The organism is Streptomyces sp. NPDC059679 (assembly GCF_042734105.1).
Taxonomy (GTDB): domain Bacteria; phylum Actinomycetota; class Actinomycetes; order Streptomycetales; family Streptomycetaceae; genus Streptomyces.
Genome location: NZ_JBHWES010000075.1, coordinates 1 through 56,211, shown reverse-complemented (window position 1 = coordinate 56,211; position 56,211 = coordinate 1). Strand labels below are relative to the sequence as shown.

The following is a 56,211-nucleotide window of genomic DNA, read 5'->3' as shown; positions in this document are numbered from 1 at the left end:
TTGGTGTCATAGGGAGAGGAGATACGTAGGTGGCCGGGTGGGCGGCCGTCACCGCCTTCATCGGTCTTCTCCCGCCGCTTGACGACCTCGCGGCCGCCTTGGGTGGTGGTGCGGGTGTGGTTCTGCAGCAGCACGCACCGCAGGACCTGCACCGCGGGCAGTTCGCGCAGCCAGACCGGGGAGTTGGAGTGGTGGACCGCGCCCAGCAGGGCGAAGCCGTCCCGGGCGAAGTCCACGGCCAGTTTCTGCTGCTTGGTCCGGGGGGTGGGCAGGTGCCAGCTGTCCACCCGTGGTCCGTACCGCTTGCTCCATGAGGTCACGTCCACCGCCTGTGCGACCCAGTCCGGATCCGTGCAGGTCAGCGCTTCGAGTGCGGCGCGAACCGCTTCGCCGGTCAGTTCCAGCCGGTTCAGGTCGCGCACCGCTGCGATCACGTGGGTGGAGTCCGTGCGCTGCTTGCCTCCTTTGGCCAGTAGGCCTTGTTCGACCAGCCTGGCCACCAACAAGTCCAGTACCTTCTCTTCCAGGCCATGGGCGGCGACCCGGGTGCGGAACTGGGACAGGACACTGAAGTCGAAGCCGGGATCCTCCAGGCCCAGTCCGAGCGCGTAGGACCACGAGAGTTTGTCCCGCACGGCCTCGGCAGCCTGCCGGTCGGTCAGGTTCTCGGCCATCTGCTCCACCGTGACCAGTGCCAAGCGGCCCGGTGACCAGCCACGTGGCCCCGTTACCGCGAACGCTTCCGCGAACTCGGCATCCGGGAACAACTCACCGAGCCGATCACGTACCACGACCCGGTAGCGGCACCTGACGGCCGGAGTACTTTGCCCGCACCGCCCGCGCTACCTCCGGCGCCGGCTCCGGCCACGACTGCGGCTGCATCGACACAGGGCCCCTCCCGCTCCGTGACCGGGAACGAGAAGGACCGGCCACCAGACCAGCCTGCCGCAACCATCAACACCCCGACCAGCACAAACAGCAAATAGGCAACAGGATCGGGCAAGGTCAGCAGTGAAAGCAACCCCTTCGCGGGCGAAGCCAACAGCGGTGCCACCTGGACCAACGACGTCAGCCACGGTGGCCTGGTCCGCAACAACCCCGACCAGACCATGACCATCGACCCCTGTAACCTGCGGCTCCTCTGCCAGAGCAAGTCCCCCATCACACCCGCGATCGCGATGTGGTGCGGTCCGCCGACGCGTAGATGAGCGGTTCAGGGCGTGGGCGACTCCACCCGCTGACTGAAACTCACCGCTTCGAGGAACCCCAGCCGCGTCGGCTGGGGTTCCTCTCTTTCAGTGGACCTTCGTCGTGAGTACGGACCGAAGCACTACGACGGCAAGGGGGACCCACCCCTTACCGACCGTGTTGTCAGCCGAGCAAAGCGACGACGTAGGCCCCCTCGCGGACGAAGACGGGAATGCGCTCCAGCGGGGCGTCCACTTCGAGCGTCGTACCGCCCTCCACCCCGTGTCCGGTGACCGGGTCGAGCCAGCGCGCGCCGGACGGCAGATACACTCGGCGGGTCCGCGCGCCCGCCTCGTACACGGGCGCCACCAGTACATCGGGGCCGAGCAGGAACTGGTCGTCCACGTCCCAGGCGCGCTCGTCGTCCGGGAAGTCGAAGAACAGCGGGCGCATCGGTGGGGCGCCGGTGCGGTGGGCGGCCTCGGACAGCGCCCTCAGGTACGGGCGCAGACGCTCGCGCAGTATCAGGTGGTCCCGGAGGATGTCGTACGCCTGCTCCCCGTAGGACCAGACCTCGTTCGGCCCGCCCGTCATGTCCGCCGAGAACGTAGGGTAGTTGGGCTCCCGGTCCCCGTGCAGCCGCATGATGGGGCTGAAGGTGCCGTACTGGAACCACCGGATCAGTAGCTCGCGGTAGGCGGGGTCGTCCGGGTCGCCGCCGCCGAAGCCGCCGATGTCGGTGTTCCACCAGGGGATGCCGCTCATCGCGACGTTCAGCCCGGCCCTGATCTGGCGCGAGAGGGAGTCGAAGGTGGTGGGGATGTCGCCGGACCACAGCGCGGCCCCGTACCGCTGGCTGCCTGCCCACGCGGAGCGGACCAGGGACAGCGGCCGGTCCTCGCCCGCCGCGCGCAGGCCGTCGGCCACCGCGCGGGTGTGCAGCACGGGGTAGAGGTTGGCGGCCTCGGCGGCGGTCCCGGCCGCGTAGACGGCGCGGTCGGCGGCCTCTCGGGGCAGGTCGGGTTCGCAGGCGTCCAGCCAGAAGCAGCCCACGCCAACCGCACGGTAGTTGTCGTTCAGCCGCTGCCACAGCGCGGCGCGTGCACCGGGGTGGGTGGCGTCGTAGTACGCCATCGGACGTATCAGCGCGTCCCCGCTGTCCCGGGACGGCCACGGGAAGGTGAGCAGACCGCCGTCCGCGTCCCGAACGAGGTGTCCGGAGGTGCGCAGCTCGTCGTAGGTGTCGCTGCCGGGTTCGACGGTCGGCCAGACCGAGACGGCGAGCTTCACCCCGAGGTCTGTCAGCTCCTTGACCATGGCGGCGGGGTCGGGCCACTCGCTCTCCTCGAAGCGCCAGTCGCCCATCTTCGGCCAGTGGAAGAAGTCGCAGACGATCACGGACAGGGGCAGTCCGCGTTCCTTGTACTTGCGTGCAACCGCGAGGAGTTCGTCTTGGGTGCGGTAGCGCAGTTTGGACTGCCAGAAACCGGATGCCCACTCGGGGAGGAGGGGCGGGCGTCCGGTGGCCCGGGTGTAGGAGTCCATGATCTGGGCCGGGGTGTCGCCGGCGGTGATCCAGTAGTCGACGCGCCCGCCGGCGTCGGCGGTCCACCGGGTGGTGTCGGCGCCTAGCTCGACACGCCCTGTGGCGGGGTTGTTCCACAGTAGTCCGTAGCCGCGCGAGGAGTGGAGAAAGGGGATGGCGGCCACGGTGTTGCCCTGGACGAGGTCGATCACACACCCCTTCTGGTCCAGGCGTCCGTGGAGATGCTGTCCCAGGCCGTGCAGCCGTTCACCGTCGTACGCCTCGAAGTGCTGCTCCGTCCGGCCGCCCGCCGCATGGACACGGGGGCCGGCATGGTGGCTGTACGGGGCGTTGTCGGCGAGGAGTTCACGGCCCGAGGCGGCGTGCAGGAACCTCAGCCGGCCGTCCGCGGCGGCCTCGACGGCGAGGCGGCCGTTGACCAGGCGGCCAGAGCCGTCGTCCCGTACGGAAGGTTCGGCGTGCGGGGAGGGGCAGGGGCTCTCCAGCGCTCCGGGAGCGGCGGGATCGACGACCCCGGCCGAGGCCCGGACCCGCACCGCGTGCGGCCCCCAGGGCTCGATGCGAAGGACTTCTTCGGCGGTGTGGCGCTCCAGGCCGCCCGCGCGGATGCTGTAAGTCACGGCGATTCCTCTGTTCTTATCAAGGCCCGCACACGTGCATCCGTTCGGACGCAAATGCCACGGTGGCCGGTATCGTGTGCGGCGGTGCCTGGGGCGCCATGGGCGGTCTGACGCCTGCCGCCCCAGGTGTCGTGCGGCAGCGGCCACTTTCGCAACAGGCTCTGGCTCGTGGCCGTGCCGTCCGCGCTGCCGTGGCTGAGGACCGCCCCGCTTTCGTACGCGAGCATTTTCACTGCTGCGCCGCTAGGCGGCACAGCTGGGCACGCGGGAGGGCTACTGCCCTCAGCCATGGTGGGCGCCGCACCCGGCGGTGCCCCCGCCATCGATGTTCTCCCGGGGCCCTGGGCCGGGCTCAGGGCCCCGGGAGCGGGTTATCCGGCGGTCAGAGCGGTCCACTTCTGGTTGGCGCCGCCGTTGCAGTCCCACAGCTGGAGCTGCGTGCCGTCGGTCGTGGAGGAGCCCGGAACGTCCAGGCAGCGGCCGGAGGCTTGGTTGCGGTAGCCGCCGTTGTAGGGCTGCCAGACCTGGTTGGCGCCGCCGTGGCAGGACCAGAGCTGCACCTTGGTGCCGTTGGCGGTGCTCCCGCCGGCGGCGTCGAGGCACTTGCCCATGGAGCGCAGGGTGCCGTCGGTGTAGGCGGACCAGAGCTGGTTGGCTTGGCCGCCACAGCTCCAGATCTGGACGGCGGTCCCGTCGGCGGTGCCGGCGCCGTTGACATCCAGGCACTTGTCGGCGATGCCCGACTGTACGCGTGCGGGGGCGGGGGCGGGGTTCTTCAGCCACCCGGCGCTGTCCGCGGCCTGGATGCCGCGGTGGAAGGCGTCGGCCATCTTCTGGTAGCCCGCGTCGTTGGGGTGCAGGGGGTCGGCCAGGTCGGCCGTGGTCAGGCTGCTCATGTCGACGTAGGCGACGTGTTTGCCCGCGGCCTGTGCGTCGTTGACGATTTGCCGGGTGGCCTGGTTGTACGTGCCCCGCCACTGCTCCTCCGAGCTGCTGGTGGACACGACCAGGGAGGCGACGAGGACGGTTGCGTCGGGGACGTCGGCGGTGATCTGGTTGACCAGCGACCTCAGCCGGGCGATGGCGGTGTTGACCTCCGAGGCCCCTTGGAGGTCGTTGGTGCCGATGTGCAGCGTCACGACGTTGGGCCGGTAGCGGGTCAGCGAGGCATCGGCGAGAGCGGCGATCTGGTCGACGCGGTACCCGGAGTGGCCTTCGTTGTCGGGATCGGACATCGAACCGCCGCGCAACGTACCCACGAAGTCCAGCGGATGGCCGTCCGCCGCAAGCTGGTTCCACAACGGCCCGCGGTAGCCGTTGCCCGTACTGCTTCCCACGCCCCAGGTTATCGAGTCCCCCAACGGCATGACCCGCAAGGGCGTGTTGGAGGCGGCGGAGGCAGGGGTCACGCCTGCCGCCATCACCCCGAGTGCGGCAGCGACTAGCGAGATCAGGGGACGAAGCCAAGACCTTCTCATGCAGGCGTCCTCTTCTGCGAGTGAGTGATGGAACAACGGGGCTGATCGCCGTTCGTGCCAGCGACTCGGCCGCTGTGCCCTTCCGTCGGGGTCGGCGGCCGCCTGACGTACTGGTAGAACGGCGTGGCTGGGGAGCCTCTTGCGCTGTGAGCGTTGACAAAACCGAGCCTGCCCGGTGAATCCCTCTGTCCCGGCCCTCATGTACCGAGAGGGTCGGCCTGAACCGGCCTCACAAGCGCATCCGTATAGATACCACGATCCGGACCGAGACATCCCATGAATACCCAAGAAATCAGGGATCGGCGACATGGGGCGAATCCGGTGCTGCTCGTGCCAAGGGTGCTGCACCTGCGGTCGGTTCGCCGCTCTCTCCCTCGCTGGTATCGGCTCGCGAACATCCTATGTCTGGTTGCGCGGGCCGCCGCCATCGCCCAGCGCCAGCTGTGCGTAGTCCGGGATCTCGGTGTATGGGACGGGAGGGTCGCCGTGCGTGGTCATCGTCAGGCCGAGCACTCCGCCGCCGCGGGTCAGGGGATGGGCCGTGTCGGCCGGGCGTAACCGAGTTCGCGTGCCGCGATGAACACGCGCTGTCTGGTCGCCTCGGAGAGTCGTCCGGTGCTGTTGAGCGCGTTTGACACCGTGGCCGCGGACACCCGGCCCGTGCGGCCACGGCGCCGAGCGGGGGACACCGCCGGACACGCCAGCTCTTCATGTGTACCTCAACAGCCCTGTGACTGCGCCTTGCGGCATGCCCTCCCCGTGCTTGGCCGGGGGAAGCCTTCATGGCCGACTCCCTGTCCGACCCACATCAGTTGTGCGATAAATCGAACAGCGTTCGTGGGGTCGGGCAGAGATTAAGTGGGGGCGGCGGGACGCGTCAATACCTTCGGCATCCGTAGTCCATGGGAGCTGAAAGGCTGGTCAGGGGCGGCGAATGTGCGCGCATGGCGTTCGAGGTTTCGGACTCCGTCGCTGCAAGGGCTTTGAGTGTTCCGCACCCGTCATGGCACCGGAGGAGACCTGGGGCGAGGTGCTCCGCAAGGTACGGCAACCTCTGCCGGCTTGACGGACGGTCGTGCGGCTCAGGTGAGGAGCGATGACGCCATACCTCAGAAACGTGGGATGAATCGGTGAAACATCGAGGGTACTCCTGTCGGGCATGAGGGCCGATGCTCCCGAGAGTGCAGGCCATTCACGAGCCATTCCCGACTGGCTGACATTAGACATGGGATGATTACCTCGCGGTAACCATTGACGAGGGCATGCCCGGTGTCTAGTGTCCCGGTGGCAGTCTGAACAAGATTCAACATTCGAGCCTGTCGTGAGGAGTACCGTCGGCCTCGAGACCACCATGATCCTGCCCCTGGTACCCCCCAATCAGCAGTTCCAGCGGCCTGCGGTGTGAGGCGGGCGCGCCCGGTGGCTCTCGCTGCATCTGGCTGTGGAGCAGAGGCAAAAGCCCATGGCGGTCGTCGTCACGGCTGGGCAGCGGGGTGACTCCCCGCAGTTCGAGGCCGTCCTGGGACGTGTCCGGGTTCCGCGCCTCGGCCCTGGCAGGCCCCGCACGCGGCCGAGGCGAGTCCGCGCGGACAGGGCGTACGCCTCCCGCGCGAACCGCGCCTACCTGCGGCGGCGTGGCACCGGTGCACCATCCCGGACAAGGCCGACCAGGCGCGCAACCGCAAGAAGCGGGGCTCTCGCGGTGGTCGGCCGCCGAAGTTCGACACCGTTGACTACCGCGCGAGGCATGCGGTCGAGTGCGGCATCAATCGCCTCAAGAGACACCGGGCGGTGGCCACGCGCTATGACAAGTTGGCGGTCCGCTACGAGGCGACCATCCTCGTCGCGGTCATCAACGAGTGGCTATGACCAGCGCATTCAGTAGCCCTATTCCTCGCCGGAGAAACGCTCCCACGCGGACTGGCGGGTCATCCCCAGGGGTCTCCCGGATGCGCGCCCAGGTCACTCCCAGCGCACGTGCCTTGAGCACCAGGCCCACATGAACGATCAGATTCGCCCCGTCGGACGTGGCGGAGACCACCGAAGCGGCGTGAGAGAACTTCACTTACGAGATGCCTCACGGATCGTGTGTGCCGAAGCCTGTGACAAGCTCATCATCCGAGGTCACGAAGCATCTCTATGTTCCGGCTCCTGCATCACCCGCGGACCATACCGGTGATCGAGGCCAAGCGGTGCCGTCGGGTGGCGGACTGGGCCGAGGTCCACACGTCGAGGTTAGCATGATCCGCCGCTACATCATCCGGCGGAACCGTCACGCTGACGGTCAACAGCTACGAAGGGATCGAGCATGCCCCGCAGTTGGCCGTCGATGCTGACGGCGGCCTGTCCCGACCGTTCCGGGACGCGCAGCCCGATGGGCTCATAGGGGGCGGTGACGATGGAACGGTCGAAGGCCATGTGCGCGGCGACCGGCGTGAAGACGAGGGCCTCCGCGCGGGGCGAGACGACAGGGCCGCCGGCGGCGAAGCTGTAGGCGGTGGAGCCGGTCGGGGTGGCCATGAGCAGGGTGTTGGTGGAGCAGGAGGCCAGGGAGGCGGCCGGAGACCTGGACGCCGATCGAGACCTGGCGGTCCTGGCCGGCTTCTCCAGGACGATGTCGTTGAGCGCGGGGAGGTCCAGCGGGATGCCTCAGTCGGCGTCGACGTCGCAGTCGGGGCGTACCTGGGGCGGCGGCAGGAGTGGGCCACGGCCGTACCGCACCCACACTCGATGTCCTTCGGCACCTTCAGTCGGCGGGAGGCCCGCAGGGCAAGCAGCATGCGGCTGTCGATCCGGATCCGGTCCTCGCGCACCGCGTGCAGTGCCGCACGCCCCCGGCGGCCGACATCTCCGTGAGGAAACCCACCCGCCCCAGGTCGACTCACAGGGCCAAGGAGCCGTTCTCCGCGGCCAGCCGGGCACCGCCCGGGCAGACCAGATCGCCCCCGACGTGTCCAAGGCGCTGAGCCCGCTTGACCTGTACCGGCCGCTGACGCTCATCTGGGGCACCAGCGCCGGCCCCAGCGCTCTCCGGCAATGGCCCATCAAGAGAATGACATCCGATGTATGGGATCCATTCTTACCTGCTACCACTTGCTGCCGGTGCGGCGTGCTCATCTAGCTGTCATACCGCAACCGATGGTCAATGCTGCACGCCTCTAGATATCCGATCTATAGCCCAGCAAAGATGGTGTGCCCTCGGCGAATTCGATGAGGGCGCACTTGCCCCTGCACAAGACCATCGATGGCTGGGAGAACTTGCCGTGACCCATGCATCCCAACCGCAGCGAAGAAGCATCCTGAAGTTCGGCGGTGCCCTTGCCCTCGCGCCTCTGGTCACTCAGCTGACTGGCGCAACCTCTGCGGGACAGGCCGCCGCCGCGTCGGCCGTCCACTGGCCGACCCTGTCGCGCAAGGCGCTGAAGTATCAGGTCCCCGCCGTGGACTGGCGGTCGCAGGCCCTGCCGATCGGCAACGGCCGACTCGGCGCCATGCTCTTCGCCGACCCGGACGAGGAGCGCATCCAGTTCAATGAGCAGAGTCTGTGGGGTGGTGTCAACAACTACGACAACGCCCTCGCGGGCAAGCCGGACAGCGCTTTTGACACCAGCATGACCGGCTTCGGCTCCTACCGGAACTTCGGTGACATCGTCGTGACCTTCGCTTCCCGTGCCAAGGTCACGGCCCCAGGAGGCCCGTACCGCACCTCCTCGTCGGAGGGCGTCGACAAGACATACGACGGTAACCCGAGCACCAAGTGGTGTATCGAGGGGCCCGATTCGAAGGTGCAGTGGCAGGTCGAACTCTCCGACCCCATCGAGGTCGCGTCCTACCGTCTGACGAGTGCCAACGATGTGCCGCAGCGCGACCCGCAGGAGTGGACGTTCTCCGGTTCCGTCGACGGCACCACCTGGACCACGCTGGACAGCCGCACGTTGGCGGCGCCCTTCGAGAGCCGTTTCCAGACCAAGGAATTCACCTGTGACCACACCGGGGCCTACCGCTTTTACCGGTTCGTCTTCGTCCCCAAGGCAGGGATCACCCACTTCCAGGTGAGCGAGATCGGTCTGTCCGGTGTCGACCTGGGAGGGGCTTCGATGTACCTGTCGTCGCCGAGCGGGCACTCCGAGGGATCCGGTGCCGGCGCCGGGTCCCGGGCCACGGACATCTCGTGTTCGGTGGACCGCGATCCGGCCATGGTGTGGCGGGTCGACGCCGCTGCACCGGCGGTCGTCTGGCAGGCCGATCTGCCCCGCGCGGTCGCCGTCACCTCGTACGCGCTGACGGCGGCCCCGGACCGTCCGCAGGACGACCCCCGGCGATGGGTGCTCGAGGCGTCACAGGACGGGCAGGCCTGGGTGACCCTCGACACGCAGAACCCCGGTGCGCCCTTGGCCGACCGCGGTGAGACCCGGAACTTCCGGATCTCCAACAGCACGGCCTACCGTACGTACCGGCTCACGTTCACCCCCGGCGAGTCGTCCGCCGGCTTCCAGATCGCGGAAGTCGCCCTGGAAGGCCGAGGGTTCGACACGCGCACGCAGCGCACCATTGTCGACTACCAGCGCGCCTTGCATTTCGTCGAGGGTATCCATGTCACCCGCTTTGGCGCGCCGGGGCGGCGCGTCCTGCGGGAGGCCTTCGCCAGCCGGCCCGCGGACGTCATGGTCTTCCGGTACACGTCGGACAGCGACCGGGGACTCTCCGGAGCCATCTCCCTGACGTCCGGACAACAGGGTGCCCCGACGACCGTGGACGCCGACGCCCGGCGGATCGCCTTCCGCGGTGTCATGGGCAACGGCCTCAAGCACGCGTGCACCGTCCAGGTCGTGCACACCGACGGCGACTTCCACGCCGACGGGTCGGTGCTCCGGTTCACAGGCTGCACAACCCTGACCCTGCTCCTCGACGCCCGCACCGACTACAAGCTCGACGCCGCCGTCGGGTGGCGCGGAGCCGATCCCGGACCGGTCATCGCCAAGGCGCTCGCCAAGGCGGCTGCTCGGTCCTACGAGGAGCTGCGCGCCGAGCACACCGCCGGGATGCGCGCCCTCATGAACCGCGTCTCCGTGTGCTGGGGCACCTCCGACGACGCCGTCGTCGCCCTGCCGACCAACGCCCGGCTGGCGCGTTACGCGGCGGGCGGGCAGGACCCGACCCTCGAGCAGACGATGTTCGACCTCGGCCGGTACCTGCTGATCAGTTCCTCGCGCCCGAAGGGCCTGCCCGCCAACCTCCAGGGTCTGTGGAACGACAGCAACACACCGGCCTGGGCCTCCGACTACCACACCAACATCAACGTCCAGATGAACTACTGGGGAGCCGAGACGACGAACCTGCCGGAGTGCCACGAGGCGCTCGTCGGGTTCATCGAGCAGGTGGCGGAGCCCAGCCGCGTGGCGACCCGCAACGCCTTCGGCGAGGACACGCGCGGCTGGACCGCCCGCACCAGCCAGAGCGTCTTCGGTGGCAACGCGTGGGAGTGGAACACCGTCGCGAGCGCCTGGTACGCCCAACACCTGTACGAGCACTGGGCGTTCACCCAGGACATGATGTACCTCCGTACTGTCGCCTACCCGATGATCAAGGAGATCTGCGAGTTCTGGGAGGACCACCTCAAGGAGCGCGAGGACGGACTGCTCGTGGCGCCGAACGGCTGGTCCCCCGAACACGGGCCGCGCGAGGACGGCGTCATGTACGACCAGCAGATCATCTGGGACCTGTTCCAGAACTACCTCGACTGCGAGGCGGCGCTCGAGGCCGATCCCGCCTACCGGGCCAAGGTCGCGGACATGCAGGCGCGCCTCGCGCCGAACAGGATCGGTCGGTGGGGCCAGCTCCAGGAGTGGCAGGAGGACATCGACAGCCCCACCGACATCCACCGCCACACCTCACACCTCTTCGCGGTCTACCCGGGCCGCCAGATCACCCCCAGGACACCTGACTTCGCGGCCGCCGCCCTCGTCTCGCTCAAGGCACGGTGCGGTGAGAAGGAAGGCGTCCCGTTCACCGCCGCGACAGTGTCGGGCGACAGCCGCCGCTCGTGGACCTGGCCCTGGCGGGCGGCCCTCTTCGCCCGCCTCGGTGACGGGCATCGTGCCCAGATCATGCTGCGCGGACTGCTCACCTACAACACACTGCCGAACATGTTCTGCAACCATCCGCCCTTCCAGATGGACGGCAACTTCGGCATCTCGGCCGCCGTGGCGGAGATGCTCCTACAGAGCCACGACGGCGTCATCCAGCTGCTGCCCGCACTGCCGGACGACTGGAGAGCCAAGGGTTCCTTCACCGGGCTCCGTGCCCGCGGCGGCTACCAGGTCGACTGTGAATGGCGGGACGGGAAGGTCACGTCCTACAAGATCGTGGCCGACCGGGCACGGAATCAGGGAAACATCACCGTGCGGGTGAACGGCGCCGACAAGAAGGTGAAGCCGATCAAGCCCTGACAGCGGCGACACCCCGGACGGCGGCCGAGGTGCCACGACCGAACACCGACCCGTTTCGCCGCCCGTGCGCCGCCGTCGTCATCGCGGCCGGTCCTGACCTCTCCAGTCGACCGGCACAGGACGCGGCGAGCGAGACGACCGTCCGCAAGGGTGTGTTCGAGCTGGAGGCCGGTGAGGAGCTGTTGGGGCGGGTGCGGCGGCCGGGCGGCGGACGCAAGCGGCTTACGGATCTCGACCCGGGGCTGCGACCGGCCCTGCTGGAGCTGGCCGAGCCGGACACGAGCACGGAGATCCGATGTCGCCGTTGCGGTGGAGAGTGAAATCCACCCGCACTCGCGCGGAAGCTGACCCAGGTCGGGCACAAGGCCAGTGCCGACACTGTTGCCGGGCGCTGCGGGAGGAGGGCTTCAGCCCTCAGGCCGCGAACAGGCCCTGGCCACCCTGCTCCACCTGCGGGTCGCCCTGGCCGCAGAACCCCTGGCCGCCCTGTTCGGCAGCAGCCGCACCGCCATGCGTGGTTGGTGGAGTACCAATGGTCCTTCGGCTGCTCGGCGACCTGGTGGTGGTCGCGGGTAGGGACCAGGTGAGGTCGGCCCGGGGCGCCCCGCCGGCGTTTCCGTCGGTGGGTTTCCCCGAGCCGCCTCCCGCACCCGCCGTGCGCGTTTCCACGCAACGGGCGCTCCACAAGTCCCAGCGATTACGCCTGGTTTCTCTCCCATGCTGCGCTCGGCCACGGCGAGGGGATCTTCGTTCGCCGGTAGGAGTAGTAGGTAATCTTCACTGCTCCTGGATTGAACAGAGTCACCTCGCTGGTGGCGGGCCACCATCCGTCATTGGTGTTCTTGCGGCGGATTTCCTTTCAGTTGGATCGCCGGTGCTTGCGGCGAAGCCATCCAAAGACCTGCTTCCAGGTGTATGCCCGCAGGTAGTTGAAGGTCGCCTTCGACGAACCGTGCTTGAAGTATGCAGTCCGGCCCCGCAGTACCAGGTTGAGTTGGTAAAGCAAGGCTTCGCGCGCGGCAGGTTCACGTCCTGCCAGCACAAGTTCTTCACCTTGGCCATGATGGAGCGAAGCGCCTTCTTGGCCGGATACAGGTATACGAAGTATTTGCCGGTGCCTCGCTTTCGGTGACGTTGGATACGCCAGCCGAGAAAGTCGAGACCGTCCTCGATGTGGGTCATCAGTGTCTTCTCCCGCGACAGGCGCCCGGGGCGTAGAGCCCCCGGGGACGGATCGGCGTCCTGACTGGCGAGGCCGGGAACGCGGAGCGTGTCGCAGCGGGCGGCCCTGTTCACCGCTCCTATTCGGGCAGGGCCGGCGACCCTTCGATGCGGATGGTGTTCGCGTACCACTCGGCATAGGAGGAGTGCTTGAACCATCCGCCTTCGGGCTCGGGCTCGCCTGGCACGTGTTCCGGCTCGGCCCAGGCGGGAACCGAGTACGGTCCCCAGTGGATGAAGATGCCGAGGCTCGCTTCCTTCGCCCATCCGGGCATGCTCTCGCGGTGCGTTCCCGTCATGATCGGTTCTCCTTAACGAGGTATTCAATCCAGTCAGGCCCGATGCGGCTGCCGGCGCCGGCTTTCGGCTTGCAGGCCGCCCCACGTCGCGTGGGGCGGCCTGCTTCGTCAGTCGGCGATGTCGCCGTAGATCACGCCGCGTGCTGACAGATAGACGCGGCCAAAGATGTCCGGGTCACCGGTGATGGCGCTTCCGGCGAAGGCCCCCTGGTGATCGTCGTCGTTGATGCGGAACCAGCGTTCGCCGCCGTCGGTCGAGCGGAAGATGCCGTCCTGGCCTTCGACCGTGGCCGAGGTGTAGATCGCAGGGTAGCCGGATCGCTCGGCGGCCTTGCCGGAGCCGACACCGATCGCCAAGTCGATCGCGCTGATGCGCTTCCAGGTCGTGCCGCCGTTCTTGGAGCGCCACAAGCCGGTTGCGACCTCCGCTTTGTCGCTGCCCCCGGCGAGCCAGACGTGGCCCTCGCGGCCGGGGACGACCCGGAAGTCGTCGACGCCTTCGGCGGGCAGGCCAGTGGCTCCGGTGTCGGTGAACGTCAGTGGCACACCGAACCGGTCCGACAGCGCGTGGTCGCCCGAACGATGGGCGTGGAGCAGCGGATACAGGTGCAGCGCCCACCCGTTGCAGTGGTCGAAGGCCCGTCCGTCGCCGTCCGAGTACCAGCCATCGCCCCGATACCAGGTCTCCATCAGGTCGAGCGCCCGCTCCCTGGCCCGGGCCGTCGCCGCATCACCGCGGCCCGCCGACTCCAGGAAGGACGCCACGGTGAACGGGAAGAGGAGCCAGTTGTTCGGCGCGGGGGTGTGTGAGGGCGCCGCGCAGCCACCGCTCGGTCCGGTCCTGTACGTCACCGTCGAGCCGGTCCCACAGCCACGGCCGGGTCAGGGACAGGCCGAGTGCCACCGACGCCGACTCGACCATCGGCTGGCCCTGCACATGGTGGTCGAGGATGAGAGGCCACGACTCGGTGTCGTCCCGGCCGGGTGTGCGGGTGTTGCCCGCCGCGAGGCCGGCTGCGTACCGCTCCAGCCAGCCGCGCGGGTCCTTGCCGTCGGCGCAGGCGATCCGGAAGCCGGCTGCCAGGAACGTACGGGCGTAGCCTTCCAGGCCGTCCGAGCGGACGCCGGGCCTGGAGGGCCGGCCCGGCAGGTCGAGCAGGGCGCCGCCAGGGGTCGCCCAGTGCCACGCGGCGGCGAGCAGCCCGTTGGCGGTGGCCTCCCAGTGCGCACGGGTGTAGCCGGTGTACGGGCTCAGCTCCCGGTTCTCGTCAGGTAGGTGGAACGGGATGGTCATGCGAGGAACGCCGGCCTTTCGCGTCGAACGGGATGGGCGAAGCCGTCGCCGGCGGCCCACCGGGCCACCTCGCCGACGGCCGTGTCGGCGAGGAGCTCCCACTCATTGCCCTGGGAGCCAGCGAGGTGAGGGGTTATCAGTGCGTTCGGACACTCCCACAACGGGTGCTCCCTGGGCAGGACGTCCGGGTCCGTCACGTCCAGGACCGCCCGGATGCGGCCCGCGCGCACCACATCGGTGAGCGCGTCCTGGTCGACGACGGCGCCGCGCGAGGTGTTGATGAGGGCGGCACCCGGCCGCATGGAGCCGAGGAGTTCGCGGCTGACAAGTCCGCGCGTGGCGGGCAGCAGCGGTGTGTGGATGCTCAACAGGTGGCGTCGGGCGAAGAGTTCGGGCAGCTCGACCCGCTGAACGCCCAACGTGGCGGCGTCGGCCTCGGTGACGTACGGGTCGTACAGCAGCACCTCGTAGTCGAAGGGGCGCAGCAATTCGATGACGCGCCGTCCGATCAGGCGGCGGAGAGGACGCCCACCGTGCGGTGGTAGTTGCCCACGTCGTGGGGAATGCCGAGCCAGTCGCCGCGGTCGCGGTCCCGCCGGAAGTCGCGGGCCCGCTCCAGGACGTGCTTGCCGTGCAGCAGGATCATGCCGAGCGCGTACTCGGCGACCGGCAGGGCGTTGGCCGCGGCCGCCGACGACACTTCCACGCCCCGGTCCCAGCAGGCGTCGGTGATGTGCCGGCGCACCGAACCGGCCGCGTGCACCACGGCCTTGAGCCGGGGCGCCGCCGCGAGCACACCCGCGTCGAGCCGCGGGCACCCCCAGCTGGTGACGAGCACCTCGACATCAGGGAGGACGCGCTTCGCGCGTACGGTCGTCAGGTCGTCGAGCACGGGCAGCGGCGCCAGATCGCATACGTCCCCGAGCGCGGTCAGCGACCGTGGGGTGAAGACGGCTGCCGCTGCCGAGGACGACATGGCCAACGCCGCTCTGGGTCTGCTCACTTGCCCGCCTCGGGGTCGTCGGGCAGTCGGGTCACGCGGATGGCCATGTACGGGCGGCCCGGCAGTGCCACGCGCACACTGGTGTCCGTCGCCACGCCGACACGGTCGATCGTCATGGCCCAGGTGTCGATCACGTCGATCGCGAACCGGCCGGGACGTACCCGCCGCGGATCGCACCCTCCCAGCAGCGCCGTACCAGTTCCTCTCCTGTGAGGTTCCCCCACCCGTGCTCGACCCGTCGCACCGCATAGCGTGTCAGCCGGTCGTCCGACTCGATCCCCAGCTCACGCAGCGCGCGCACCTCGTTCTGGAAGCGCTGGAAGAACCGGGCGGCGAACCGGGTGGTGTCCCAGCCGTCCGCCGGGGAGCCGGGGAAGGGATACAGCTCGGGCTCGTCGGTGTTGTAGTCGTACGCCTTGGGCAGCAGGCACATCCGTATCTTGGTGAAGCCACTGGCCGCCAGCGTGCGCCGGGTCGCGGCGCGCAGGCGTTCCACCTGGTGCGTCCAGGCGTACGCGAAGTGATGGCGATCGACCACTCGCACGGGCCCGTGGCGCCCTGGTGCGGTCGGCCCGGGGTTGCCGTGCGATGGCCCGTCGATCTCGACCTCGAACACATCCCACTGAGCACAGTGTTCGTCGTGGCGCATACGTCCTGTGGCCTCGGCATGGTGATCCATCCATGGAAAACCTTCTGGTTGAGGGCCCAGTGGGAGCTGGGTGCGGAATCCTCCCGGGTAGCGGGCCCGCGTCGGCGGCTGTGCGGCGAAGTGCCGCGCAGCCGCCCGTAGGGCGCCGTTCTGGTGCTGCTCAGATGTTGTTGGGCGGCTGGGTGTAGGTGGTGCCGCCGATGGTCGTGGTGAGTGTGCCGTCCGCCTTGAAGTTGCCGCCGATCAGCGTGGCCGGGCCGAGGGTGAAGCCGCCGGGTCCGGTGCGCTTGGTGCCGGTGTGCTCGCCGGACAGTGTCAGGTCCTCGGTCCAGGTGACACAGCGGAGGGCCGTGGCGGTCCCGGGCGTGCAGCCGAGAGCCGGGTTGGAGGTGCGCTCCACCCGCTCGCTGCCGTCGATGATGTTCGTCCCGTCGTCGCTGTAACCGTGGTACTCCACGGCGATGCTGAGGGCTGGGTGCCGTCGCTGTCATTGGTGATCCGGACGGTGGCTGAGCCCTGGGCCTTTCCGGGCAGGGTGTAGGTGCCGGTCGGTACCGGCTGCGCCGGTGGCGGGGCTGTGTCCGGGATGTGGGGGAGGCCCCAGGTCGTGTCGGAGGCCGGCGCGGGGGGAACCGGCTTGCTGGGTGTGAGGGTCGGGAAGCGGGCGATCATCACCCTGCTGTTGCGGCCCCCGGGCTCGGTCGAGTCGGGGCAGCGGTGAGGTGTCGGATTGGCGCCGCAGGCCAGGTTCTCGGTGTAGACCGCGGCGGTGCTGTCGGCCAGCCACACCGGGTCGGCGGCGAGGTTCCAGTCCGGGTCGGCCCCGGTGTTGATCTGGAAGCCGCGGCCGGTCTTGGGGTCGACGAGCCAGGGCAGGAAATGGCGGCGGTTGTGGTCGTTGCGGATCCCGGAGATGTAGCCGGTGGTGGAGAGCTGGTCGGTGAGCGGTGGGATTCCCGGCATCCCCGAGATGAAGTCCATGCGTCCCGAGCCGTTGACTTCCCCGGCGAGCAGCCACTTGCCGTCGGGGGACATCGCCATCGGGTCGGTGTAGTGGGAGTGCCGGGTCAGCGGCCGGGAGCGGCCGGTGGCCAGGTCGGTCGCCCAGCCGTCGACGTTGTCGGACTCCAGGGTCTGGAAGCCGAGGGTGGCCCGTCCGTCGCTGGTCCAGCCCCGCGGCTCGGCGACCATGCCGGCCTGGTTGAACCGCAGCTGATCGCTGGGCCCGACGACCATCGGCCGGTAGGCGGGCGAGGGGTTCTGCAGGACCGAGACGTGAGTGAGGTCGTAGCGGCGGCTCTGCGCGTCGTAGGAGAGCCGGCCCACGAACGGGAGCTCCGTGATGGCCTTGAGGTCGAGAGTGTTGCACACCAGGTGCACCCCGTCGGGGCTCTGCCGCCACTCCCGGCCGTTGGCGTTGCCGTCGCCGTCGGGAGCGGACAGCGGCTCCCCGTTCCAGTAGATGGGGACGATACGTGTGTTCGCGGGAGTGCAGCGCGGGTCGGTGACTGCGTAGTCGGTCCCGTCGGCGCCGCACTCCAGGATGCCGTTGCCCACCAGCACGCGCTTGCGGTCGGGCAGCTCATGGGCGGGCGGGTAGGGGAACTGGGTGGGGTCGATGGCCGATCCGAAGGACACTCCGCAGGTGATGCACTTCCATGCGTCGCCGTTCGGGAACGTGGTGCCGTCGGTGCGGACCGCCAGGACCTGAGGGCCGCTGTAGATGCTCGTCGGGCCGGACTCCGGTGCGCCGACGTAGGTGATGCCCAGCAGGACGTATCGGGGATCCCAGGAGAACCCGGGTGTTCCGATGCCGCTCCAGTTGGCCGAGACGCAGCCGGTGGGGTGGATGCAGATCCCGTCCGCCGGGACGGTCGGGGAAGGGTGTTGGCCGCGTCGATGGCGGCCTGCAGGGCGTGCCTGCCGGCCATGATGTCGCCGGTGGCGTTGATGGAGAACGCCTGGCCGGTGCTGGTCGGGGAGTTCTCCATGGAGAAGGAGGGGACGAAGACCGCCTTGCCGCTGGAGTCGGTGCAGGTGAGGAAGTCCTCGTAGAACAGGGCCAGTTCCATCAGGGCCGGACCGAGCTTGTTCTTCAGGAAGGCACTGTCGCCGGTGACCTGGTAGTACTCCAGAAGCGGGTAGAGCAGCCAGTCGGCGCCGCCGGTCCAGGCCTCGCCGGGGAAGCTGCCGCTGTTGAAGTGCAGCATGTGGCCGTACTCGCCGTCGGTCCGGGACGGGGCGAGGAAGCCGCGGGCGCCGTAGAGGTTGGTGGCGTTGTCGCGCCAGTGGGCGAGCTGGCCGAGGATGAGGTCGAAGTAGCCCTGCCTGGCGTCGGTGAGGTCGAGGATGTTGCCGCCGGCGACCTGGAGGTTGATGTTGGCGCCGGCGACCTGGAGGTTGATGTTGGCGTCGGTGGTGATGTCGTCGGCCCAGGAGCCGTTCCAGGTGCCGGTCCAGATGCCGGTCAGGCGTGGTGGCAGGACACCACTGGAACTGATGAAGAGATAGCGGCCGGAGTCGTACATCCGCTCCAGCAGCGCGACGTCGATGGCGGACGCGTTGCTGTTCTGGCGGGCTATGAGCTCGCTGGTGGCCAGCCGGCGGTCGGCGGCGGAGACGTTCAGGTCGATGCTGGAGCGGTCGTACATCGCCTGGTGCTTCGGGGCGTGTCGGCCCAGGAGGGTGGCGTAGTCGGCCGTCAGCGCGGCGAGGGCGGTCTGCAGGGGCTGGCTGTTCCACCCGGTGGAGGTCTCGTACCGGCCGAGCTTGGTCAGCAGCAGCACCTTGGTGGCCTTGGCGACCACCAGGGTCTGCCCGTCGGCGGTGACGGAGGAGCCGCTGCCGGAGACCACGACGCGGGTGACGCCCTCGTAGCCGTAGGCACCGCCGGAGGGGTAGGTGCCGCGCAGGTTCAGGTAGCCGTCGCCGCTGGTGACGGTGGCGGTGGCGGAGAAGGACACGCTGGTCGGCACGCCCGCAAGAGCGGTGTTGACGCTGATGGTGGTGTCCACGGTGCGGCCGGTGGCGGGCAGCAGCTTGTGGACGATGACCTGGTCGGCGCGGGAGACGAAGACGTGGCGCTTCCAGGTGCCGTACTGGTCGGTCCAGGTGTGGGTGACCTCTCCGGTGCGGAAGTCGGTGATGCGGGCGAAGTCGTTGACGGTGGTCATGCCCGGGGTGCTGAGCTGGAGTTCGTAGCCGGGGTGGAAGGTCTGGGTCCAGCGCAGGCTCCAGCCGTGGGCGAAGGTGGAGGAGGCACCGGAGTAGTTGCCGGCCAGCGCCTGGTCCCGGGCGGTCTCGAGATACGGCGAGATCACCGGGGCATGACGCTCCGGCTGCCGTTGGGCAGCACGAACCGGTGATGATTGAAGATCATCTTCTTGAGCGTCGGCGCCCCGTAGTAGACGGCCCCGTACTCGCCGTTTCCGCTCAGGAACCCGTCGGTCCACGCGGAACGGTGGCGTTGTCCCAGGTCGACTCCGTTGTCGGACGGTGAGTACAACTGAGTACAACTGGGCACAGGGGTGCCACCGGTGCGGGTGCGGTGGTGAACAACAGCGCTTTGCCAGACATGCGGTGGCTGCCTCAGTCGTCGACGGCAGAACCGGACGGCTGAGGCCGGCCCGCCCCGCGGGGACGGACCGGCCTCGAGTGTCTACGGGGTCACGGTCACCCCGGGCGCCATCTCGGCGGTCCCGTTGGTGAGCTTCCCGGAGCCGGTGGCGCCTTCCGAGCTGACGAAGCGCAGCTCGTGGTTCGTGCCCCCCGCATTGCAGACGGCGAGCAGGAGCGTGGACTGGTTGGCCGCGTAAGCCTTCTGGACGAAGGAGGTGATGTCGACGGTGATGTCGTGGCCGTCGATGGCGTTGCCCTGGTGGGTCCCGCCGCCCTCGGGGATGAGGGTCGAACCGAGGGTGAAGGTAGCCGACTTGGCGACGGAGGGGGTCGTGGCGGTGAAGCTCGGCCGGTTCTGCCAGGTCATCGTGTTGATAGGGCAGGACGTGCCACCGCCGGTGCACGTGGTGTCGCTGACGGGTTGCACGAGGAGTTGGTCGGTGTCAGTCGACGGGACCGACGAATAGCGGTGGCCGACGTACGTGAGATGGAGTGTCGCCTGGCTTGGTGCCTTGGTGAGGCCGCTGAGGGGGAACTGGATGTAGGAGAGCTTTCCGTCTCCGGATCCTGTGGTGTACTGCTCGCCCATCAGGCCGACCCCGGTGTTGCGGGTGATGAGGGTCAGGTCCGAGGAGTTGTTCTTGGTCTGGTCGCCGGTCCAGGCACCCACCCAGGTGTCGCCGTTGGTGAGGGCGCCGGGCTTGACGTTCTGGGTCCGGCCGTTCGCGTCCGTGTAGGTGGTGGTCAGCGTACCGATCCCGCTCGTCGTCAGCGGGAACTGGCTGGTGTATCTGACGAGCTGGCCGGCGACGCGGAGGTTGTTCAGCGTCACGTTCGTGGCGCCGTTCAACGGGTTGCTGTTCGTCTTCTGCTGCGAGAACCACACGTTGTCGAGTTTGAAGGTGCTGATCGGGGTCTTGGTGTACGTGTACGCGGTGCCCGACCCGTCGGGGTTGGGGGCGAGCCCGTAGTTCGCCTGCTCGTCGGCGGTGATGGTCTGGGTGGATCCGTTGCCGCCGTTGAGCCTGATCGGTCCCGACGTGTACCGGGAGGTGTCGAACGAGCTGTTCTTCACCACGATGCTCGAGATGCGTGGGTACGGTTTGGGGCTGTTCTGCGTGAAGATGCCGCCGGCCGGCGCCGACACGGAGTTGAAGTTGTCGAACGTGTAGTTGTTGAGCCGGTATCCGTACGAATTCCATCCGATTCGGATCGAGTTGCCGGCACCGACGGACCAGTTCAGCGTGTTGCTGACCGAGATGTTCTTCGAGTCCTGGCTGTCCCAGTGGTAGGAGTCGAACCCGAGCTCGTCGGCGACGGTGTCGTGGGCGCCTACCGCGTTGACATAGCCCTGGACGTCGGGGGTGGAGGTGCCGAGCTGGAAGTTGTTCCACACGCCGGGGGCCAGCGGGGTGAATCCGTCGCTGGGGTTGTAGTGGCCGGAGGCGAACGCGTCGTCGTTGCCGAGGGTGAAGACGCCGTTGGCGGTGATGTCCTGGCCGCTCGCGAAGTCCGTCCCGTCGATCCATGGCTGGCGGTACGGGGTGAGGGCCTTGATGTTGTTGAACGTCACCCTGGTGGCGGTGTGGGTCTCATAGTTCCACTGCTTCGCGTCGCGCACGTAGGTGTCGTTGAACGTGATGTCCGACGAGTGCATGACCATGACGCCGCCCTGGTGCTGGCTGCGGTAGGCGTCGTGCGAGTCACCGATGCTGCGGGCGTTGTAGTTCGCCACGCCGTTGCCGTCGAAGACGCCGCGGCCGTCGAATTCGATGTTGCTCGAGTTGATGATCCCGACCGCCGGCTCGAACGCCTCCATGTACCCCTGGACGCGGTTCTTCAGCAGGGCCCCTTCGTCGGTGTAGATCTTCAGCTTGCCGCCCTTGAGCTTGCTGCCGTCCAGACCGTTGACCAGGAGACCGGACGACACGTACGTGCCGTTCGGGAAGTAGAGCGTGTTGAGCGCCGTGGGGTTGGCTTTGATGGTGTCGATGGCGGCCTGCAGGGCGTACGTGACGTCGTTGGCGGCCATCACCCGCACATTCGGGTACCGCACATTGACGCTGCTCGCGCTCACCAGGCTCCCGGCCGAGGTTTTCTGACCGGCGGGGATGGCGGTGCCGTTGACGGTCTTGCCGGCCATGGAGCTCGTCGTCGCGGCGGGAGCCTTCTGAGCCGCGCTGTTCGGGTGCGCCGCGAGGTACTTCGCGGCGAACTCCTGGAAGTTGAGGACACCGGTCTGCAGGTTGACGCCGGAACCGTCCGGTGCGCTCGTGGTGTTCGGGCGCCGCGCCGGGTCTTCCAGAGGGTCGTTGACGACCGCCAGGTAGGGCTGTCCCGTGGCGTTGGTCGAGTCGCCGTTGACCATCACGATCGCTTGGTTCAACCCGGCGTCGGCTGACATCTGGAACGTCAGGGTGTGCTTGTCCGCGCTCACCGAGACGCTGCTGGACGGGTAGTAGCGGGCCGGATAGATGTTCACCGTGTCGATCGTGGTGCTGGGCAGCGTGACCGTGATCGTCGGTGTCCGGGAGTCCGACGCGAAGCGCGCGATGTCGAAGTTGTGGCCGTTCTCGGTGTACTGGACAGCCTGGACGGGCGTGCCGGCGACTTGCACCTGGTACTTGGTGGACGCCACGTCCGGGGACGTCGTCGTACCGCCTCCCACTCCCGTCGGTGCGTACGTGTGGACGGCGGTGGCGGCGTGTGCGGGGACGACGCCGGTGAGCATGAGGTTCGCCACCGCAATGGTGGCGCCGGCAGCGGCCGCGATGAAGCGCTTCACGCGCGAGCTGCGTCGCGCCGGGGCAGGGTTCGGGTCGGCGTCGCCGCCGGCCGGTCTGATCATGCCTGTCTCTCCTCAGGACGAGACCGTTACAGGTCTGTTCAGGCGCTCGCCGTCTGCTGGAGACGGCGCGGAGCATTCGCGATGCCGGGGCCGTCGGGGTCGAGGGGACCACCACGACGCACCGAGCGGGTGACGCGGGTGAGGTCGAGTGTTGTTTCGCGCGGTGGCCCAGGGTGGCTCCACTGCATTGACCGATCCACGGGATCGGGCGTGGCGGGGACGTTACTGCCGTATTTCCGGAACCGTCAATGCTCCGTGCACATCACGTCGCGGAAACAGCGGTGACCTGCCTGCGACGCCCTCGCCGTGCTCTGTAACGGCTGAATCACGGTCGCTGCGCGAAGCCTTGCCCTGTTGCGACAGTCGCCCTACGCTGACGCCACTTTCGTGGATCGATAAACGTCTCAGGAGGCGTGGCGTACGTGGTGACAATGGCGGAGGTGGCAGCTCGGGCGGGAGTCACCAAGCAGACCGTCTCCAACGTGGTGTCCGGCAAGAAGGTGCGGCCGGAGACCCTGGCGAAGGTGAACAAAGCGATCGCCGAACTCGGCTACAAGCCGAACCTGGTGGCGCGCTCGCTGCGCACCGGCAGCACGTCGACGGTGGGGCTGTTCGTGCCGTCGGTGGCCAACCCGTTCTATTCGGAGGTGGTCGAGGAGGTGGAGAACCTCCTGGTCGGCCACGGATACAACCTGCTGCTCGCCACGACGCGCGACGATCCCGACTACACCCGGGCCCACCTGGAGAACCTCGCCGCGCGCTCGGTGGACGCACTGCTGGTCGCCTGCGACAACGGCGTCGCACAGCAGCTGCCGATGCTCGTCGAGGCCGCCTTCCCGGTCGCGCTGTTCGCCTGGGAGGGGGACCCGCCGACCATGCTGCCGGTGGTGTCCATCGACTACGAGCACGCCGGGTTCCTGGCCGGGCGCTACCTGAGGGATCTCGGCCACCGGAACGTCGCGGTGATCGCCGATCTCCCCGCGCACGAGCCGCGCGTGGTCGGGTTGCGCCGGGCGTTCGCCGACCACGGGCTGGCCATCGACGACCGCAAGGTGTTCCCCTGCACCAGGGACGACGCCGCCGGCGGCTTCGACGCGGGCTGTGCGGCACTGGAGGCGGATCCGGAACTGACGGCGATCTTCGCCACCCACGACATCCTGGCCCTCGGTGCCGTCGAGGCGGTGGTCCGGTCCGGGCGGCGGGTCCCCAGCGACGTCAGCGTCGTCGGCTTCGACGACATCGCCCAGGTCGGTCGGATCCAACCAGCGCTGACCACGATCACCGTCCCGAAGCGGGAGATGGCCCAGCAGGCCGTCGAGCTGCTGCTGCGCGCCGTCGACTCCGGCCGGCCGCCGACCAACGTTCTCACGCTGCTGCGCCCGACCCTGACCATCCGGGACAGCAGCGCCCCGCCCCGGGCGACCGGATAGCACCGGGCACCGCTCCACCTGCACGTCACCCCATGAGTCGCCGGCACGCTCCTGCCGGGCCGGCCTCCCGCCACCGCTACGAGTTGCGACAGAAGGCACGTCCACTGATGAAAGACCTCGACCCCAACGCCTACGTCGAAGACCGGTCGCCGGGCACCGGACGACTGCGGCCGCGCGCCGCGTTCGCTTCCGACCTGCCCACGATCGCGCTCGACGGCGACTGGAGATTCCGACTGGCGACAGGGCTGGACGACCTCACCGGGGACTTCGCCGCGCCGGACTTCGACGACACCTCCTGGGACCTGCTCGCCGTGCCGTCCTGCTGGCAGATGACCGGCCTGCCCGACGAGCCGCGCTACGGTGCCCCCGCCTATACCAACATCCTCTACCCGTTCCCGGTCGACCCGCCGCGGGTGCCCCGGCAGAACCCGACCGGCGAGTACCGCCGCGAGTTCGACGTTCCGGACGGGTTCCCGGCAGCGGCCTCCGTGCTCCGGTTCGAGGGCGTCGACTCCGCGTTCGCGGTGTGGCTCAACGGGATCCGGCTCGGCGACGGCAAGGGCAGCCGGCTGACGACCGAGTTCGACGTCTCCGGCAGTCTGCGGCCCGGCCGGAACGTGCTCGCGGTCCGCGTGCACCAGTGGTCGTCCGGCAGCTACCTGGAAGACCAGGACATGTGGTGGCTGTCCGGGATCTTCCGGTCGGTGTCCGTGGCAGCCCGCGGTGTCGAGGACTTCTTCGTCCACGCCGCCTACGACCACACCACGGGCCGGGGCACCCTGTCCGTAGACGTCAACGCCCCGACCCGCGTGTCCCTGTCGGTGCCCGAACTCGGCATATCCGCCGCCGATCCGGCCGGCCCGCACGTGATCGACCGCATCGAGCCCTGGTCGGACGAGCGGCCGCGCCTGTACTCGGGGGAACTGGTTTCCGAGGCCGGGGAGCGGATCGCGCTGCGCATCGGCTTCCGCACGGTGGCCGTCGTGGACGGCGTGCTGACCGCCAACGGCCGGCCGATCTCGCTACGGGGCGTCAACCGCCACGAATGGCACCCTCTGACGGGACGCACCCTGACCGAGGACGCCATGGTGACCGACGTGCTGCTGATGAAGCAGTACAACATCAACGCGGTGCGCACCAGCCACTACCCACCCGACCACCGTTTCCTGGACCTGTGCGACGAGCACGGGCTGTGGGTGTTCTGCGAGGGCGACCTCGAGACGCACGGCTTCGAGCCGGGCGGCTGGCGGCGCAATCCCAGCGACGACCCCGCGTGGCGCGAGGCGTACCTGGACCGGGCCGCGCGGCTGGTGGAACGCGACAAGAACCACCCCTCGGTCATCGTCTGGTCGCTGGGGAACGAGTCCGGCACCGGAGCCAACCTGGCCGCCGCGGCCGCGTGGATACGGCAGCGCGACGACAGCCGCCTGATCCACTACGAGGGCGACCACGAGAGCTGCGCGTACGTCGACCTGTACTCCCGCATGTACATCGGTGTGGATGAGCTGGCCGCGGTGGGGCGCGGCCAGGAATTTCCGACAGCTGATCCGATTGACGACGCCCACCGCCGGGCCCTTCCGGCCGTGCTGTGTGAGTACGGGCACGCCATGGGCACCGGCCCCGGCGGCTTGTCCGAGTACCAGCAGGTCATCGACGCGCACCCGCGCCTGGCCGGCGGATTCATCTGGGAGTGGATCGACCACGGGATCCTCCGGCGCACCGAACAGGACGCCCCCCACTCGTTCTACGCCTACGGCGGCGACTTCGCAGAGGAGGTCCACGACGGCAACTTCGTCGCCGACGGGCTGCTCTTCCCGGACCGCACGCCGTCGCCGGGCCTGGTCGAGTACAAGAAGGTCATCGAACCGGTCCGGATCCACGTCGACCCGGCGGCGCGGCGGATCGCCGTGCACAACCTGCACCACGTCCGCGACACCGGCTACCTGGACTTCCAGTGGACCGTCGAGGACGGCGGCGAGCCGGCCGGCTCCGGCGGCCTGACCGTGCCCGCGACCGCGCCGGGCGCCACGACAGCCGTCGAATGGCCCGCCGACCTCGCCGCCGCGTTCGATTCGGTGCGCAAGAACGGCTCCGGCAACGAGGTGTGGCTGACCGTGACCGCGGTGCTCGCCGCCGACGAGACCTGGGCCCGGGCCGGCCACGAGATCGCCTGGGCGCAGGGGCTGGTCGTGGCTCCCGTCGCCTCGCCCGTCCCCGTCACGCCGGCGCCGGCGATCGCCCACGACGGGGACATCACCCTGGGCCCCGCGCGGTTCGACGCCCGCAGCGGGGTGCTGATCCGGCTCGGCGACCTGGAGCTCGACGGGCCCAGGCTGGACATCTGGCGTGCCCCGATCGACAACGACCTGCTCAATGCCTTCGGCGAGCCGCAGATCACCGCTTGGCTCGCCGCCGGACTGCACCGGATGCGCCACGATGTCCTGGGTGTCGAGCCCGACGCGTCGGGACTCACGGTCACCGCCCGGCTCGCCGCCGTCGGGTCCTCCTCCGGGCTCGGCCTGGTCTACCGCTGGACGGCCTGCGACGGACCGGACACGGGCCAGGCCCGGCTCCGGCTGGAATGCGCCGTCACCCCTGACGGCGCATGGTCGGTGCCGCTGCCCCGGCTGGGAATCGCGATGTCGCTGCCCGGCACCGACGCCGAGGTCGAGTGGTTCGGCCTCGGTCCCGGCGAGGCGTACCGCGACTCCCGTACCGCCGCTCGCGTAGGCCGCCACCGGTCGACTGTCTCGGCGATGCAGACCCCCTATGTCCGCCCGCAGGAGAACGGCAACCGCCACCAAGTCCGCCGCACCCGGATCACTACCCCGGACGGCACCCTGCTCATCACGGGCGACCCGGTCATCGACCTGACCGTGCGTCCTTGGAGCACCGCAGCCCTGGCTGCCGCGGCCCACCAGCACGACCTGGTCGGCGACGGCCGACTCCATCTCCACCTCGACCACGCGCACCACGGCCTCGGCAGCGCGGCCTGCGGGCCGGGCCCCTCGGCATCGCACGCCCTGGCCGCCGTCCCCACGGTGTTCCGCGTGGAGTTCAGCACCGGCCGGTAGGCGGGCCTGGCCGCCCGCCCACCGACAGTCCAGCAAGTCACTCCCCGTCACGAAGGGTTTCCCTCACATGGACCGCACCACCATACGCACCCGCAGACTCCTGGTGCTCGCCACCGCGACGGCCATCACCTTCGGCGTCGGCGCGTGCAGCAATGACAAGAACGACTCCGCCGAGGAATCGGACCACAGCGGGCCGGTGAAGATGGAGTTCTGGGGCTGGGCCAAGTACGAGAAGATCGTCGACCAGTGGAACGCCGCCCACCCCGACATCAAGGTCACCTTCAAGAAGATCCCGTCGGGCCCCGCGGGCGGCTACACCCAGATCAGCAACGCGCTCACCGCCGGCAAGGGCCCGTGTCTGGCCCAGATCGAGTACCAAGCCATCCCGTCGATGCTCGTGAAGAACTCGGTCATGGACATCACGCAGTACGCGAGCGACGGCATGGACAAGTACGTCCCGTCGGCCGTCTCCTCCTCCAGCGTCGGCGGCAAGATCTACGGGGTTCCGGTGGACGTCGGCCCGATGGTCCTCTTCTACCGCAAGGACCTGTTCGCCAAGTACGGCATCACCAAGCCGCCGGCCACCTGGGCCGAGTACAAGGCCGACGCCGAGAAGGTCACCGCCGCCGACCCCGATGTGAAGTTCGGCACCAAGCTCGGCGACGCCAACGGTATGGCGGCCTTCACCCTGCAGACCGGCCACTCCTGGTACTCGGCCAAGGGAGACAGCTGGACCGTCAGCATCGACAACCCCGGCACCCGCAAGATCGCCTCCTACTGGCAGGACCTGAAGGACAAGGGTCTGGTGTCGAACACCGGCAGCGCCTGGGACCCGCAGTTCAACAAGGCCTCCGAAGCCGGCAAGGTGCTGACGTTCGTCAACGCGGCCTGGGCCGCCGGCGGTCTGAAGTCGGACCTGAAGGCCCTGTCCGGCAAGTGGAGGGTCGCCCCGATGCCGACCTGGAAGGCCGGCGACGGCAAGAGCGCCAGCAGCGGCGGCTCGGCCACCTCGGTGATGACCGGATGCAAGACGCCCCGCGAAGCAGTGCAGTTCGCCGATTTTCTGTCCAGTGACCCGCAGGCCGTGAAGACGGGCATCGAAGGCGGGCTGTACCCGGCGTCGAAGGCCGGACAGGAAGACCCGTCACTCACGGGGGGTGACCCGTACTTCGGCGGCCAGAAGGTCGGTGACGTGTACAAGACCTCCGCCGCGCAGGTACCCAGCACCTGGACCAACGGCCCGACCTTCCAGCAGGTCGAGACGGACTTCACCGGTGCCATCGGTCAGGGCACCCTGCCGGACGCGGTCACCAAGGTCCAGGCCTCGACGGTCGCCGCGATCAAGAAGCTCGGACTGTCGGTGACCAACTGACGCAGCGGGACTCCCGCCGCCCCGAAGGATTCCCGCGGCCGCCCGTACTCGGCGCCGCGGGGATCCGCTCCCTGACGACGAACCGCCCAGCGAGGTTTCCATGAGCAGTCCCAGCAGCACCCGGACCGCGTCACCGCCGCGGTCGGCGCCCGCGGCCACCCGCCGCGTCTCCCCCGCCGGCCGACCGCGGCTCACTGGCCGCCGCAGCGCGTTGACCGCGTCGGGTTTCCTGGCGCCGTTCGCGGTCCTCTTCCTGACCATGATGGTCGCGCCGATCGGCTACGCGATCTACCAGAGTTTCTTCACCGTCCGCCGCGCCGGGCTGTTCGGCGGTGCGCAGTCCACCGAGTTCACGGGACTGTCCAACTACGCCGACGCCTTCAGCGACCACGACTTCATCGCATCGATCGTCCGGGTCGCCCTGTTTGGCTGCGTCCAGGTCCCGGTCATGCTCGGTCTGGCCCTCCTGCTCGCGCTCCTGCTCGACTCCCGCTCGGCCCGGCTGCGCAAGACCTTCCGGCTCACGTTCTTCCTGCCCTACGCGCTGCCGGGTGCGATCGCCGCGCTGATGTGGTCCTTCCTCCTGGTGAAAGACCTCTCGCCGTTCACCGGACCGCTGTCCCACATCGGAATCGACACTGACTTCCTGTCGCCGTCGTGGGTTCCGGTCTCGATCGGGAACATGATCACGTGGGGCTGGACCGGCTACAACATGCTGATCATCTACTCCGCGCTACAGACGATCCCGGCCGAGGTGATGGAGGCCGCCGCGCTCGACGGCTGCACCGGATGGCGCCTGGCGTGGGCGGTGAAGATCCCGCTGGTGCGTCCCGCGCTGGTGCTGACCACGGTCTTCTCCATCATCGGGACGGCGCAGCTGTACACCGAGCCGGCGGTGCTGGTCGGCGCGCGCATCCCGGGCGTCGACCCGAAGTTCTCCCCGATCATGAACACGACCGTGGGTATGGACGTGGGCGGCCAGAACCTGGCTGCCGCCCAGTCCGTCGTGCTCGCGTTGATCACGCTCGTGCTCTCGTTCGGATTCCTCAAGTACAACCAGCGCAAGGGAGCGATGGCATGAGCGTGATTTCGGCCGGCCGACCGACCCGACCGGCCCGCCGCGGCACCGACCTCGCGAGCAAGGCCGTCGTCAACGGCGTGCTGGGCCTGATGGCCCTGTACACGCTGATCCCGCTGTGGTGGCTGTTCGTCTCCGCGACCAAGGAATCGGGCTACCTCTACACCGGCACGCCCCTATGGTTCTCCCACTTCGACCTGGTCACCAACATCAGGGATGTGTTCAGCTTCGAGGGCGGCATATTCTCCACCTGGCTCGCCAACAGCGCGCTGTACAGCCTCGCCGGCGCCACCGTCGGCACCCTGCTGTCCGCGATGGCCGGCTACGCGCTGTCCAAGTTCAGCTTCCGCGGCCGCGAAAGCGTGTTCAACGTCATCCTCGCCTCGGTCCTCATCCCGGCGCCGATGTTCGCCCTGCCGTTGTTCCTGCTCATGGCCAAGCTCGACATCACCAACTCCTACTGGTCGGTGCTGCTGCCCAGCTGTGTCAGCCCGTTCGGCGTCTACCTGTGCCGGATCTTCGCCGCGGCGTCCGTCCCGGACGAACTCCTTGAGGCCGCACGGCTCGACGGAGCAGGCGAACAGCGCACCTTCTTCCGGATCGCCCTGCCGCTGATGTCCCCGGCACTGGTGACCGTCTTCCTGTTCCAGTTCGTCGGCATCTGGAACAACTACCTGCTGCCCTCGCTCATGCTCAACACCCCCTCACTCCAGCCCGTCACGGTGGGCCTGGTGCAGTGGCGCTCGGAGTTCGCCAGCGGAGTGCCGCCACTGCTGCCGATCACCGGTGCGTTCCTGTCGTTGATCCCTCTGCTCGTCGCCTTCATCAGTCTCCAGCGGTTCTGGCGCAAGGGCCTGACCGCAGGCTCCGTCAAGTAGCGCGTTCGCTGCCCCACCACCCCCATCCTGAACTGCAAAGGACCACTGCATTGCCCCGCGCCCACATCGTTCTCGACAAGCAGGCCGTCATCGCTCCTGTCCGACGCCGCACCTTCGGCTCGTTCGTCGAACACCTCGGCCGTTGCGTGTACACCGGGCTCTACGAGCCGGAACACCCGAGCGCGAACGACGAAGGGTTCCGTATGGACGTCGTCGCGCTCGTCAGGGAGCTCGGCAGCACGACCATCCGCTACCCGGGCGGCAACTTCGTCTCCGGCTTCCGCTGGGAGGACTCGGTCGGCCCCCGCGACAAGCGCCCGGTGCGCCGCGACCTCGCCTGGCACTCGCTGGAGTCGAACCAGGTCGGCCTGGACGAGTTCGCCCGCTGGCTCAAGCTCACCGACTCCGAACTGATGCTCGCGGTGAACCTCGGCACGCGGGGCATCCAGCCCGCCCTGGACCTGCTCGAGTACGCCAACCACCCCTCCGGTACGGCGCTGTCGGACCTGCGTGTCGCCAACGGCACGCCGGACCCGCACAACGTGCGCATGTGGTGCCTCGGCAACGAGATGGACGGACCCTGGCAGACCGGCTTCATGACGGCCGACGACTACGGCAAGCTCGCCGCCCGTACCGCCGGCGCGATGAAGATGGCCGACAAGGACCTCGAACTCGTGGTCTGCGGCTCCTCCGGCTCCTGGATGCCGACCTTCGGCGACTGGGAGCGCACGGTGCTCGAGCACACCTACGACCACGTCGACTACGTCTCCTGCCACGCCTACTACCAGGAGCTCGACGGCGACCTCGGCTCCTTCCTCGCCTCGGCGACCGACATGGACTACTTCATCGACACCGTCGTCGCGACCGCCGACCACGTGGGCTACAAGAAGCGCTCCAAGAAGAAGATCAACATCTCGTTCGACGAGTGGAACGTCTGGTACCAAAAGGAGTTCCATGAGTCCGACGAGGTCAACGACGAGTGGCGGCACGCCCCCCGGCAGCTGGAGGACGTCTACTCGGTGGCGGACGCCGTCGTCGTCGGCAACCTGCTGATGACGCTGCTCAAGCACAGCGACCGCGTCACCTCGGCCTCGCTCGCGCAACTGGTCAACGTGATCGCGCCGATCATGACCGAGCCCGGCGGCCCTGCCTGGCGGCAGACGACCTTCTACCCGTTCTCGATCACCAGCCGGCTTGCCGCCGGTGAGGTGATCCGGCCCGTTGTCGAGGCGCCGACCTACACGACGGAACGCCATGGCGAGGCGTCTGCCGTCGACGCCGTCGCGACCGTCGACGAGGACCGGGCCGCGGTCTTCCTCGTCAACCGCGGGCTTACGCAGGCCACTCAGGTCACGGTCGATGTGCGCAGCCTTGGCTCCTCGCGGGTTCTGGAGGCGGTCACACTCGCCGACCCGGATGCGTATGCGAAGAACACACTCACCGAGCAGAACCGCGTGACCCCGCACGCGAACCCGAGCGCGATCCTGTCCGACGGGCTGCTCAGCATCGAGCTGCCGCCGGTGTCGTGGACCGCAATCGCGCTGGGCTGAGTACCGCGACGACATGACGGCGGGCCTGGTTCTGCCCAGCGCCGGCCCGCCACCCGCACCACCGCACTGCCGTAAGGCGGCCGGATCCCCAAGCACGGGCCCGAGTGGCCGGGGACCGCTGGGAGGATGCTCTCCTCTGTCCCGTCTGAGCCGCGAGAACGGCATCAGCCGGTCGTGTCGTAGGGCTGCCATGGGGTGGGTTGTCGGCAGGTGGGGCAGGTTCCGTTCCGGGTGGCGATGAGGTGTTGGAGGAGGTCCAGGGCCTGGTAGAGGGTCAGGCCCTGGCAGGGGCTTTTGGGCAGGTCCGCTGTTCGGTCAGGAACAGGTGGGCTGCGGTGACGAGGGTGACGTGTCGGTGCCAGCCGGTGAAGGAGCGGCCTTCGAAGTGGTCCAGGCCCAGGGCGGTCTTCAGTTCGCGGTAGTCGTGTTCGATCCGCCACCGGGACTTCGCCAGCCGGACCAGATCACGGGCGGGGATGTCGGCGGGCAGGTTCGAGATCCAGTACTTGACCGGCTCCATCTCGTCTTCGGGCCACTGGGCGATCAGCCAGACCAGGGGGATCGTGCCGTCAGTGGCGGGTCGGGGGCGTCGGCCGGCGAGGCGGACACGAAGGAACACGAAATGCGAGCTCATCGCGGCTTTGGAGCCCTTGCGCCAGGTCAGGGTCCGGCCGTGGTGGCGCCCGGCAGCCATCACGTGGTCACGTAAGGACACCGGGGAGGTGCGGTAACGCAGCAGCGGCCTGGGGCCGAGCCCTCCGTAGGCAGGCTGGTGCGGTTCGGTGTCCTCGTGGGCGGTCATCCCGGCCTTGGCCTGGAGCACGTAGGCAAGGCCGCGGTCTTCCAGCCCGCGGCGGAAGCCGGCGTTCGCGCCGTAGCCGGTATCGGCGACCAGGGCGGCCGGCCTCAGGCCCTGGCCGCCCAGCTCGTCGAGCATCTCCGGAGCCAGTTGCCATTTGGGCTGGTGGTGCTCGGTAACGGGGATCCGACAGCGTTTTCTGCGGTCGACCGCATCGGGCCCGTCCCACGAGGCAGGCAGGAACAGCCGCCAGGACAGCGGGCACGAGGCCGTGTCGGAAGCAGCGTGGACACTGACCCCGATCTGGCAGTTGCCGACCTTGCCCAGAGTCCCCGAATACTGGCGGGCCACCCCTGGAGAGGAGACACCGTCCTTGGGGAAGCCGGTGTCGTCCACCACCCACACCTGCGGACGGACCACCCGCACAGCCCTCCATGCCAAGCGGACCCGGACGTCCCCGACAGGCCAGGTCGAGGACGTCATGAACTGCTGCAGTTGCTGGTGATCGATGCCCAGTGGCTCTGCCATCGGCTGCATCGACTTACGCCGGCCGTCCAGCAGCAGCCCCGCAAATAGAAGGCGCCCTTCTCACGCTGATCCCGCCGCACCAGCGGCGCGAACACCTCGGAGGCGAACCCTCCAGCCGAACCCGACACGCGGCAAGCTCCCCGGCCCTCATACAGCCAGCGAACTACCACACACCCAGCACGACAAGACCACCTAACAAAGCACTACTAAGCCTTCGTGTTGGCACAGTTCTGTCACGGAGTGGCCGCTACGCGGGAGCGCGCGCTTCGGCGGCGATATCAACGGCGCCAAAGTCTCCCGGCAGCCGGTCGCGGCGACCCTCGGCACCTGCCGCCGGGACTTCGGAGTCTGCGGCCGTCGAGCAGACCGTCTTGGTAGCACAGTCTGCGGGCGGGCTCGGCTGGGGCGGTACGGCAGGAGCCGGCTGCCCAACCCGGGTACGACAGCCGCGATGGGAGCGGCAGCAGACCCTTGAGCCCCCTGGCCCGCACACCGCGGGCAAGGCCATGAGGCACACCGGCACAGAGCACAGGGTCGGCGAGTCTCTTTCCAGCGGACCCCGTAGCGCTCCAAAATGGCTTCACCGGGCCTGACCTGAGGCAACGCACCTGACCAGCAGGTACCCGGCATGATCAGTCCTCGTGCTCGTTCGACTTGTCTACCTCATCGGCACGCGAATCTTCGCGTGGCTGTTCCTGATGTCTCGATCTTCTGCGGCCAAGAGCGCGGAGATACTGATCCTTCGACACGAGCTCGCGGTTCTACGTCGGCAGGTCGCCCCGCCCAAGCCCGGCTGGCCGGACCGTGCACTGCTCGCCGTCCTGACCCGACTGCTCCCCCGCGCCCTGCGCGAACACCGGAACGTCTCACCGCGCACCCTGCTGGCCTGGCACCGGCGTCTGGTGAATCAGAAGTGGACGCAGCCGCCGTCTACCGGGCGACCGCCCCTGCCGGAGGAGATCCGCAACCTGATCATCCGGCTCGGCACCGAGAACCCCCGATGGGGATTCCGACGCGTACACGGCGAACTGCACCGCCTCGGGCACAAGGTCAGCCCCGCCACCGTCAGGCGTGTGCTGCGTGCCGCTGATCTCGGTCCCGCGCCGCGCCGCCAGCCGGCGCCCGGTGAGTGGGCTGCCTTCCTCAAAGCCCAGGCCAACGGCCTGCTCGCCACCGATCTCTTCCATGGCGACACCATCAGCCTGCAGCGGCTCTACACGCTATTCATCATGGAAGTGCGCACCCGCACCGTCCACATCCTCGGAGTCACCGCCCACCCAACCGCCGCATGGGCCACTCAGCAGGCCCGGCAGTTTCTGTGGCAACTCGGGGATCGGGCCGCCGAATTCACTCACATCATCCGTGACCGGGACGCGAAGTTCACCGCCACCTTCGACACCGTGTTCGCCAGCGAGGACATCACCGTGGCCAAGATCCCTCCACACAGCCCCAACTGCAACCCACACGCAGAACGTTTCATCCGCTCAGCACGGGAAGAGTGCACCGACCGTGTCCTGCTCTTCGACCGTGGCCACGCCGAGAAGATCCTCCACGACTACGCACACCACTTCAACAGCCACCGACCCCACCAAGGGCGAGGCCAGCTCGCGCCCAGCGACAATCCGAACGTCATCCCCCTGCCCGCAGCCCGGATCAAACGCCGACAAGCCGTCGCAGGCCTCATCAACGAGTACCACCGAGCCAGCTGACCATAAGGAAACATTCCAGCTCGCAACCAGTGAAGCCATTCTGAAGCGCTACGGAGGTGCGGCAACCGCGTTGCGCGCGGCCTGGTTGGCGATGGCCGCTCCGAAGTCCTCGCGGACCAGGTGCAGACAGAGGTCGATTCCGGCGGAGGTGCCGGCGGAGGTGAGCACGGTCCCCTCGTCGACGAAGAGCACGTTGCGGTCGACGGTGATGTCGGGGTGGCCCCGGGCGAGGCGCTCGATCTGGATCCAGTGGGTCGTCGCCCTTCTTCCCGTGAGGAGGCCGGACTGGGCGAGCGCGAAGGCGCCCACACAGAGTGAGACCACCCGCTTGGACCGCTCGTGGCAGGTGCGCAGCGCCTCGGCGACGTCCTCCGGGATGCCGCGTTCGAACGCGTAGGCGGGGACAACAACGGTGTCCGCTGTCGTCAACTCCGCCAGCGAACCCGCCGAGGAGAGCCGCAGTCCGTTATCTGTGGTGACACCCGACTCGGTGGGTGTCACCACGGACACCGAGTAGGGGGCACCCAGGGACTGAAGGATCGTGAGCGGCATACCGAGTTCGAAGGAGAGCACCCCGTCGAGAGCGAGGAGCGAGACGCGATGACTCGTCATGTCAAGAATCTATCGCCGAATGGCAGTCCTGCCAGTCGTCGACCCTGCCAGGGTCAGCCACTGTGGCTGCATGACCATCAGTAACGCATCAGGGCTGTCCCTTCCGGACCTCGCCTCCTCGCCCCCCGCCAAGCCGTCGTCGAGCATGTCCTTGAGATCGAGGCCCCCTCCATCGCGCATCACAGCCTCCGTAGCTATTTCTTCGCTCTCAAGGTCGCCGAATTCCGCCGACTGGGCCGGGACGTCGATTACGACGACGACGCGCTGTTCTTCGCGGCGGTACTGCATGACCTCGGCCTGTCGGACCAGGGCGAGGCCCGGCCGGACCGTTTCGAGGTCGCCGGTGCCGACATGGCCGCGGAATTCCTCGCCCGCCATGGGGTTCCGTCCGAGGTGAGGGACGTCGTCTGGCACGCGATCGCGCTCCACACCAGCCCTGGCATCACGCAACGCCGCAGTATCGTCTGCGACCTCGCGAGCGCCGGCACCGGGGCCGACCTCGGCTACGAGTCCGGCTTCGTCTCCGACGATCAGGCCGCTGTGATCAATGAAGCGTTCCCGCGGCTGGACATCAACACGGCCATCGGCCGACTGATTCGTCGAACAGGCAGAGCGCAACCGCGCCGTCAAGGCGCCGCATCTGTCGGCCGCGGACTATTTCTACCGTTCCGTTCACGGGTTCGACATGAGTTTCGTGTCCCGGTGGGGCGCGGTCTGAGTTTGCGTGATCGGCAAGACATCTCCTGGCTCGAAAGAATTCCTCGGCCGGGGGATTCCATCTGAGGCAACGTCGGTGCCACGGCCAGAACTTGTAGGTCATCTCCGCTCCGGACCACTGCCCGGTCCGGGGCTCGCCGGTCTGCCCGAGCCGCGATCACGACCCGAGCTTCTGCTGTTGCCCGCTCCGGCCGAGCGTATCCTTGCCGCCAGCGCGCCGACGGCGCGGGAGGCGTTCGAAGCGGTGGAACGGTTCTTCGGCACCACCCGCGTGATCGTGGATGGTGTCGGGTTCTAGGTCTATCTGCGAGTACTCCTGGCGCCCGTTGACGGCATCTGCCTGGGGCGGCGGGTGGCGCTGATCACCGACACGGACGTGGCGCCCGGGGAGCCGGAACCGGCACGGCTTCAGTCACTGCGGGAGCTCCCCCGCCGCTGGGGTTCGCCCGGCGCGCTGCACCTGGCCGCGGCGCCTCGGACGCTGGAGCCGGCCCTGTGGCCGGAGAACAGCATCACCGCCCTGCGGGCGGCGTTCCTGCGCTGCGCACCACGATCCAAGAAGCGCTGGGAGCAGGTCGTCCAAGCGGACGATCCCGCTCTGGCATTCGGGGAGCTGTTTGTCCCGAAGGCCGGCCGGACCGTTACCGGAACGGACGGAGAGCTCGCAGCGGGGACCCCCGTCTCCAAGGGAGAGTTCGCGCAGGAACTCGCCGACGTGCCGGGCGACCGGGCGATGCCGTTCACCGTGCCCATCTGCCTCGCGGACGCCATCCGCTTCATCACCGCCTCTGACGCCAGCACCCCTGCGGTGGGCGCGCCATGACCGGGCGCGGTCACCGGGCGCTCCAACGGGTCGAAGTCCGACCGGGATCCGGCAGAGTGGCTGCCTGCGGCCCAGGCCGCTCACTGCCGCTACGTGGCCGAGTGGACCTCGGCCAAGGCCCGGTACGGGCTGACCGTGGACGCGGCGGAGAAAGCGGCGCTGCCGACCGTGGCCGCGGGCTGCCCTAACGGGCCGATCACCTGCACACCGGCCGAGTAACCCAGCGCCCCGCTGCCCGATCCGATACCTCACCCCGGGCCGCGGGGACCGCCACGTCGGCCCGTTCGCGTGTCAGACCGTTTCTGAGAGCTGGGACAACCCTGGCTGCTGGGCGGTTGCGGAACCGCTGTCACGTGCTGAGCCAGGCGAGCGCTGCGACGGTCAGGGCGCTAACGCCGGTATCCAGGGTCGGCTGGGTGATGGGAGCGAAGGTGGGGCTGTGGTTGACCGGAATGTCCTGGGCGATGGTGCCGTTCTCGGCGGCCTGGGCGTACAGGTCGGGGTCGATGCCGCCGATGCCCCAGTAGGTGAACGGCGCGCCGAATGCTTTGGGGATTTCACTCATGTCCTCGCTGGCGGTCTGCAGGTCGATGGTGTGCGCGTCGTCGCCGAAGTGGGCGGCGAACGCCTCGGCGACGCGCCGGGTCGGGGTCTCGTCGTTGACTGTGGGCGGGAAGGTGGCGGTTTTCTCGATCTCGGGTGCCTTCGGCGACCGGGACGCCTCGCACTCGGCCATGACGATCCGCTCGATCGCGTGCAGGACTTGGGTGCGCGAGGCGTCGTCGTAGGTGCGGACGTTGAGCTGGATGACGGCGCTGTCGGGGATGACGTTGGGGCCGGTGCCGGCATGGATGCTGCCCACGGTGACGACGGCGGGGGTGGTGGCGGCCAGTTCCCGGGAGACGATGGTCTGCAGGCGCACGACGATCATCGCCGCCATCACCACGGGGTCGACTGCGGCCTGGGGCATGGAGCCGTGCGCGCCCCGGCCGTGGACGGTGATGCGCAGGCTGTCAGCGGCCGACAGGAACGGTCCGGAGCGGGTGCCGACGTAGCCGGCCGGATAGGGCAGGACGTGTTGGGCGAGTACCACGTCGGGTCGGGGCGCCTTGGACGTCAGACCGTCGTTGATCATGGCGTCGGCGCCGTCGCCGTTCTCCTCCGAGGGCTGGAAGAGCGCCACGAAGGTGCCTCGCCAGGCATCCTTGGCCTGGGCCATCAGCCGTGCGCAGCCGATCAGGCAGGTCACGTGCATATCGTGACCGCAGGCGTGTGCCACTGGCTGCTCGGTGCCGCTGTCGCCGGTCACGGTGGTGGTGGAGGCGTAGGGCAGGCCGGTCTGCTCGCGGACCGGGAGGGCGTCCATGTCGGCGCGGGCCATGACGATCGGGCCCTCGCCGTTGGCCACAATCCCGATCACGCCGGTGCCGCCGATGCCGTCGGTGACCTCGTAGCCGCAGCCCCGCAAGGCGTCGGAGGCCTTCTTTGCCGTGCGGTGCTCCCGCAGGCCGAGTTCGGGGTGTCTGTGCAGGTCCTTGTAGAGGTCCTCGAGGTCGGAGCGGATGCCGTGGAGGCCGGCCAGCACAGGGTGGGCAGGGTCGGTCATGAAGACTCCTTGCGCGAGCGGGACTTTCCTCCGCGGCGGGGGTCGGAACGGAAGCGGCGTCGCGTCAACGAGGCCAGTTTGGATTGAGGCTGCCAGTCCAGGCCGCTGGGCAGGTTCCAGCCGTAGTGCACGGCGGTGAGCCGGAAGACCAGGGCCATGGCGATGCCCAGGCCGATGCCGACCCGGGGAATGCCGAGGTACGAGCAGAGCACTGTGACCGCGGCGACGGCCAGGGCGACGGTGGCGTACAGGCCGTTGCCGCCGAACACCGCGGGCGTCCGGCCGAGGATGACATCGCGCAGGGCGCCGCCGCCGACGGCGGTAAGGGTGCCCAGCAGGACGGCCGGGAGCCAGCCCAGGCCGACCGCCAGCGTCTTGTTCGCGCCCGCCACCGCCCAGAACCCGATCACCGCGGCGTCGAGCACGGTGAACAGCCGGCTCCAGTGCTGTTCACTGACCAGGATGAGGAAAGCGACCACGGTACCGGCGACGGAGGTCAGCAGGTAGGCGTAGTCGGTCAGAGCGACCGGGGTGCCGTGCTGCAGCAGCACGTCCCGCATCACGCCTCCGCCCAGACCGGAGATGATGCCGACCACCAGGAACCCGAACAGGTCCAAGCCGGCCGTACGGGCCACGGCACCACCCAGCACCGCGCACGAGAAGACGCCGGCAAGGTCCAGACAACGCGTCGCAACAGCAATCCCAGCAGACACCGAAGAAGACGACATTACGGACATCAAGGACATAGGGAGAGCCTACTTACGGTCCACCCCAGTGACCGTCAGCCCAGCGGCCGCCGGGCCCCACCAACCGAAAATCACCCGCAGGGCCATCGTGTGACCCGCTCCCCGATGCCGTCGCCATCGTCCACGTCGCCGCCCAGATCACGCAGGAGCCAAAGCCCCCTCACACGGAAAGAAAAGCGAACCAACGAAATGCGGGTGCCGCAGTTCGGACCGGCAGCTCGACTCTGTCGGGGATCTTGGTGCCGCAGAGGTCAGCCGCCCAGGGTTCGCCAGGACTTCGGCTGGGGTATCTCGCGCTGGTCGAGGTAGTTCTGGAAGGCAGTCGGTCGGCGGGGCGTGGGGGCTTCTTCGGTTGGTGGCAGTCCGCTGAGGCGCTCGATGTTGACGGCGATGGCCGTCAGGACGTGCTGGATGTGGGCCTTTCCCTGTCCTCGGTAGCGGCAGCGTCGCATGCCATATCCGTGGGCGAACTCGTTGACCGTGCCTTCCACTCCGGAGCGGACCGCGTAGCGGGTCTTCCACTCGGGTGTCTGTTGCTCGGTGCGGACGCGAAGTTGCAGGTCGCGGAGTTCTCGTGGGGGAAAGCCCACGGTGCGGGTGTTTTCGCGGGAGGTGGTGCATTGGGTGCGCGCCGGGCAGGGCTGGCACTGGCTTTTGGTGAACCTGGCCACGATCAGCGGGGCCGCTGTGGGGGAGGAGGTCGGGTAGGGGCCGTGCCAGCCTTGGCTGACCTGGCCCTGGGGGCAGGTGACCTGCTGACGGTTGTAGTCGATGTGGAAGTCGTCCCGGGCGAAGCCCTCGTCCCGGCGGCGCTGACGGGTGGGGTTGCTCCGCAGCGGTCCAGAGACGGTGACCTGGTGTTCACGGGTGGCTTGTTCCAGGTGGGGCAGGGAGGTGTAGCCGGCGTCGACCAGGTGCTCGGCGGGCAGGAGTCCGCGGCGGGAGAGGCGGGTGTGGATGCCGGGCAGGACCTTGCTGTCGTGGGTGCTGGCCGCGGTGGTGGCCACGTCCGTGATCACGTTGGGGCCGTCGGGAGCACAGGTCTCGGTCAGGTGAGCGGAGAATCCCTTCCAGCTGATGATGTGTCCGTGCCGTGCGTAGCGGGCCGAGGTGTCGTAGGGAGAGACGACCGCCCGGGACGAGGGCGGCAGCCCGGGTCCGCCTTCCTTCTCGGCAGTGCGCCAGCGCAGGTGGCCTGCGGCGTCACGGTGGTAGTTCTGCACCATGATCTGGCGCAGGGCCTGGATACGAGGGCCGGACGCGCGGTCTGCTCCGTGCCGGTAGAGGTGTTCCAGGAGCCGGACGGCGTCGTTTCCAGTGGCAAGGATCCTGGTCTTGGGCTTGGTGGGGTTCTTGCCCAGGCGGACCGGTCGGCCGTAGCGGCGCCCCCAGCCCTCATCGACCAGCTCGTCCAGCAGGTGAGGGGAGATACCGGCGACCTCTTCCAGTGCGGCGCGGACCGCCTCGGTGATCAGCTCCAGGCGGGTCAGGTCACGCACCGCGGACAGGACATGGGTGGAGTCGGTGCGCTGGGTGGTGCACTCGTGCACTAGGCCGGCCTCCTTGAGGCGCGCTAGCGCGAGGTCGAGGAGGCGGTCAGCACGGTCGCCTTCGGCGAGACGATCGCGGAAAGCGGCCAGCACGCTGTGATGGAACCCGGGGTCATCCAGCTCCATGGCCATCGCGTACTTGAAGTCGATGCGGCAGCGGACCGCCTCGGCGGCCTGCCGGTCCGACAGGCCGAGCAGGAACTGCAGCACACAGACTGCAGCACACAGACGGTGGCCAGTTGAGCAGGCGAGCCTTCACAGCCCGTCCAGCCGGTCTCTCACCCATATCGCCGTCGTGCCGCCCGGGTTGCTCGCCCGCGCGACCTGCGCAGTCAGAGACGGGACCTGCTCACCGGAACGTGGGCGGAGGGACCACGGGCGCCTCGACAACTGCATCGGCCATCGGAACTACCCGAGCATGCCCGTTGACCATGCTGCCGCACCGCAAAACTCCAAGATCACCGACAGAGTCAAGCTCAGTGGTCGGGTCGCCCGGGGGAATCTCACCCCCGGGCTCCCACAGAACGGAGCGTGACGATCTCTCGTCACTCCGCTCTTGTCATCCTGATCACCAGAAGCCCGGTGTCCATGCCCAGTGGGCGAAGTGCCTGGGGTGCTGGCGGGTGACCCGTTTCCAGCACGCGTGGGCCTTCTTGAACTTCCGGAGCCGTCGGTACTTCTTGCGGATCCATCGCATCAGGTAGGCGTTGATGCGCCGCAGGAGGTGGTGCAGTGCGGAGCGGTAGTACGCGCCGTAGTACTGCATCCAGCCGCGCACGATCGGATTGATCCGCCGTGCGAGCTCGAAGAAGGTGAGGTGCATCCGCATGTGAAGTCGCCAGGAGCGGACTTCACTGCCGATCTTCTTCAGGGCGTCCTTGCTGATCGCGGGCAGGAAGTTGGTGAAGTTCACGCCGTACCTGCTCCGCGCCTTGCGGGCCTGGAACGTGAAGCCGAGGAAGGTGAACGACGTGTACTCGTACGAGCCGCGCCGCTTGCCGTCCTTGCAGTACACGATCCGGGTTTTGTCGGGATGCAGTCGTAGCCCGACCTCTTCCATCCTGCTCCCTAGCGCCGCCAGAACCTCGCGGGCCTGGCGCTCGCTGACGCAGTGCACGACCGCGTCGTCGGCATAGCGTTCGAACTGGATGCCCGGGTAGGACTGGGTCAGCCAGGCGTCGAAAGCCCACGGTCAAACGGGTTCGCCGAACGATGGATACGCACAGCCCGCGCCGAGTGCACCGATCGCCTCCTCATCACCGGCGAACGACATCTGCGCACCGTTACCACGTATGCCCAGCACTACAACGCCAGACGGCCCCACCGCAGCCTGGACCTACGAGCCCCAGACGACGACCCGAACATCATCCCCCTGCCTGCCGGCACAGTCAGGCGCCGACAGGTGCTCGGTGGACTGCTCAACGAGCACCACGCCGCCCCGACCGCCTCACCATCGACAGAGAACGCCCAGCTCAGCAGCCTGATCGGATTAATGACACCCTTCAGGCCGACCGCTGAGTCCGGTGCAGCAGGTGCGACTGTTCGGTAAACCGTCCGCGTAATCCATCTGATAGGAAAGCAGGGTGATCGATCTCGACGAGGAACAGCACCGCATCACTGGTGACGCCGCCGCTGCCACCTCCTGGATTGAGGACTCCGAGTTGCCCCACGAAGACAAGGCAGCGCTATGGCAGTTCGTCGGCCGGTTTCCATCGCTACGGTTTGCCCGGGAGGAAGACGCCCTGTTGGACCACTACGAGGCGATCGATCAGGTCACGCTGCCGACCTGGTTCCGCGTGTCGCGATCGACCCTCGCTGCCATCGAGCCCCACTCACGTCTTCGGATCGACGCCTTCCGGTTCAACGGCTCACCGCGCGAGACGCCGGGCGAGGAGTACTACGCGATCAGTCCCGGATACATTAACGAGGAGATCCGGGAGCTCCTCTTCGATCAGGCGCACGTCTATCTGATCGGGCAGTGGTTCAGCACCGACCGGTCCTGCCTGGCCATCGACCTCGAAAACCCGAATGACCGGCGGATCTTCGAATTCGCGATGGAAGATCTGATCGACGACGACATCGCGGGCCGCCCCCTCCGGGAATCATTGGCCCCGGTCTTCGCCTCCTACGCGGACCTGCTCGGGCACATCGTTGAGGTGCGGCTGCCGGACGGCGACGTCGTTGCCGCAGCGATTTAGTGCCGCATCAGCCGAGGTTTACCTCGCTCGCCGCCCTGGCATGGCTAGGGCGTCCGTCAGCGGCCCCACCGAGGCGACTCCAACTGGCCCCATCCGGGGGCGTTCGGAGGCACTGAGGGGTAATGGCGAGGCGAAGGCCCCACCTGTGGTATTGCGGTGGGACGGTGGATGTGGTCCGCCGAGGGTGGGTGCTGTGGATGTCCTTGTCCAAGCAGGAGCTGTTCGACCGGATCCGCCGGGACATCTGGCAACAGCAGCTGTCGATCCGGGCCTTGTCGAAGAAGCACAGCGTCCATCGGCGCCTGGTACGCGAGGCGCTGCCGCCGGGGCCCCGGCGGGCCGTCGGCCCGGGGAGCAGAGCTACCCCATGACGAAGGGCAAGGATCCCGGCGTTGTTCGCGACGGTCGACCGGCCCAGCGAAAGAAGGCAGCCCAGCAGTCGGCAGAAGATCAGGTAGAGCAGCCACAGGCCCACATTTACTGATCATTCCCATACGTGGACGATCACAAAGCCGCAGGTCAACGACCATACGGCAATAAAGACACCCTTCAGGGACGTTTGACCAGCAGCGATGAATAACCGAGCCCCACAGCATCGCGAACGCCCGACCGCTACACCCACTGCCGACACCAATCGACGATCCGGACAAGCTAAGCCACCTCGACATACGACGCCACGACCGCCTTGGCGGCATCCTCCACGAATACAGACATGCCGCGTGACCTGCACGGACGAGGTATTCGGCAAGCGCAGTGTCATGCCCGTCGGTGATCAGGTGGCGTTGGCATCGGTAGGTGTCTGCGGCAGTCGGCGCTCCAGTCGCAGCATCAGCGCCGAGCCCAGCGTGGCGAGGAGGCCCACGGCGAGCCAGGGAAGCAGCCGATTCTGGCTGAAGAGCAGGCCGAACAGACTGGGTGCGACGATGCTTGAGCAGGCAAAGGAGTACTGGAACGCCGCCAGGTACGTGCCTCGCGACCCGGCCGGTGTCGCATCTGCGGCGAGCGCGTTCGACGCGGGCCCGTAGGTCATGTCCGCGACCGAGAAGCACACCACCACGACCGCCAGGAACGGGACCAGCGCCCCGGACGGCATCAGGACGGCCGCCGCGGACGCGGCGCACCACAGTGCCCACAGCCAGCCGCCCCACGCCATCGCTCGGGCGCGGGTGCAGCGGCGGCGGACGAAGCGGGTGACGGCTGCTGTACAGGTCGCCAACAGCATTGTGTTCACGGCCAGCAGGGGCCCGGGCGCCCAGCGCGGCCCGGACAGGCCCTGAACGACGTAGACAGGCAGGGACAGGGCCAGGAACGTGCTACACATGGCGAAGATCGTGCAGGTCCCGATCAGCGCCAGGTAGGGCCGGTCCCGCAGCAGCGCGCGGAGGCCGGAGTGGCCTTCGGCCGGCGGCAGGGCGTGCGGGACGGGCGGCACGGCGAAGACGACCACCAGCGAGGCGGCGAGGAACGCCAGTGCGCTGCCGAGAAGCAGCGCGTCGTAGACGCGCGCGGAGTCGATGGTGAGCAGGGCGCCCGCGAGCAGCGCCCCACCGCCGGAGCCCACTTCCCGAATCATCCCGGTCCAGGCGAACCAGTGGTCCTTGGCGTCCGCCCCCTCGGCGTCCGCCTGGTCGGCGATGAGTGTGAAGACCGACGACCAGTAGACCCGTAAGCCGGCCGTCGCCACCAGGACGGCGACCACCAGCGAACTCGCGCCGGAGACTGTCAGGTAGATCAGGAAGCCGAGTCCTTGGAGCGCCTGGCCGCCGGCCACCATCGGCCGCGGCCCGAGCCGGTCGACCAGCCGTCCGATGGCGATCGGCACCGGCAGAGTCACCGCGGTGGCCACGCTGACGAGCAGACCGATCGTCGCCAGGCTCAGGTCCGTGACCTTGAGGAAGTACAGCAACGACAGTGGCAGATACAGGCCCGTGCCCAGTGAGTCGATCGCCACCGCCGCCAGCAACGGCCAACTCCTGCGGCCACTTCGTGTCGAGCCGACTTCCATTGCTGCCCGTGTCACCTCAACTCCTTTTCCTTACAGGGCGTCGGCCGTTCGGCCGCGCTGATCAGTCGAACCACCGCTCCAACTCGAGTACCACGCCGTCGTCCTCCGCCGCCGCGGTGACCGCGTCGGCGGCATCGCGGACGTCCTGGGGAGCCTGCGCCACCGCGACGCCGCGGCCGGCGAACCGCAGCATCTCGATGTCGGAGCGCCCATCGCCGACAGCGAGCACATCCGCACCGCTCACGCCGAGTTCGGCACAGACGTGGCGCAGACCGGACGCCTTCGAGACGTCGGCCGGTGTGAGGTCCAGCCACGCCGACCAGCCGACGGCATGGCCGGCACCCGGCAGGTCCAGTTCGGCTGCCAATCGGGCGAAGTGCTCAGAGGACGCCGCGGGGTCGCGGACGATCACCCGGCTGGCCGGTTGGGCGAGGAGGTCGTCGAGGCCGGCTAGGATCATCTCGCCGGGCAGTTCGCCCGCAGGAAACGGCGCGGTGAGGCGGTAGCCGATGCCCTGGTCCTCGACCGCGACCAGAGCCGACGGGCACTGGCCGAGGAAGGCCCGCACGGCAGGTCCCGCATCGAACGTCTCTTGGCGCACGATCTCCAGCGGTGCGTAGCGGCAGAGCATCGCGCCGTTGCTCGCCACTATCCACATCCGCTCGCCGTTCTGGCCGTACAGGTTGAGCCGGTCGGCCACGCGGGTCATTCCCTGAGGTGAGCGGCCGGAGCAGAGCACGACGTGGGCACCGGAGTCCAGGGCGGCGCGCAGCACCTTGAGGATCCTGCTGCCGGCCGGCTCGGCCGTCTCCTCCTCGCCCTCGGTCCAGGCCGGGAGCGTGCCGTCGATGTCGAGCGCCACCAGGCGCGGCCGCCCTATCACGTCGGCTCCACGAGCACGCGCAGGAACGTGGCCAGCACCACCGACGAGACCGGGCCGTCGTCCCCGGCTTGCGCGAGCGCGGATCCGAGGGAGAACGACCGGGCGGCACGCCTCCCGAACGTCTTGCCGTAGCCGCGCGGTGTCACGCCGCTGGACGGGACGACTTGCACCTTGTCCGACCGTGTGCCGTCCAGCGTGATGGCGTCCGCATGGAACGGGTAGTGGGCCGCATCGGCTTGCCCGAGAAAGTGAACCTTCGACACTGCCCTTGCCGGAAATCTCATCCGTGCAGGTCACGCTGCATGTCGGTATTCATGGAGGATGCCGCCGAGGCGATCGTGTCGGCGTATGTCGAGGCGGGCTAACGTGTCCGGGTTGTCGATGGCTGGGGGCAAGGGGTGTAGCGGTCTGGCGTTCGCGATGCCTTGGTGTGGTCGGTGTCCGTTGTAGAACTGCTCGTACTCGCGCAGGGCGGCGAGGAGATGTCGTTGGTTCCAGATCAATGTCCGGTCCAGGAGCTCGCGGCGACAGGTCTGTATCCAGCGCTCCGTGATCGAGTTCATTCGTGGGATCTGGATGCCGCTGAGCACGACGTCGATTCCTGCGTCCTTGAGGATGGCATCGAACAGTTCGGGGAACTTCCTGTCCCTGTCCCTGATCATGAACCGTGCGCGGCAGCCGAGGTCTTCGAGGTCCATGACGAGGTTTTTCGCCGCTTGCGCTACCCAGGAGGCGATCGGATGCGCGGTCGCACCCAGGACGCGGATCCGGCGACTGCTGTGTTCGATTACCACGAGCACGTACATCCGTACCCCCGACAGGGTGACTGTTTCCATGAAGTCGCAGGCCAGCAGGGCATCAGCCTGGGAGCGAAGGAAGGTGGCCCAGGTACTGGAGTTCCGCTGGGGTGCTGGGTTGATGCCGGCCTCCTTCAGGATTTCCCGGACGGTGGACGCGCCCACCTTCACGCCCAGCACGAGCAGCTGGCCGTGCAGGCGCCGGTACCCCCAGCCCGGGTTCTCCTTCGCCAGGCGTAGCACCAGAGTGCGGATGGAGCGCATGGTGCGTGGTCGTCCCGGGCGTTTGGGTGGGCAGGAGGTGGCATGGCGGCGCGCGACGAGGTTGCGGTGCCAACGCAGCACCGTGTCGGGGCGGACGAGCAGCCGTAACTGTCGCAGGACGTGCAGTGGCAGCCGGTGAAGCAGCGCCGTCAGAAAGGCCCGATCGCTCGGCGTGAGCCGGATCTTGTCCTTGCCGAGTTGGCGTTCCAGCACGGTGATCTGGTGGCGCACGGCGAGGATCTCGGCGTCCTTGTCCCGGTCGGTCATCGGCAGCAGGCGAAGCATCGCGAACGCGTTCGTCACACCCAGGTAAGCCAGTCGCAGCAGCACGATCGATCATTCTGACGCGCTGACAGCAGCTGCGCGAGAGCGCCGGCTCAGACGACCGCGACCAGATTTCGGGAAACCTGATGCATCGGCCCCTACCAGGGCGGATGAGGTTTCTGGCAAGGACAGGCCCCTACCTGGAACCGACCACAACCCCGACCCCCACTCGCCTGACGGTCGACGTCTGGGCGGACGTGCTCTGCCCCTGGTGCTACCTGGGCGAGGCGCGCCTGAGCCGGGCGATCGAGATGTCCCCGCACGCCGAGCACATCGAGCTGAGGGTGCACACCTTCCAGCTCGACCCGCAGGCCCCGGCCACCGTCGTGCCGACGCTGGAGTACCTGGCGGGCAAGTACGGGGCGGCCCCCGCGCAGGCCCGCGCGATGGAACAGGGCATGGCCGACAAGGCCGCAGCCGAGGGCCTGCGCTACGAGGTCAACCGCCCGGCGAGCAACACCCTCGACATGCTGCGCCTGGTCCACCTCGGCAACGAGCACGGTGTCGCCTTCGACTACTTGCGCGCCATGCAGGCGGAGGTCTTCAGCGGCGACGACGCCGCCTTCGCCCCCGACACCCTGGTCCGGCTCGGCGAAGACCTCGGCATCCCCGCCGACGCCGTCCGCGAGGTGCTGGCCACCAACCGCTACGCCGACGCGGTACGCGCCGACCACGACCAGGCCGTGCGCCTGGGCGCCACCGGCGTCCCCTTCACCGTGCTCGGCGAGCGCCTCGGCATCCCCGGCGCCGTCAGCACCGCTCAGTACACGGCCGCCCTCGACCAGGCATGGGAGCAGATCCATGGCTGACCCCACACCCGTCGCACCCGCGCTCGTGACGTTCCTCCACGGCGAGGCCGAGGGCCTGTGCGACCCGGCCACCGGCTTCTGCGTCGTCCCGACCACCCCGGCGTCTGGCACCGCCCCGGGCGAGAGCGCCAGCGCCGCCGCCCCCTCCGACGGAGAAATGGCCGGCCTCCCGAACAGCGGCTGACGCCCCCCGGGGCGCCACCGGCACTCCTTCATCCGCTGCCCGGCCCGCCCAGGGCAGCCACCCACGCAACCCCTCACGGCAAGGAGCCACAACCAGCATGAGCGGCAAGATCTTCGTCACCGGCGCGAGCGGACAGCTCGGCACCGCGGCCATCGACCACCTCCTCACCAAGGCCGCGCCCGGCCAGGTCGTCGCCCTCGTCCGAGACCCGGCCAAGGCCACCGCGCTCAAGGAGAAGGGCGCCGAGATCCGCGTCGCCTCCTACGACGACACCGACGCGCTGCGCGCGGCGCTGCACGACGTCGCCAAGGTGCTGCTGGTCTCCTCCAACGACCACGGCCGCCTCTTCGAGCAGCACGTCAATGTCATCGACGCCGCCCAGCGCGCCGGGGTCGGGCACCTCGTCTACACCGGCACCGCGGTCAAGGACGCCGACACCTCCCCCATGGGCCCCATGCTCCTGGCGCACTTCCGCACCGAGGACCACCTCAAGAACAGCGGCCTGGGCTACACCATCCTGCGCAACACCATGTACCTCGACGTCCTGCCCGTCTTCAGCGGCCCCGCCCTCCTCGACCATGGCATCCACCTCCCCGCCGGCGATGGCAAGGTCCCCTTCGCGCTGCGCCGGGAGATGGGCGAGGCCGCCGCCAACGTCCTCCTGAAGGACCGGCCCACGAACGCGACGTACCACCTCACCGCACCCGAGTCCGTGACCTTCAAGGACATTGCCGACGCCCTGTCCCGGCAGACCGGCAAGACCGTCCCCTTCACCAGCCCCGACCCCTGCGCCTTCGAGGACAGTCTCCGCGCCGCTGGCGTCCCCGAGCCCGGGGTGAACGTCCTGTCCGCGTTCGTCACCGACATGCGCGAAGGCCGCTACGACATCGTCACCCCCGACCTCGCCACCCTCCTCGGCCACACCCCCGCCACCCTCACCGACGGCCTCAACGAGGTCCTCGGCCTCTGACAGGCCCCGCCACCGCGTACGACGCGGGCCCGGGGCACTGTGCGGACCCGCGCAGTCCTCGCGGCCGTCGTCGTCCTCGTCCAGTCCTTCGGGCAGCGGCCTGTCCTGGACGACGTTCTTCATGACGATGGTGGAGGTCAGGCGCTGGACGCCGGGAAGGCGGGCGAGCTTCTGGTCGTAGAGCTGCTGGAACGCGGCCAGATCGGTGGTGGCGACGCGGAGGAGGTAGTCGGGCTCGCCAAAGGGGCGTTGCGCCTGTAGCACGTGGGGGACGGCGGCCACGGCTTCTTCGAAGGTGCTGACGGTGTCGGGGTCTTCCCAGCGCAGGGTGGCAAAGACGACGGCTTCGAAGTTCAGGCCGACGGCGGCGGGGTCGACGATCGCGCGGTAGCCGCGGATCGCCCCTTCACGTTCGAGGTCGCGCAGCCGGCGGTGGCAGGGCGAGACGCTGAGCTGCACCCGGGCGGCCAGGTCGGTGACGGTCAGACGGCCGTCGAGCTGCAGCTCGGTCGCGACGGCGACGGCACCACGTTGTTCAACCGGCTGAAGAGGCCCGCGCAGGGGCCGAGCTGGTCGCACTTCAAGAACTTGACCAAGCGGCTGGAGTGGGTGGACGGGCTCGGCGACACGGACGTGTGGATGGACGGGGTGCCCGCTGGGAAGGTCACCGACTTCGCCGGGGAGGCGGATGCCGCCGACGTGGCGGAGCTGCGGGACTACCGGCCCGTCAAGCGCCTCGCGCTGGTGGCGTGCCTGGTGCACAAGGCGCGGATGCGGGTCCGTGACGACCTGGCGACGATGTTCTGCAAGCGGGTGGCGACGAAGGTCAAGAAGGCGAAGCAGGAGCTGGAGGAGATCCGGCTGGCCGAGCGGGAGATCGTCGAGGCCCTGATCGGTAACTGCCGCACGGTGCTGAAGGACATCGACGCCGACGGCCCGGCCCAGGCCGCGCTGGTCAAGGCCGCGGCCATGACCGCCGAGACCCGGCAGGCGCTGGACGGCCTGGACGAGGCGGCATCCCTCGATGAGGTGGCCCAGCGGCTGGATGGGGAGGTCTCCCCGGCTCTGCTCGCCCTGGCGAAGGCCCTGGTGGTGCAGGCCAGGGGCTTAAGCGCGGTCACCCAGACCGTGGAGGAGTTCGGCGGGTTCGACAAGCAGTACGAGCAGATCGAGAAGGTCTCCGCCCATCACGGCAACTTCTGGGAGGTGCTGCTGTACGGGCAGATCGGCCGGGACCGGGCGGTGATGTTCGACCTCGCGGAGAAGTTGGAGTTCACCGCCACCAGCGAGGACGGGCGGGTGCTGGACGCGCTCGCGCACGCCCGGCGGCACCAGGCGGCCCGCGGCGAGTACATCACCGCCTTCGACGAGATGGGCCAAGAGGTGGACATCTCCTTCGCCACCCAGAACTGGCGCAAGGCCGCGTGCGACAAGACACGCCCGGGGCAGTTCGTGCGCAAGCACTTCGAGCCATGGTCTTCACACCCCTCGCCGAGGAACTGCGCACCGGCGACGTCGCGGTGGTCGGCTCCGAGGAGTACGCCGACTGGTCCAAGCAGCTGCTGGAGTGGGAGGCCGTGCAGGAGAAGCTGGGCGCCTACCTGGTGGAGGTCGGCCTCTGCGAGGAGGGCGAGACGGCCGAGTTCGACGCCGGATTCTTCCGCCGGCAGCTGGAGGACAAGCTGCGGGATGCCGCCGCGGCGGCGGACGCCGGATACCCGGACAACGAGGGCCTGATCATCGACCCGGAGACGGGCATCCCGTCGCTCAAGCCGCACCGCTCGGAGGGTCAGCGGCCCTCGGCCAAGCGGCTGGAGGAAGAGATCAAGGCCAGGATGCCGGAGCGTTCCCTGATGGGCATCCTGGCCCGCACGGCGTACTGGGTGGAGTGGTGGCGCCACTTCGGGCCAGCCTCCGGCAACGAGCCGAAGCTGGCCGACCCGTTCGGCCGCTACGTGATCACGACGTTCGTGAAAGGCACGAACATGGGCCCGTACGAGGCCGCCCAGCACATCCCCGGCGTGAGCGGGCACGAGCTGTCGTACACGGCGAACCGGCACTTCTCCATCGTGCTGCTGAACGAGGCGGTCGCCGACCTGGTCAACGCCCATGCCCAGCTGGACATCTCTCAGGCATGGGGCGACGGCACCGCGGTCGCCGCGGACGGCACCCACATGGACACCTACCTCGACAACCTGCTCGCTGAGACGAGCGTCTGATACGGCAAGCCGGGCGGGATCGCCTACCACCACATCCCCGACACCTACATCGCGCTGTTCACGCACTTCATCCCGTGCGGGGTGTGGGAGCCGGTCTACATCATCGAGGGCCTGCTGAAGAACACGTCCGAGGTGAAGCCCACCACGGTGCACGCCGACACCCAGGGCCAGAGCTTCCCGGTGTTCGCGCTGGCCCACCTGCTGGGCTTCGACCTGATGCCCCGCATCCGTAACTGGAAGGACTCGACGTTCTACCGGCCCAGCAAGCAGAGCGAGTACGTGCACATCGACGCCCTGTTCGGAGAGCCGGGAAGGAACGTGATCGACTGGGACCTGATCGAATCGCAGTTCCGGCACCTGATGCGGGTGGCCGTCTCGGTGCGCGAGGGGGCGATCTCCTCCTCCACGCTGCTGAAGCGGCTGCGGTCGGGCTCCAAGAAGAACGCCACGTACGCCGCGTTCCGCGAGGTCGGCCGCGTGATCCGCACCGTGCAACTGCTGCGCTACCTCTCCGACGCGCCGCTGCGCAGGCGGGTTACCGCGGCGACGAACAAAGTCGAGTCGTTCAACCGGTTCTCCCAGTGGGTCGGCTTCGGCAACCGCGGCGTCATCGCCGACAACGACCCGGTCGAGCAGGAGAAGGCAATGAAATTCAACGCTCTGCTCACGAACGCGGTCATTTTTCACAATGCCCTGGACATCGCCGAGATCGTCCGCCAGCTGCTGGAGGAGGTCTGGACGATCGATCCGGAGGACCTGGCGCGCATCTCGCCGTACTTGACCGAGCACATCAACCGGTTCGGCGAGTACAGCACGCACGAACTCGGCATCCAGCCCGAGGCGTAAGACCCGAAGCTGGACGTGGACTTCGCCCCGCTGCGCGAGGCGGACCCGGCCGCGGCCGGCTTCGGTCAGGCCGCCTGAAAGGCCGCGGCCGGTGACGGCAGCATCGTCCGCTGGCCGGTGTTGCCCCCAGGATCGGCGTGCTGATTCAGGCTGAGTTCTTCGACTACGACTCGCGGCCTTGGGTGCGCAGGTGCTCGTTGATGCGCCGGGCTTCTTCGAGCTGGTCTTCGAGGATGACGATGCGGCAGGCGGCTTCTATGGGGGTGCCCTGGTCGACGAGTTCGCGGGCTCGGGCGGCGATGCGCAGCTGGTAGCGGGAGTAGCGGCGGTGGCCACCTTCGGAGCGCAGCGGGGTGACCATGAGGTGTTCGCCGAGGGCGCGGAGGAAGGCGGGGGTGGTGCCGAGCATCTCGGCGGCCCGGCCCATGGTGTAGGCGGGGTAGTCGTCATCGTCGAGATTGTCGACGGGACGGGAACTGGCAGGGGGCATAGACCTCTTCTTCCAGGGGACACGTCGGGGGGCCCGGGTGCCGTACGGCACCCGGGCCCCGAGCTTTCAACACCATCTACCGGCGAACTGCGCCGGCCTTCTTTGTCCGCAGGTTCCGCCTGGGAGGGCGGGGCTGCGGGGATCGCGGATGCGTGACCGGGGACCACCTTCCAATCCGAGGCCTGCGGTACCCGGGCGGACTTCTTCCTCGCCCGGGCGATCCTGATGGCGTCTGCTCCTTTACCTTCGGCTACACGGTCGTACTGCTGGATAACGCGGGTACTGCTCGCAGCCCCCGTGGGGCGTCCTGCTTGACCTGCATGCGCGGCAGTTCATCTCTGCCGTGCCCTTCTCGACTTCCTGGGTACACGGAAAAAATAACCCTGCGACGAGCCAATGTCTACTGTGACCGCGACAGATTTTCTTCAGGTTCGATGCGTGTACTTCTGCCGCAAACGCACCTGCATGAGTGATGCCCGGCGCGAACCCACGAGGCGCGGACGAGGAAGCTGGCCATCCTCTACTAGCTGTGTGTGCTGGTCAGCTGGCGGGATGCGCTGCGTCGGCGGGAGATCTGGGTGCCGGGGGCGAACCGGTGGCGTAACCCGGAGGACGATCTGCCGCCGGACTTCGAGGGCAATCGGGGGTTCACCCGGGGGCGGAGGCCGACTGGGCTGTTGCGGGGCACCGGGCGGGGTCAGGGGGGAGTGAGGGCGTCGAGCCGGGCGGCGAGGTCGGGGTGGGCGGCGGCCAGGTGGGGGCGGGCGGCGGCCAGGGGGGCGATGAGGTCGGCGGGGTCGTTGTGGGCAAGGGCCGCGTGCAGCTCATTGAGCGGGCGGCGGGCGGCGGGGGGAAGGTCGGTGAGGGCGGTGATCTGGCCGGCGAGGCGGCGCAGGTCGGCCGCATTGCGGCGGGCCCAGGTGGCGGTGTTGCGGTCGGCGGCCCGGGCCTGACGGGTGGCCGTCACGCGCTGTTCGCCGGTGGTCCCGGCCGGGCCGGGGCGGCCGCGCAGGTAGCGGCGCTCGGCGGCCTGGCGGCTGGCGACACCCAGGGGAGAGGCGAGGTCGGCCCAACTGGCGCCCGCGTTCCGGGCCGTTTCGATCAGGCCGGTCTCCCATCCGGCGAGCCGCTCACGTACCTGCCGCAGCAGCATCAGCGAGGCGAGGGCCTGCTCCGGGGCCGGCCCGGCGCCGAGGGTGTCGGGGGTCTCGTGCTGGGCGTCGCGCAGGGCGTCGTCTATGGCTTTCAGGGCCGCCGCGGCGGCGAGGAACGACGCCGGGCTGTGGGCGTCGGTGTCGGTGGAGACCGGCTGGTCGGGTGCGGTCACGGGCACCTCCCTCGGGTTGTCATCATGTAGACGACATCGCGTTTGTCATCCATTGGATGACATGTTACAACGGTGTCAGTGAGGCGCATTGGCAGTAACTGCCTGAACCTGCTGGAGGTGTTTTCACGATGTTGATGCGCACTGACCCGTTCCGTGAGCTGGACCGGCTGGCGCAGCAGCTGATGGGCCCGGGCACCTGGTCGAGGCCGTCGGCGATGCCGATGGATGCCTACCGCGAGGGTGACGAGTACGTGGTGGCCTTCGACCTTCCCGGCGTCAGCGCGGACGCGATCGACATCGACGTCGAGCGGAACATGCTGACGGTCAAGGCGGAGCGCCGGCCGGTGGCGAAGGCCGACGACGTGCAGATGGAGCTGTCCGAGCGGCCGCTGGGCGTCTTCTCCCGCCAGATCGTGCTCGCCGACACCCTGGACACCGAGCGCATCAAGGCCGACTACGACGCGGGCGTGCTGACCCTGCGTATCCCGATCGCCGAGCGTGCCAAGCCCCGCAAGATCTCCATCGGCGTCGGGACCGGCCACAAGGAGATCTCCGGCTGACACCGGCCGGACAGGTGCGGAGGACGGGCATCTGATCTCCCCCTCACCCCGTCCTCCGCACCCCGTGGGCAGGCCGAAGAACAAGAAGGGGCGGCGGCGAGATGACTCTGCGACGCGAAGCGTTCCTCGACCACGTGAAGGAGCGCGGCGAGTACGGCACTGTGGAGGAAGCCGAGCGCGCGGCCCGTGTGGTGCTCGCCCTGCTCGGCGCGCATCTGGTCGGCGAGGTTCGCGCCCAGCTCGCGGCACGTCTCCCGGAGGAATTCGCCCTGATCCTGCTCAACCCGCTGCAGAGCGCCGAACCGCTGCCCCCGGAGCGGTTCGTGAGGGCGACCGCAGCCTGGATCGAGGGCGCCACCGAGCAGACCGCGACCTGGGACGTCAGCGCCGTGCTGTCCACGGTCGCCGACACGGCCGGCGAGGACCTGCTGGGGCAGATCCTGCTCCAGCTCCCCGCCGACTACGACCTCCTCTTCGGCCGCCCCCAGCCCACCTGACCCCTACCTCGGTGCCACACACCCGCACCGCTCCACGAAAGGCATGCACCGCAGTGATCACCGACGTGCGCGTACCGGCTGAGCGCCAGCAGCCGTACTCGACGGCGTATGAGCAGATGCTGGAGAAGGTCCGCTACGAAGGCGCCTACCCCACCCGCGAGAGAGCCGAGGAAGCCGTCCGCCTGGTTCTCGCGGGGCTGGGACGCCAGCTGACCGGCGACGAACGCGTCCACCTGGCCGCCTGCCTGCCCCTGGAAGCCGCACGTGTCCTGACCGCACAGGTCCCCGACACCCAGCCGCTGACCGGATGGGCCTTCGTCAAGGACCTCGCCGCCCGCTCCGGCGCCTCCCTGGCCACCACCCGCTGGGACACCGGCTCCGTCTTCGCGGCCGTCGCCGCCCACGTCGGCCCCGACCTCATCACCCGCATCCTCCACCAGCTCCCCACCGGCCACGCGCTGTTGTTCGGCCGCGCCGAACTCACCTCCGCCGCGTAAACGGCGTCTGCACCCCGGGGCCGCAACAGGATCCCTCCGGCGGCCCTTGGCGAAGTCCCCGATCCGCGCGATCGGGGACTTCCGCCTTCGCTGTGCATTGATGACCGTCTCGGGCGGTGTTTCTCATAAACGGTCCTTTGTCGGAGCAAGATCGATAACGGCCCTGAAGGGTGTCAATATTCCAATCAGGCTGCTGAGCTGGGCGTTCCCTGTGGATGGCGAGGCAGCGGGGGTGGCATGGTGTGGTACTCGTTGATCAGTCCGCCAAGTACCTGGCGGCGCCTGACCGTAGCAGCGGGCAGGGGGATGACGTTCGGTCGTCGTCGGGTGCTCGCAAGCCGAGGTTGCGGTGGGATCGTCCGGCGTTGTAGTGCTCGGCGTAGGTGGTGAGGACCGTGCGCAGGTGTCGTTCGCCGGTGATGAGGAGTCGGTCGGTGCATTCGGTACGGGCTGTGCGTATCCATCGTTCGGCGAACGCGTTTGACCGAGGGCTTTGCGGCGGCGTCGGGACGACGGCTGTGCCGTTGCCGGCGAAGACGGCGTCGAACGCGGCGGTGAACTTGCTGTCCCGGTCACGGATGAGGAACCGGAAGCACCCGGCCCTGTCTCCGAGGTCCATGAGCAGATTGCGGGCGAGTTGGGTTACCCACGCACCG

The 56,211-nt window shown here is 68.5% G+C and carries 46 protein-coding genes and 9 pseudogenes; 25 read left to right on the top strand and 30 right to left on the bottom strand.

Going from position 1 to position 56,211, the window contains the following annotated elements:
* Positions 1–674, bottom strand: a 674-nt coding sequence (locus ACFV2X_RS46585) for a transposase (RefSeq protein WP_385628232.1), incomplete at its 3' end; no start/stop codon positions are given.
* Between the two features lie 327 nt (positions 675–1,001).
* Here ACFV2X_RS46585 and ACFV2X_RS46580 point away from each other — a divergent pair.
* Positions 1,002–1,208, top strand: a pseudogene (locus tag ACFV2X_RS46580) (non-reducing end alpha-L-arabinofuranosidase family hydrolase); the annotation flags it as partial.
* 163 nt (positions 1,209–1,371) lie between these two features.
* Here the strand turns inward: ACFV2X_RS46580 and ACFV2X_RS46575 are convergent.
* The 3 genes from ACFV2X_RS46575 to ACFV2X_RS46565 all read right to left on the bottom strand — a co-directional run bounded on the left by ACFV2X_RS46575 (position 1,372) and on the right by ACFV2X_RS46565 (position 5,470).
* Positions 1,372–3,354 carry a TIM-barrel domain-containing protein gene (locus ACFV2X_RS46575; RefSeq protein WP_385628229.1) on the bottom strand — a complete coding sequence of 661 codons (1,983 nt, stop codon included), beginning with the start codon at positions 3,352–3,354 and terminating at the stop codon, positions 1,372–1,374.
* 371 nt (positions 3,355–3,725) lie between these two features.
* Positions 3,726–4,832 (bottom strand): ricin-type beta-trefoil lectin domain protein, encoded by a 1,107-nt coding sequence (locus ACFV2X_RS46570; protein ID WP_385628227.1) that lies wholly within the window; start codon positions 4,830–4,832, stop codon positions 3,726–3,728.
* 527 nt (positions 4,833–5,359) lie between these two features.
* Positions 5,360–5,470, bottom strand: coding sequence for a hypothetical protein (locus ACFV2X_RS46565; RefSeq protein WP_385628224.1), 111 nt, complete (start codon positions 5,468–5,470; stop codon positions 5,360–5,362).
* 824 nt (positions 5,471–6,294) lie between these two features.
* Between ACFV2X_RS46565 and ACFV2X_RS46560 the strand changes: the two genes are divergently transcribed.
* Positions 6,295–6,717 carry a transposase gene (locus ACFV2X_RS46560; protein ID WP_385628223.1) on the top strand — a complete coding sequence of 141 codons (423 nt, stop codon included), beginning with the start codon at positions 6,295–6,297 and terminating at the stop codon, positions 6,715–6,717.
* 413 nt (positions 6,718–7,130) lie between these two features.
* On the opposite strand, the pseudogene ACFV2X_RS46555 reads toward ACFV2X_RS46560, so the two are convergent.
* Positions 7,131–7,782, bottom strand: a pseudogene (locus ACFV2X_RS46555) (NAD(+)/NADH kinase); the annotation flags it as partial.
* Between the two features lie 313 nt (positions 7,783–8,095).
* Between ACFV2X_RS46555 and ACFV2X_RS46550 the strand changes: the two are divergent.
* Together ACFV2X_RS46550 and ACFV2X_RS46545 are read left to right on the top strand one after the other, a co-directional pair.
* Complete coding sequence (locus ACFV2X_RS46550) at positions 8,096–11,281, top strand: glycoside hydrolase N-terminal domain-containing protein (protein WP_385628221.1); 3,186 nt, start codon at positions 8,096–8,098, stop codon at positions 11,279–11,281.
* A gap of 80 nt (positions 11,282–11,361) precedes the next feature.
* A pseudogene (locus ACFV2X_RS46545) lies at positions 11,362–11,702 on the top strand (ISAzo13 family transposase); the annotation flags it as partial.
* Here the strand turns inward: ACFV2X_RS46545 and ACFV2X_RS46540 are convergent.
* The 11 genes and pseudogenes from ACFV2X_RS46540 to ACFV2X_RS46490 form a co-directional block, all read right to left on the bottom strand.
* Complete coding sequence (locus ACFV2X_RS46540; protein WP_385628241.1) at positions 11,696–11,950, bottom strand: hypothetical protein; 255 nt, start codon at positions 11,948–11,950, stop codon at positions 11,696–11,698. The pseudogene ACFV2X_RS46545 and the gene ACFV2X_RS46540 overlap by 7 nt on opposite strands.
* Positions 11,951–12,140: 190 nt before the next feature.
* Entirely contained in the window at positions 12,141–12,641 is a 501-nt protein-coding gene (locus tag ACFV2X_RS46535) for a group II intron maturase-specific domain-containing protein (RefSeq protein ID WP_385628238.1), read from the bottom strand.
* Entirely contained in the window at positions 12,583–12,801 is a 219-nt protein-coding gene (locus ACFV2X_RS46530) for an alpha-L-fucosidase (protein ID WP_385628219.1), read from the bottom strand. Before ACFV2X_RS46530 ends, ACFV2X_RS46535 begins: the two co-directional genes overlap by 59 nt.
* 546 nt (positions 12,802–13,347) lie before the next feature.
* A pseudogene (locus tag ACFV2X_RS46525) lies at positions 13,348–14,095 on the bottom strand (DUF2264 domain-containing protein); the annotation flags it as partial.
* A pseudogene (locus tag ACFV2X_RS46520) lies at positions 14,092–15,071 on the bottom strand (hydroxyacid dehydrogenase). The pseudogenes ACFV2X_RS46520 and ACFV2X_RS46525, both read right to left, overlap by 4 nt.
* A gap of 23 nt (positions 15,072–15,094) precedes the next feature.
* Positions 15,095–15,214 carry a DUF5605 domain-containing protein gene (locus tag ACFV2X_RS46515; protein WP_385628217.1) on the bottom strand — a complete coding sequence of 40 codons (120 nt, stop codon included), beginning with the start codon at positions 15,212–15,214 and terminating at the stop codon, positions 15,095–15,097.
* Positions 15,215–15,228: 14 nt separating this feature from the next.
* Complete coding sequence (locus ACFV2X_RS46510; protein ID WP_385628215.1) at positions 15,229–15,777, bottom strand: hypothetical protein; 549 nt, start codon at positions 15,775–15,777, stop codon at positions 15,229–15,231.
* Between the two features lie 130 nt (positions 15,778–15,907).
* Positions 15,908–16,147 carry a hypothetical protein gene (locus tag ACFV2X_RS46505; protein WP_385628213.1) on the bottom strand — a complete coding sequence of 80 codons (240 nt, stop codon included), beginning with the start codon at positions 16,145–16,147 and terminating at the stop codon, positions 15,908–15,910.
* Between the two features lie 667 nt (positions 16,148–16,814).
* A complete protein-coding gene (locus ACFV2X_RS46500; protein WP_385628211.1) occupies positions 16,815–19,067 on the bottom strand; it encodes a glycoside hydrolase N-terminal domain-containing protein in 2,253 nt (750 codons plus the stop codon).
* On the bottom strand, positions 19,064–19,252 hold the full coding sequence (locus ACFV2X_RS46495) for a hypothetical protein (RefSeq protein WP_385628209.1): 189 nt from the start codon (positions 19,250–19,252) through the stop codon (positions 19,064–19,066). The genes ACFV2X_RS46500 and ACFV2X_RS46495 overlap by 4 nt, the downstream gene beginning before the upstream one ends.
* Before the next feature lie 153 nt (positions 19,253–19,405).
* Positions 19,406–22,213, bottom strand: a complete 2,808-nt coding sequence (locus ACFV2X_RS46490; protein WP_385628208.1) for a DNRLRE domain-containing protein — start codon at positions 22,211–22,213, stop codon at positions 19,406–19,408.
* A gap of 431 nt (positions 22,214–22,644) precedes the next feature.
* Here ACFV2X_RS46490 and ACFV2X_RS46485 point away from each other — a divergent pair, with 431 nt between their 5' ends.
* The 6 genes from ACFV2X_RS46485 (at position 22,645) to ACFV2X_RS46460 (ending at position 31,595) form a co-directional block, all read left to right on the top strand.
* Positions 22,645–23,643 (top strand): LacI family DNA-binding transcriptional regulator, encoded by a 999-nt coding sequence (locus ACFV2X_RS46485; protein WP_385628237.1) that lies wholly within the window; start codon positions 22,645–22,647, stop codon positions 23,641–23,643.
* 107 nt (positions 23,644–23,750) lie between these two features.
* A complete protein-coding gene (locus ACFV2X_RS46480; protein WP_385628206.1) occupies positions 23,751–26,717 on the top strand; it encodes a glycoside hydrolase family 2 TIM barrel-domain containing protein in 2,967 nt (988 codons plus the stop codon).
* A gap of 67 nt (positions 26,718–26,784) precedes the next feature.
* Positions 26,785–28,089, top strand: coding sequence for an ABC transporter substrate-binding protein (locus ACFV2X_RS46475; RefSeq protein WP_385628204.1), 1,305 nt, complete (start codon positions 26,785–26,787; stop codon positions 28,087–28,089).
* Positions 28,090–28,189: 100 nt separating this feature from the next.
* Positions 28,190–29,170: a carbohydrate ABC transporter permease gene (locus tag ACFV2X_RS46470; protein ID WP_385628201.1), complete on the top strand. Its 981-nt coding sequence runs from the start codon at positions 28,190–28,192 to the stop codon at positions 29,168–29,170.
* Entirely contained in the window at positions 29,167–30,045 is an 879-nt protein-coding gene (locus ACFV2X_RS46465; RefSeq protein ID WP_385628198.1) for a carbohydrate ABC transporter permease, read from the top strand. Before ACFV2X_RS46470 ends, ACFV2X_RS46465 begins: the two co-directional genes overlap by 4 nt.
* A gap of 50 nt (positions 30,046–30,095) precedes the next feature.
* Positions 30,096–31,595 carry an alpha-N-arabinofuranosidase gene (locus tag ACFV2X_RS46460; RefSeq protein ID WP_385628197.1) on the top strand — a complete coding sequence of 500 codons (1,500 nt, stop codon included), beginning with the start codon at positions 30,096–30,098 and terminating at the stop codon, positions 31,593–31,595.
* A gap of 274 nt (positions 31,596–31,869) precedes the next feature.
* Here the strand turns inward: ACFV2X_RS46460 and ACFV2X_RS46455 are convergent.
* Positions 31,870–33,050 (bottom strand): annotated as a pseudogene (locus ACFV2X_RS46455) (IS701 family transposase).
* A 513-nt stretch (positions 33,051–33,563) separates the two neighbouring features.
* On the opposite strand from ACFV2X_RS46455, the gene ACFV2X_RS46450 reads away from it, so the two are divergent.
* Positions 33,564–34,631: an integrase core domain-containing protein gene (locus tag ACFV2X_RS46450; RefSeq protein WP_385628195.1), complete on the top strand. Its 1,068-nt coding sequence runs from the start codon at positions 33,564–33,566 to the stop codon at positions 34,629–34,631.
* 48 nt (positions 34,632–34,679) lie between these two features.
* On the opposite strand, the gene ACFV2X_RS46445 is transcribed toward ACFV2X_RS46450, so the two are convergent.
* Positions 34,680–35,243: an AraC family transcriptional regulator gene (locus tag ACFV2X_RS46445; protein WP_385628192.1), complete on the bottom strand. Its 564-nt coding sequence runs from the start codon at positions 35,241–35,243 to the stop codon at positions 34,680–34,682.
* A gap of 87 nt (positions 35,244–35,330) precedes the next feature.
* On the opposite strand from ACFV2X_RS46445, the gene ACFV2X_RS46440 reads away from it, so the two are divergent.
* The 3 genes from ACFV2X_RS46440 to ACFV2X_RS46430 all read left to right on the top strand — a co-directional run bounded on the left by ACFV2X_RS46440 (position 35,331) and on the right by ACFV2X_RS46430 (position 37,002).
* Positions 35,331–36,026 (top strand): HD domain-containing protein, encoded by a 696-nt coding sequence (locus ACFV2X_RS46440; protein WP_385628235.1) that lies wholly within the window; start codon positions 35,331–35,333, stop codon positions 36,024–36,026.
* 286 nt (positions 36,027–36,312) lie between these two features.
* Positions 36,313–36,783, top strand: a complete 471-nt coding sequence (locus tag ACFV2X_RS46435) for a hypothetical protein (RefSeq protein WP_385628190.1) — start codon at positions 36,313–36,315, stop codon at positions 36,781–36,783.
* Between the two features lie 93 nt (positions 36,784–36,876).
* Positions 36,877–37,002, top strand: a complete 126-nt coding sequence (locus tag ACFV2X_RS46430; protein WP_385628188.1) for a hypothetical protein — start codon at positions 36,877–36,879, stop codon at positions 37,000–37,002.
* Between the two features lie 130 nt (positions 37,003–37,132).
* Here ACFV2X_RS46430 and ACFV2X_RS46425 read toward each other — a convergent pair whose 3' ends face one another.
* The 4 genes from ACFV2X_RS46425 to ACFV2X_RS46410 form a co-directional block, all read right to left on the bottom strand.
* Positions 37,133–38,389: a M20 family metallopeptidase gene (locus ACFV2X_RS46425; RefSeq protein WP_385628185.1), complete on the bottom strand. Its 1,257-nt coding sequence runs from the start codon at positions 38,387–38,389 to the stop codon at positions 37,133–37,135.
* Entirely contained in the window at positions 38,386–39,024 is a 639-nt protein-coding gene (locus tag ACFV2X_RS46420) for a trimeric intracellular cation channel family protein (protein ID WP_385628184.1), read from the bottom strand. Before ACFV2X_RS46420 ends, ACFV2X_RS46425 begins: the two co-directional genes overlap by 4 nt.
* 362 nt (positions 39,025–39,386) lie before the next feature.
* Entirely contained in the window at positions 39,387–40,895 is a 1,509-nt protein-coding gene (locus ACFV2X_RS46415) for an IS1182 family transposase (RefSeq protein ID WP_385628181.1), read from the bottom strand.
* 358 nt (positions 40,896–41,253) lie between these two features.
* Positions 41,254–41,856 carry a group II intron maturase-specific domain-containing protein gene (locus ACFV2X_RS46410; protein WP_385628233.1) on the bottom strand — a complete coding sequence of 201 codons (603 nt, stop codon included), beginning with the start codon at positions 41,854–41,856 and terminating at the stop codon, positions 41,254–41,256.
* Here ACFV2X_RS46410 and ACFV2X_RS46405 point away from each other — a divergent pair.
* The 4 genes and pseudogenes from ACFV2X_RS46405 to ACFV2X_RS46390 all read left to right on the top strand — a co-directional run.
* The gene (locus ACFV2X_RS46405) at positions 41,797–42,234 is read left to right on the top strand and encodes an integrase core domain-containing protein (protein WP_385628179.1); all 438 of its coding nucleotides are present in this window, start codon (positions 41,797–41,799) and stop codon (positions 42,232–42,234) included. The genes ACFV2X_RS46410 and ACFV2X_RS46405 overlap by 60 nt on opposite strands.
* A 34-nt stretch (positions 42,235–42,268) precedes the next feature.
* Positions 42,269–42,883 (top strand): hypothetical protein, encoded by a 615-nt coding sequence (locus ACFV2X_RS46400; RefSeq protein WP_385628177.1) that lies wholly within the window; start codon positions 42,269–42,271, stop codon positions 42,881–42,883.
* A gap of 197 nt (positions 42,884–43,080) precedes the next feature.
* Entirely contained in the window at positions 43,081–43,254 is a 174-nt protein-coding gene (locus ACFV2X_RS46395; protein WP_385628175.1) for a hypothetical protein, read from the top strand.
* Between the two features lie 214 nt (positions 43,255–43,468).
* Positions 43,469–43,606: pseudogene (locus ACFV2X_RS46390) on the top strand (integrase); the annotation flags it as partial.
* Between the two features lie 49 nt (positions 43,607–43,655).
* Here the strand turns inward: ACFV2X_RS46390 and ACFV2X_RS46385 are convergent.
* From ACFV2X_RS46385 to ACFV2X_RS46370, 4 genes are read right to left on the bottom strand one after another with little or no spacing between them, the layout of a single operon-like run.
* Positions 43,656–44,903 (bottom strand): MFS transporter, encoded by a 1,248-nt coding sequence (locus ACFV2X_RS46385; RefSeq protein WP_385628174.1) that lies wholly within the window; start codon positions 44,901–44,903, stop codon positions 43,656–43,658.
* A 46-nt stretch (positions 44,904–44,949) separates the two neighbouring features.
* The gene (locus ACFV2X_RS46380) at positions 44,950–45,771 is read right to left on the bottom strand and encodes an HAD family hydrolase (protein ID WP_385628171.1); all 822 of its coding nucleotides are present in this window, start codon (positions 45,769–45,771) and stop codon (positions 44,950–44,952) included.
* The gene (locus ACFV2X_RS46375) at positions 45,768–46,034 is read right to left on the bottom strand and encodes a hypothetical protein (RefSeq protein WP_385628169.1); all 267 of its coding nucleotides are present in this window, start codon (positions 46,032–46,034) and stop codon (positions 45,768–45,770) included. The genes ACFV2X_RS46380 and ACFV2X_RS46375 overlap by 4 nt, the downstream gene beginning before the upstream one ends.
* Positions 46,035–46,064: 30 nt before the next feature.
* The gene (locus ACFV2X_RS46370) at positions 46,065–47,162 is read right to left on the bottom strand and encodes an integrase core domain-containing protein (protein ID WP_385628167.1); all 1,098 of its coding nucleotides are present in this window, start codon (positions 47,160–47,162) and stop codon (positions 46,065–46,067) included.
* A 104-nt stretch (positions 47,163–47,266) separates the two neighbouring features.
* On the opposite strand from ACFV2X_RS46370, the gene ACFV2X_RS46365 reads away from it, so the two are divergent.
* The 3 genes from ACFV2X_RS46365 (at position 47,267) to ACFV2X_RS46355 (ending at position 49,119) form a co-directional block, all read left to right on the top strand.
* On the top strand, positions 47,267–47,965 hold the full coding sequence (locus ACFV2X_RS46365; protein ID WP_385628165.1) for a DsbA family protein: 699 nt from the start codon (positions 47,267–47,269) through the stop codon (positions 47,963–47,965).
* Positions 47,958–48,149: a hypothetical protein gene (locus ACFV2X_RS46360; protein ID WP_385628163.1), complete on the top strand. Its 192-nt coding sequence runs from the start codon at positions 47,958–47,960 to the stop codon at positions 48,147–48,149. Before ACFV2X_RS46365 ends, ACFV2X_RS46360 begins: the two co-directional genes overlap by 8 nt.
* 97 nt (positions 48,150–48,246) lie before the next feature.
* Positions 48,247–49,119 carry an SDR family oxidoreductase gene (locus ACFV2X_RS46355; RefSeq protein WP_385628161.1) on the top strand — a complete coding sequence of 291 codons (873 nt, stop codon included), beginning with the start codon at positions 48,247–48,249 and terminating at the stop codon, positions 49,117–49,119.
* A 90-nt stretch (positions 49,120–49,209) separates the two neighbouring features.
* On the opposite strand, the pseudogene ACFV2X_RS46350 reads toward ACFV2X_RS46355, so the two are convergent.
* Positions 49,210–49,680 (bottom strand): annotated as a pseudogene (locus ACFV2X_RS46350) (Lrp/AsnC family transcriptional regulator); the annotation flags it as partial.
* A gap of 911 nt (positions 49,681–50,591) precedes the next feature.
* On the opposite strand from ACFV2X_RS46350, the pseudogene ACFV2X_RS46345 reads away from it, so the two are divergent.
* Positions 50,592–52,184 (top strand): annotated as a pseudogene (locus tag ACFV2X_RS46345) (transposase).
* A 163-nt stretch (positions 52,185–52,347) separates the two neighbouring features.
* Here ACFV2X_RS46345 and ACFV2X_RS46340 read toward each other — a convergent pair.
* Together ACFV2X_RS46340 and ACFV2X_RS46335 are read right to left on the bottom strand one after the other, a co-directional pair.
* Entirely contained in the window at positions 52,348–52,674 is a 327-nt protein-coding gene (locus ACFV2X_RS46340; RefSeq protein ID WP_385628159.1) for a helix-turn-helix domain-containing protein, read from the bottom strand.
* A 697-nt stretch (positions 52,675–53,371) separates the two neighbouring features.
* The gene (locus ACFV2X_RS46335; RefSeq protein ID WP_385628156.1) at positions 53,372–54,001 is read right to left on the bottom strand and encodes a type III effector protein; all 630 of its coding nucleotides are present in this window, start codon (positions 53,999–54,001) and stop codon (positions 53,372–53,374) included.
* A gap of 128 nt (positions 54,002–54,129) precedes the next feature.
* On the opposite strand from ACFV2X_RS46335, the gene ACFV2X_RS46330 reads away from it, so the two are divergent.
* From ACFV2X_RS46330 to ACFV2X_RS46320, 3 genes are all read left to right on the top strand, one after another.
* Positions 54,130–54,561 carry an Hsp20/alpha crystallin family protein gene (locus ACFV2X_RS46330; protein WP_385628154.1) on the top strand — a complete coding sequence of 144 codons (432 nt, stop codon included), beginning with the start codon at positions 54,130–54,132 and terminating at the stop codon, positions 54,559–54,561.
* Positions 54,562–54,662: 101 nt separating this feature from the next.
* Positions 54,663–55,058, top strand: coding sequence for a DUF2267 domain-containing protein (locus tag ACFV2X_RS46325; protein ID WP_201858700.1), 396 nt, complete (start codon positions 54,663–54,665; stop codon positions 55,056–55,058).
* Between the two features lie 53 nt (positions 55,059–55,111).
* Positions 55,112–55,555: a DUF2267 domain-containing protein gene (locus ACFV2X_RS46320; RefSeq protein WP_385628152.1), complete on the top strand. Its 444-nt coding sequence runs from the start codon at positions 55,112–55,114 to the stop codon at positions 55,553–55,555.
* Between the two features lie 256 nt (positions 55,556–55,811).
* Here the strand turns inward: ACFV2X_RS46320 and ACFV2X_RS46315 are convergent.
* Positions 55,812–56,211: integrase core domain-containing protein (locus tag ACFV2X_RS46315; protein WP_385628149.1), on the bottom strand; the 400-nt coding region annotated here is incomplete at its 5' end.

Excerpts from the sequence above, each read along its gene's own strand:
- ACFV2X_RS46570 (WP_385628227.1), bottom strand. The coding sequence starts at position 4,832 with ATGAGAAGGTCTTGGCTTCGTCCCCTGATCTCGCTAGTCGCTGCCGCA.
- ACFV2X_RS46560 (WP_385628223.1), top strand. The coding sequence starts at position 6,295 with ATGGCGGTCGTCGTCACGGCTGGGCAGCGGGGTGACTCCCCGCAGTTC.
- ACFV2X_RS46535 (WP_385628238.1), bottom strand. The coding sequence starts at position 12,641 with ATGCCGAGTGGTACGCGAACACCATCCGCATCGAAGGGTCGCCGGCCC.
- ACFV2X_RS46530 (WP_385628219.1), bottom strand. The coding sequence starts at position 12,801 with ATGACGGGAACGCACCGCGAGAGCATGCCCGGATGGGCGAAGGAAGCG.
- ACFV2X_RS46515 (WP_385628217.1), bottom strand. The coding sequence starts at position 15,214 with ATGACGATCGACCGTGTCGGCGTGGCGACGGACACCAGTGTGCGCGTG.
- ACFV2X_RS46510 (WP_385628215.1), bottom strand. The coding sequence starts at position 15,777 with ATGGATCACCATGCCGAGGCCACAGGACGTATGCGCCACGACGAACAC.
- ACFV2X_RS46490 (WP_385628208.1), bottom strand. The coding sequence starts at position 22,213 with ATGATCAGACCGGCCGGCGGCGACGCCGACCCGAACCCTGCCCCGGCG.
- ACFV2X_RS46485 (WP_385628237.1), top strand. The coding sequence starts at position 22,645 with ATGGCGGAGGTGGCAGCTCGGGCGGGAGTCACCAAGCAGACCGTCTCC.
- ACFV2X_RS46480 (WP_385628206.1), top strand. The coding sequence starts at position 23,751 with ATGAAAGACCTCGACCCCAACGCCTACGTCGAAGACCGGTCGCCGGGC.
- ACFV2X_RS46475 (WP_385628204.1), top strand. The coding sequence starts at position 26,785 with ATGGACCGCACCACCATACGCACCCGCAGACTCCTGGTGCTCGCCACC.
- ACFV2X_RS46470 (WP_385628201.1), top strand. The coding sequence starts at position 28,190 with ATGAGCAGTCCCAGCAGCACCCGGACCGCGTCACCGCCGCGGTCGGCG.
- ACFV2X_RS46465 (WP_385628198.1), top strand. The coding sequence starts at position 29,167 with ATGAGCGTGATTTCGGCCGGCCGACCGACCCGACCGGCCCGCCGCGGC.
- ACFV2X_RS46445 (WP_385628192.1), bottom strand. The coding sequence starts at position 35,243 with ATGACGAGTCATCGCGTCTCGCTCCTCGCTCTCGACGGGGTGCTCTCC.
- ACFV2X_RS46425 (WP_385628185.1), bottom strand. The coding sequence starts at position 38,389 with ATGACCGACCCTGCCCACCCTGTGCTGGCCGGCCTCCACGGCATCCGC.
- ACFV2X_RS46395 (WP_385628175.1), top strand. The coding sequence starts at position 43,081 with ATGTCCTTGTCCAAGCAGGAGCTGTTCGACCGGATCCGCCGGGACATC.
- ACFV2X_RS46365 (WP_385628165.1), top strand. The coding sequence starts at position 47,267 with ATGAGGTTTCTGGCAAGGACAGGCCCCTACCTGGAACCGACCACAACC.
- ACFV2X_RS46360 (WP_385628163.1), top strand. The coding sequence starts at position 47,958 with ATGGCTGACCCCACACCCGTCGCACCCGCGCTCGTGACGTTCCTCCAC.
- ACFV2X_RS46355 (WP_385628161.1), top strand. The coding sequence starts at position 48,247 with ATGAGCGGCAAGATCTTCGTCACCGGCGCGAGCGGACAGCTCGGCACC.
- ACFV2X_RS46340 (WP_385628159.1), bottom strand. The coding sequence starts at position 52,674 with ATGCCCCCTGCCAGTTCCCGTCCCGTCGACAATCTCGACGATGACGAC.
- ACFV2X_RS46330 (WP_385628154.1), top strand. The coding sequence starts at position 54,130 with ATGTTGATGCGCACTGACCCGTTCCGTGAGCTGGACCGGCTGGCGCAG.
- ACFV2X_RS46325 (WP_201858700.1), top strand. The coding sequence starts at position 54,663 with ATGACTCTGCGACGCGAAGCGTTCCTCGACCACGTGAAGGAGCGCGGC.